Genomic DNA, 53827 nt, shown 5'->3' on the forward strand with positions numbered 1-53827 from the left:
GTGACGTCGGGCGAGCCGCAGGTCTCGGTGGCCGGCTGACGACGCCGTCCGGCCCGTCCGGCCTGCGGTGACGGGGCCGATCCCGGACCGGAGCGGAATCCGGGGGCGGCGTCCCCCGGGTTCCGCGGGTACAGTGCGGAGAAATCAGCAGACCCCCGTGTGTGAGGCCCCGCGCGTGTTGACGCAGACCACATCCCGGGTCCTCGAACCGAGCGACCTGGACGCCGCACTCGCCGTACTCGACCGTGAGCCGGTCGCGAACGCCTTCGTGACGTCCCGTGTCCGGATCGCGGGCCTGGACCCGTGGCGGCTCGGCGGCGAGGTGTGGGGCTGGTACGAGGGGGGCGTCCTGACGTCCCTGTGCTACGCCGGCGCCAACCTGGTGCCCATCTGCGCCACCCCCCGGGCCGTCCGCGCCTTCGCCGACCGTGCCCGCAGGGCCGGCCGCCGCTGCTCCTCCGTCGTCGGCCCGGCCGAGCCCACCGCCGCGCTCTGGCGGCTGCTCGAACCCCAGTGGGGGCCGGCCCGGGAGGTCCGCGCCCACCAACCCCTCATGGTCACGGACCGCATGTCCGGCGTCATAGCCCCGGACCCCTTCGTCCGCCGCGTCCGCAAGGACGAACTGGAGACGATCATGCCGGCGTGCGTGGCGATGTTCACCGAGGAGGTCGGCGTCTCCCCGCTGGCCGGCGACGGCGGTCTGCTCTACCAGGCCCGGGTCGCCGAACTCGTCGGCGCCGGCCGCTCCTTCGCACGCTTCGACGCCGACGGCAAGGTCGTCTTCAAGGCCGAGATCGGCGCCGCGACCGACCGCGCCTGCCAGATCCAGGGCGTCTGGGTGGCCCCCGAGCACCGCGGTAAGGGCGTCGCCGCACCCGGTATGGCGGCCGTCCTCCGCTACGCCCTGACGGAGATAGCCCCCGTGGCGAGCCTCTACGTCAACGACTTCAACACGCCCGCCCGCAGGACGTACGAGAAGGTGGGCTTCCAGGAGGTCGGCGCCTTCATGAGCGTGCTCTTCTGACGGAACACGCCCTGTGGCCCCCCGGCCTGTAGTCTCCCCGGCATGCTGCGCTTTCCCGGTCACGGCCGCTCCCACCCCGACGACATCGTGATCGGCCCCCTCGACCTCCCCGGCCACGTCGACGAGGCGCTGGCGGTGCAGGCGGTGGCGTTCGGGCTCGGTCCCGACGAGGTGGCCGTACGCCGGCAGATCGTGCTGCGCCACATGACCTTCCCCGGCGCCCGCGCCTTCGGCGCCACCGTCAGGGGCCGGCTGGCCGGCTTCGTCTACGGCATGCCCAACGACCGCACCCACTGGTGGTCCACCGTCGTCGAGCCCTATCTGCGCGCCGGGGGCCACGACGACTGGCTCGACGACTCCTTCGTCATCACCGAGCTGCACGTCCACCCCCGGCACCAGAAGCACGGCGTCGGCCGCGCCCTGATCACCACGATCACCGACGGCGCCGAGCAGCCCCGCTCGATCCTCTCCGCCATCGACGTCGAGAGCCCGGCCCGGCACCTGTACCGCTCGCTCGGCTACCAGGACCTCGCCCGCCAGGTCCACTTCCCCAGCGCCGTCAAGCCGTACGCCGTCATGGGCGCCCCGTTGCCGCTCCCACGCGGATAGCGGACGGCGGACAATCGATTTCCGCCGCCGCGTCCCGCCCGGCTAACCTCCCTGTCATCCACCCAGACGCAGCAGGAGTACGAGAACCATGGCGAACGCACCGGTCCAGCGCATGTCCCAGTTGATGGCGAAGACGCTGCGCGACGACCCGGCGGACGCCGAGGTCCTCAGCCACAAGCTTCTCGTCCGGGCCGGCTACGTGCGCCGCACCGCCGCCGGCATCTGGACCTGGCTGCCCCTCGGCAAGAAGGTCCTCGCCAACGTCGAGCGCGTCGTCCGCGAGGAGATGGACGCCATCGGCGCCCAGGAGGTACTGCTCCCCGCCCTGCTGCCGCGTGAGCCCTACGAGGCGACCGGCCGCTGGGACGAGTACGGCCCCGAGCTGTTCCGCCTCCAGGACCGCAAGGGCGGCGACTACCTCCTCGGGCCCACCCACGAGGAGATCTTCACCCTGATGGTGAAGGACCAGGCGTCCTCCTACAAGGACCTGCCGGTGATCCTCTACCAGATCCAGTCCAAGTTCCGGGACGAGGCCCGCCCCCGCGCCGGCATCCTGCGCGGCCGCGAGTTCCTGATGAAGGACTCCTACTCCTTCGACCTGGAGGACGAGGGCCTGGCGAAGTCGTACGCCCTGCACCGCCAGGCCTACCAGAGGATCTTCGAGCGCCTCGGCCTCGACCACCGCATCTGCGCGGCCACCGCCGGCGCCATGGGCGGCTCCAGGTCCGAGGAGTTCCTGGCCCCCGCGGAAGCCGGTGAGGACACCTTCGCGGACTGCCCGAACTGCGACTTCGCCGCGAACACCGAGGCGGTCGCCCACGAGCTGAAGCCGGTCGACGCCACCGGCGTCCCGGCCGCCGAGGACATCCTCACCCCCGACACCCCGACCATCGAGACCCTCGCCGCCTCGCTGGGCGTCGAGGCCTCGGCCACGCTGAAGAACCTGCTGGTCAAGGTCGGCGGCGAGATCGTCGCCGTGGGCGTCCCCGGTGACCGCGAGGTCGACATGGACAAGGTCGAGGCGCACTTCGCCCCGGCCGCCGTGGAGATGGTCACCGAGGCCGACTTCATCGCCCGCCCCGACCTGGTGCGCGGCTATGTCGGCCCGCAGGGCCTGGACAAGGTGAAGTACGTCGCCGACCCGCGCGTGGCGCCGGGCACCGCCTGGATCACGGGCGCCAACAAGGCCGACACGCACGCGAAGAACGTGGTCGCGGGCCGTGACTTCGAGGTCGACGAATACGTGGACGTGGTGGTGGTGCAGGAGGGCGACCCCTGCCCCAGGTGCGGCACCGGCCTCAAGCTCGACCGTGCCATCGAGATCGGCCACATCTTCCAGCTGGGCCGCAAGTACGCCGACGCCCTCAAGCTCGACGTGCTGGGCCAGAACGGCAAGCCGGTCCGCGTCACCATGGGCTCCTACGGCATCGGCGTCTCCCGCGCGGTGGCGGCGCTCGCCGAGCAGACCGCCGACGACAAGGGCCTGTGCTGGCCTGCGGAGGTCGCCCCGGCCGACGTCCACGTGGTCGCCGCGGGCAAGGCCCTCCAGACCGAGCTGGCCCTCGACGTCTCCGAGAAGCTGTCCGCCGCGGGCCTCCGCGTCCTGGTCGACGACCGCCCCGGCGTCTCCCCGGGCGTGAAGTTCACCGACTCGGAGCTGATCGGCGTCCCGCAGATCCTGGTCGCGGGCCGCCGCGCCGCCGAGGGCGTCGTCGAGCTCAAGGACCGCCGCACCGGCGAGCGCGAGGAGCTCACGGTCGACGAGGCGGTCGCCCGCCTCGCGGCGTAGCGGCGTCACCGGGCCCGTGCCGGCCGCTGCCGCACGGGCCCGGGTCTCACCCGGCCCGTCCCGCTGCCACGGGTCGGTGAAGGACCGGCCGGGCACCGGAGTGGCGACGAGCGCGACGGCGGTGAACAGGTCGGCCTGTCCGATCGCGGACATCAGGGTGGCGAGCGCCTCCGGTCCGTAGTGCTCGGCCGCCTGCGCGTACAGCGCGTCGGCGACCCGCTCGCCCTCCGTGGACGGCTGCAGCACGGCCTCCACGAGGGCCGGCGCGGCGCGCCCGGCACCGGTGGAGTACGGCGAGTCCCATCAGGACGCCACCGGGGCGATCCGCTCCTTTGACTGCCCGGCCTTGCGCAGGAAACCCGTGTGCAGGACGGTCGGACAGGTGCTGCCGGCGATCAGGCCGGCGCGCAGCCGGACCAGACCGATCCTGGAGCGCGGCACCGCCCCGTTTTGCCGGTGACCCCGAACAGCGCCGCCGGCACCTCCGCCGGCTCGGGAACGAGTTCCGCGGGGTCCTCGGCCGTCCGCGGAACCACCGGGGCCTCCGCCGTGATCGCACGCGTTTCCATCGCCGTCTCCCCAAGGTCGCTCCGCTTGCTGTCACCGACCTGACGGGCCACGGCGGAGAAGTATGACGAAGGCCCCGCAGCGAGAACGGACCTAGAGCCAGCTCGCGAACTCCAGGAGGAGTTCCGCGTCCTGCTCACGGCCCACGCGGCGGGCCCGCACCCCCGACTCCACCGCCCGGAACAGCGTCCACCCCCGCAGCCGTTCCCGGTCGACCTCCAGCGACTCCGCCAGCCGCTTCACCCGCCGCCGCGTCGTCGTCGCCCCCGACGCCTGCGCGATGAGGTCCTCCACCCGGTCCCGCACCAGCCGCGCCAGATCGAACGCGTGTTCACCGACCACCGGATCCGGCCCCACCGCCAGCCACGGCATCCGCTCCCCGGACAGCACCTTGCTCTGCCGGAACGTGCCGTGCAGCAGCCGCTGCTCGGGCGGCGCCGCCAACAGCTCCTCGCGGGCCGTCAGCGCCGCCTCCACCAGCGGGGCCACCTCCGGTTCGGCCACCGCGCTCGCCCGCATCGCCCGCGCCTGCCGCTCCGTCCGTTCGGCCACCGTCTCGAAGTCGTGCCCGTCCGGCGGGTCCACCCAGAGCCGGCGCAGCGTCCCCGCCGCCTCCAGCAACGCCTTCGCCTCCGGTAGCGACCGCACCGACACGTCCGGGTGCAACCGCTCCAGCAGCAGCACCCCCTCGGCCGCGTCCGAGGCCGGCTCCAGCAGCCGGACCGCTCCCAGACCGCCCCAGTGGGCCAGCGCGGCCCGCTCGCTCTCCGGGCGCGCCCGTGGCGGCGCCAGCTTCAGCACGGCGGGCGCCCCGTCGGCCGTCCGCACCAGCACGACCAGGCTGCTGCGCCCGCCCGGCACCTGCACCCGCTCCACGGTCGACTCGCGCTGTGCGACGGCCTCGCGCGCCGCCTCCGGCAGCCTCTCCAGCCAGTCGTCGCCCTCGGGCGCCGTCTCACCGAGCGCCCTCACCAGACGCTTCGGCGGTTCGAAAACCATGCGCGAGTCGTTCCCTTCCTGCTGTACGCGGCGCCCGCCGCCCCGTCACGCCGTCGGCGCCGGGGTCCCCGAAACCGTGCCGCCCCGCTCGGCGAGCCCAGGGAAGGCTACGCTCCCGCCGCTCCAGCGCACCGACCGCACCGCCGCCTCCCGCATCGCCTCGGCGGCCCCCCGCCGCCGCTCGCCCCCGCTCACGCGCACCAGGTCGGCGTACACCCCGGCCACCCTGTCCTCCAGCTCCCCCGCCAGCCGGACCGCCGCCGCGGTGTCCGGCACCGGGAACGGCAGTGCGTAACCCGCGGCGGCGGCGACGGGCGAGCCCCCCGCGTCCTCCACCGCGCGCACCAGCGCGTCCCGGCGCGCCCGGTGCGCGTCGTACGCCGTCCGCGCCTCGGCGCGCCGGCCCTCGCCGATCCGGCCGCCGACGACCCCGTAGCCGTACACCGCCGCGTGCTCCGCCGCCAGGGCGGCCTGCAGGGCCCGCAGCTCCCGGTCCTTCGCCTCGCGCGACTCGCCCACCCTCATGCCTCCGTCAGCAGGTACACGTGTGCCGCTCCGGCCGCCGCCACCGAGGCCAGCAGCCGGGCCAGCTCGCCCGGCACGTCGAGGAGCGCCTTCGCGCGCCGGTCGGCGATCTCCCGTTCGGCGGCGGCGAGTCCGGCGAGGGCGTCCTTCTCCTCCGTGGGCACGGCGGCCGGCGGGGAGGCCGGGGACGGCCCCGCCCCGGACGACGACGGCGGGGGCGGGGGCGACGGCGACGGCGGGGGATCCGCCGCGTCCCCGAACGCCTCCGCGTGCCGTACGACCTCCGCGCGCAGCGGACGCAGCCGCTCCGCCAGCTTCGGATGCGTGGCCACGACCGCGTCGTACCGTGCGGCCAGCTCCCTGCTGTCCCGGGCCGCACGCGCGCGTGCCCGGTCGGCGGCCGAGGGACGGCTGCCGCCGGAGGCCCCGGGGGCCTCGGATTCGGCGGAGCAGCCCGCCACCAGCAGGGCCGCCGGGGCGACGGCGAGCAGACTCCTTCTGCGCGGACCCGAACGGGCGCGCGGAGGCGGGGGGAACGGCACGGCAGACGTCCTCGGGGGCTCGTACGAACGTGGCGACGAAGGGAGGGGCCGGGGGCCCGTGATCACCGTACCCGTGCGCCCGCGCGGGGGTGCTCAGCGGCACCCTCCGTGACCGGGTGGACAGCAACACCCTCCGCGACCGGATACCCTTTGACCAGACACGCGCACCGTCCCACAACAGCACACGCGGCCGAGGAGTCACCCGGATGAGCACCACCCAGAGCGAGAGGCTTCGAGAACTTCTGGAGCCGCTCGTCAGCTCCCAGGGCCTGGACCTCGAGGAGATCGCCGTGGACGCGGTCGGTCGCAAGCGTGTGCTGCGCGTCGTCGTCGACTCCGACACCGGAGCGGACCTCGACCGGATCGCCGATGTGAGCCGCGCGCTCTCGGCGAAGCTCGACGAGACGGACGCGATGGGCGGCGGGGAGTACACCCTCGAGGTCGGAACCCCGGGAGCGGAGCGCCCCCTCACCGAACACCGGCACTACGTGCGCGCCACCGGCCGCCTGGTCCGGTTCCAGCTGGCCGAGGGCGGCGAGCTGGTCGCCAGGATCGTCGAGGCGGACGAGGACGGCCTCGACCTCGAGGTGCCCGGGGTGAAGGGCCGCAAGGCCACCACGCGCCGGCTCGCCTTCGACGACATCACCAGGGCGCGCGTCCAGGTCGAGTTCAGCCGCAAGAACAACGAGAAGGAAGAGGAGGCGTAATCGTGGACATCGACATGAGTGCACTTCGGCTCTTGGTGAGGGAGAAGGAGATCTCCCTCGACCTGCTGGTCGAAGCGATCGAATCGGCCCTCCTCATCGCCTATCACCGCACCGAGGGAAGCCGCCGGCACGCGCGCGTGGAGCTCAACCGGGAGACCGGACATGTGACCGTGTGGGCGAAGGAGGATCCCGAGGACCTCGAGGAGGGCCGGGAGGCCCGCGCGTTCGACGACACCCCGTCCGGTTTCGGCCGCATCGCCGCCACCACGGCCAAGCAGGTCATCCTGCAGCGCCTGCGCGACGCCGAGGACGACGCGACGCTCGGCGAGTACGCCGGCCGCGAGGGCGACATCGTCACCGGAGTGGTCCAGCAGGGCCGCGACCCGAAGAACGTGCTGGTCGACATCGGCAAGCTGGAGGCCATCCTGCCGGTGCAGGAGCAGGTGCCCGGCGAGACCTATCCGCACGGCATGCGGCTGCGCAGCTACGTCGTCCGGGTGGCCAAGGGCGTGCGCGGTCCGTCGGTCACCCTGTCGCGCACCCACCCCAACCTGGTGAAGAAGCTCTTCGCCCTGGAGGTGCCGGAGATCGCCGACGGGTCCGTCGAGATCTCCGCGATCGCCCGCGAGGCCGGCCACCGCACCAAGATCGCCGTACGCTCCACCCGTTCGGGCCTGAACGCCAAGGGCGCCTGCATCGGCCCCATGGGCGGCCGGGTACGCAATGTCATGGGCGAGCTGAACGGTGAGAAGATCGATATCGTCGACTGGTCCGACGACCCGGCCGAGATGGTGGCGAACGCGCTGTCGCCGGCCCGGGTCTCCAAGGTGGACATCGTCGACATGGCCGCCCGGTCCGCCCGGGTCACCGTGCCGGACTACCAGCTGTCCCTGGCGATCGGCAAGGAGGGGCAGAACGCCCGCCTCGCCGCCCGTCTGACCGGCTGGCGGATCGACATCCGGCCGGACACGGAGCAGGCCGGGGAATAGATCCAAGCCGCAGGTCGCTGAGATCACGACAGCTTTGCGCGCGGCAAGTGTTCGATTCTTACCCCAGGGGGGTGAGGTCGGCGCGGGGAGGTAGACTGAGGAGTGTCTGGCCGGACACGTGCTGGCGTATGCCCCGAGCGCACCTGCGTGGGGTGCCGGGAGCGAGCGGTCAAGAGCGAGCTGCTGCGGATCGTGGCGGTCGAGGACGTGTGCGTCCCCGATCCTCGCGGTACGCTGCCCGGCCGGGGTGCCTATCTGCACCCCGTCCCGGTCTGTCTCGACCAGGCGGTGCGCCGCAGGGCGTTCCCACGGGCGCTCCGCGTCCCGGGACCGCTCGACGTAAAGGCGTTGCGCCACTACGTCGAGCAGGCACAAGGTTGCTGAGCAGCGGCTTCACGCCGGCTGAACAGGCAACACGCAAGAACATGCCGCACGGAAGCCCCGTGCGGTCTGGTACCTCGCGAGTCGAAAGCAGGTCGAGATTGCGATGAGCACTCGATGAGTACGCGATGAGTACGCCCATGAACTAGCGACGGTCCGGACGCAACCCGGACCTCAAAGGAGCGAAGTGGCTAAGGTCCGGGTCTACGAACTCGCCAAGGAGTTCGGTGTGGAGAGCAAGGTCGTCATGGCCAAGCTCCAGGAACTCGGTGAATTCGTCCGTTCGGCGTCTTCGACCATCGAAGCGCCCGTAGTACGCAAGCTGACCGACGCCTTCCAGCAGGGCGGGGGCAACGGCAAGTCCGCCGCGAAGCCCGGTGCGCCCCGCAAGGCGGCCCCCAGGCCCGCCGCGCCGTCCCCGGCGCAGGCGGCCCGTCCGGGTCCGGCCGCCCCGAAGCCGCCGGTCGCACCCAAGCCCGCCGCGGCCCAGCCGCCGGCGGCTCCGTCGGCGCCCGCGCCGGCGCCCTCCGGTCCGCGTCCGACGCCGGGCCCGCGCCCCGCGCCGCGTCCGGCTCCGGCGGCCCCGGAGTTCCAGGCCCCGCCCGCGGCGGCCCCGGCTCCGTCCGGCCCGAAGCCCGGCGGCACGCGTCCCGGTGCTCCCAAGCCCGGCGGTCGTCCCGCCGGTCAGGGCCAGGGCCAGGGCCAGGGTCAGGGCGGCCAGGGCCGTCCGGCCGGTCAGGGCCAGCGTCCCGGTGGCGGCGCATCGCGTCCGGGCGGTCGCCCGGCCGGTCCCCGTCCCGGTAACAACCCCTTCACCTCCGGTGGCTCCACCGGCATGGCCCGTCCGCAGGCTCCGCGCCCGCAGGGCGGCGCGCGTCCCGGTCCGGGCGGTCCCGGCGGTGCCGGTCCCCGTCCGCAGGCCCCCGGTGGCCAGGGTGGCGGTCCGCGTCCGCAGGCTCCGGGCGGTCAGCGCCCGACCCCGGGCTCGATGCCGCGTCCGCAGGGCGGTCCCCGTCCCGGTGGTGGCCCCGGTGGTGGCCCCGGCGGCCCGCGTCCGAACCCCGGCATGATGCCGCAGCGTCCCGCTGCCGGCCCGCGTCCCGGTGGTGGCCCCGGCGGCCGCGGTCCGGGCGGTGCGGGTCGTCCCGGCGGCGGTGCGGGTCGTCCCGGTGGCGGCGGCGGCTTCGCCGGCCGTCCCGGTGGCGGCGGCGGTGCGGGTCGTCCCGGTGGTGGCGGCGGCTTCGCCGGCCGTCCCGGTGGTGGCGGCGGCTTCGGCGGCGGCGGTGGCCGTCCCGGCTTCGCCGGCCGTCCCGGCGGTCCCGGTGGCCGCGGTGGCACGCAGGGCGCCTTCGGCCGTCCCGGCGGTCCCGCACGTCGTGGCCGCAAGTCGAAGCGGCAGAGGCGCCAGGAGTACGAGGCCATGCAGGCCCCGTCGGTCGGCGGCGTGATGCTGCCTCGCGGCAACGGCGAGGCCATTCGCCTGTCGCGCGGTGCCTCGCTCACCGACTTCGCGGAGAAGATCAACGCCAACCCGGCGTCGCTCGTCGCGGTCATGATGAACCTCGGCGAGATGGTCACCGCGACCCAGTCCGTCTCCGACGAGACGCTCCAGCTCCTCGCGGACGAGATGAACTACACCGTTCAGATCGTCAGCCCGGAGGAGGAGGACCGCGAGCTGCTCGAGTCCTTCGACCTGGAGTTCGGCGAGGACGAGGGCTCCGAGGAGGACCTGGTGGTCCGCCCGCCGGTGGTCACCGTCATGGGTCACGTCGACCACGGAAAGACCCGCCTCCTCGACGCCATCCGCAAGACGAACGTCATCGCGGGCGAGGCCGGCGGCATCACCCAGCACATCGGTGCCTACCAGGTCACGACCGAGGTCAACGAAGAGGATCGCAAGATCACCTTCATCGACACCCCGGGTCACGAGGCGTTCACCGCCATGCGTGCCCGTGGTGCGAAGTCGACCGACATCGCGATCCTGGTCGTCGCCGCCAACGACGGCGTCATGCCGCAGACGGTCGAGGCGCTCAACCACGCCAAGGCCGCCGAGGTCCCGATCGTCGTCGCGGTCAACAAGATCGACGTCGAGGGCGCCGACCCGACCAAGGTGCGCGGTCAGCTGACCGAGTACGGCCTGGTGGCCGAGGAGTACGGCGGCGACACCATGTTCGTCGACATCTCCGCCAAGCAGGGTCTGCACATCGACAGCCTTCTCGAGGCCGTCATCCTCACCGCGGACGCCTCGCTCGACCTGCGGGCCAACCCCACGCAGGACGCGCAGGGCATCTCGATCGAGTCCCGGCTCGACCGCGGCCGTGGTGCCGTGGCGACCGTCCTCGTCCAGCGAGGCACGCTGCGGGTCGGCGACACGATGGTGGTGGGCGACGCCTACGGCCGCGTGCGCGCCATGCTCGACGACAACGGCAACAACGTCGCCGAGGCGGGCCCGTCGACGCCGGTCCAGGTCCTGGGCCTGACCAACGTCCCGGGTGCGGGCGACAACTTCATCGTCGTGGACGAGGACCGTACGGCCCGTCAGATCGCCGAGAAGCGCGCCGCCCGTGAGCGCAACGCCGCCTTCGCCAAGCGCACGCGCCGCGTGTCGCTGGAGGACCTGGACAAGGTGCTCAAGGCCGGCGAGATCCAGCAGCTGAACCTGATCATCAAGGGTGACGCCTCCGGTTCGGTCGAGGCCCTCGAGTCCTCGCTGCTCCAGCTGGACGTCGGCGAAGAGGTCGACATCCGCGTCCTGCACCGCGGCGTCGGTGCGGTCACGGAGTCCGACATCGACCTGGCGATGGGCTCCGACGCCATCGTGATCGGCTTCAACGTGCGCGCCGCCGGGCGGGCACAGCAGATGGCCGAGCGCGAGGGTGTGGACGTCCGTTACTACTCGGTCATCTACCAGGCGATCGAGGAGATCGAGGCGGCCCTCAAGGGCATGCTCAAGCCGGAGTACGAAGAGGTCGAGCTCGGCACGGCGGAGATCCGCGAGGTCTTCCGCTCGTCCAAGCTGGGCAACATCGCGGGTGTGCTCATCCGCTCCGGCGAGGTCAGGCGCAACACCAAGGCGCGCCTGCTGCGCGATGGCAAGGTCATCGCGGAGAACCTCAACATCGAGGGTCTGCGTCGCTTCAAGGACGACGTCACCGAGATCCGCGAAGGCTTCGAGGGCGGTATCAACCTCGGGAACTTCAACGACATCAAGGTCGACGACGTCATCGCGACGTACGAGATGCGCGAGAAGCCGCGGGCGTAACACCCCACGGTGCGAACCGGCCGGCGGGATCCATCCGGGTCCCGCCGGCCGGCGCGTGTGTGCGGAAACGCCCGGCGGCGCGGCCGGCGGGCGCAATATCCGTCGATCGCCGCGCCTCCTTCGTTGTACGGTTCTGGTGTCCCCGCCCACCACGGATGGCGGGGCCACCGATCCCGTGCCGGCGGGTGAACCGGTTGCACATGTATGTGGGGACACTGTCCTTCGACCTCCTCCTCGGCGACGTGCACTCGCTGAAGGAGAAGCGCTCCGTCGTCCGCCCGATCGTCGCCGAGCTCCAGCGCAAGTACGCGGTGAGCGCGGCCGAGGTGGATCACATGGACCTCCATCGCAGGGCGGTCATCGGCCTGGCCATGGTGTCCGGCGACGCGGCGCACCTGACCGACGTGCTGGACCGCTGCGAGCGGCTGGTCGCCGGGCGCCCGGAGGTGGAACTGCTGTCCGTCAGGCGGCGCTTCCACGGCGAAGACGACTGACGACCACAGCCCAGGAATACGCAGACAGGAAAGAACGGGAGACGGACCAGTGGCCGACAACGCGCGGGCGAAAAGGCTGGCGGACCTCATCCGAGAGGTGGTGGCCCAGAAGCTGCAGCGCGGGATCAAGGACCCGCGGCTCGGCTCGCACGTCACCATCACGGACACCCGGGTCACGGGCGACCTCAGGGAGGCGACCGTCTTCTACACGGTGTACGGGGACGACGAGGAGCGCAAGGACGCCGCGGCGGGCCTGGAGAGCGCCAAGGGCGTCCTGCGTTCCGAGGTGGGCCGGGCGGCGGGTGTGAAGTTCACCCCGACCCTGACCTTCGTCATGGACGCGCTCCCGGACACGGCACGCACCATCGAGAACCTCCTCGACAAGGCGCGCCAGTCCGACGAGAAGGTGCGCGAGGCGTCCGCGGGCGCCACGTACGCCGGCGATGCCGACCCGTACCGCAAGCCGGAAGACGACGAGACGGACGACACCGCCGAATGACCCAGAAGCACACCACGCCCGACGGCCTCGTCATCGTCGACAAGCCGTCGGGCTTCACTTCGCACGACGTGGTCGCCAAGATGCGCGGCATCGCGCGCACCCGGCGCGTCGGCCACGCCGGCACCCTCGACCCGATGGCGACGGGCGTCCTCGTCCTCGGCGTCGAGAGGGCGACCAAGCTCCTCGGTCACCTCGCGCTGACGGAGAAGGAGTACCTGGGCACCATCCGGCTCGGGCAGAACACGCTCACCGACGACGCCGAGGGGGAGGTCACCTCCTCCACCGACGCCTCCGCGGTCGCCCGCGAGGCCGTCGACGCCGGTGTCGCCGCGCTGACCGGCGACATCATGCAGGTGCCGTCCAGGGTCAGCGCCATCAAGATCAACGGGGTGCGCTCCTACAAGCGGGCCCGGGAGGGCGAGGAGTTCGACATCCCCGCCCGGCCGGTCACCGTCTCCTCGTTCTCCGTGTACGACGTCCGGGAGGCGGTCGCCGAGGACGGCACCCCGGTGCTGGACCTGGTGGTGTCGGTCGTCTGCTCCTCCGGCACCTACATCCGCGCCCTCGCCCGCGACCTGGGCGGCGGCCTGGGCGTCGGCGGGCACCTCACCGCGCTGCGCCGGACCCGCGTCGGCCCGTACAAGCTGGACTCCGCGAAGACGCTGGACCAGCTCCAGCAGGAGCTGACGGTGATGCCGATCGCCGAGGCCGCCACGGCCGCGTTCCCGCGCTGGGACGTCGACGACCGGCGGGCCAGGCTGCTCATCAACGGGGTGCGGCTCGAGATGCCCGAGGAGTACGCCGGCTCCGGAGCCGTGGCCGTGTTCGGCCCCGAGAGCCGGTTCCTGGCGCTCGTCGAGGAGCAGCGGGGCAAGGCCAGGAGCCTGGCCGTCTTCGGCTGACCGCCGCCGCGGGTCCGCCCGTGGAGCGGCGTCACGGATATGAACATGACGCCGCTCCACGGTCCCCCTCGGTTCCCCCACTCCTAGGGTTATCCATCCGTCCCCGCCTGTTCACCCGTAAGCGTGGGCGCTCGGAGTGAACCGGGGGAGCGGAAGGGGGCGCGTTCACCGGGTGGTCTGTCCCGCTGATCATCCCGGCCCTACTGTCGCAGCCGAGGGCACGGATGCGCGACGGGAGGCTTCGACGATGCCGTCCCCCTACGAACCCCGTCACGAACGGGACACGCCGGACGGGACCCCGGGCCCGTGCGACGTCCTGGTCCGCCTGCACGACCTCGCCGGCCGGCCGCGCGGAACCGGCTTCGTGGCCGACCACCACGGCACGGTGCTCACCAGTCACGAGGCGGTCGACGGTCTGCCCAGGCTCGTGCTGCACGCGGCGGCCGGCCGCCAGTGCGTGGTGAGCGCGGACGCGGTGACCCCGCTGCCCGCGCTCGGCCTGGCCCTGGTCCGCAGCGAGGGGCTCGGCCTCGCACCGCTGCCGGTCACCGTGCGGCGCACCGTCCGGCCCGGCACCTATGTGCGGATCGCCGCCGGAGGCTGGCGCGAGGCGCGCGTGCTGGGCACGAGCCACGTGACCTACACCGCCACCGACCGTACGTACCCCCTCGGCGGCGCCCTGGAGCTGGTGGTCGGCACCGCGGGCCGGGACGCGCTGCGGATCGGCGGCGGAGCCGCCGGCGGCCCGGTGCTCGACGCCGCCACCAACGCCGTGCTCGGCGTCCTCGGCACCGCGCTCCGCTCGGACGACCGCGACGGGGGCTTCGCCGTACCGCTGCCGCCAGTGGCCTGCGCCGGGGGTCCGCTCGCCGAGCTGCTGGCCGAGAACGCGGCGACGGTCCCGGCCCATGGAGCCGATCTCAACCTCGCCGGGGTGGTGCGGCTCACGGCCGTCCCGGCCGGACGGGACGGGCCGGCCGGTGCGGTGGAGCCCGTCGACCGGCCCGCCGTACTCGCGGAGTTCGCCGCGTTCGAGCGGGGGGAGGCCGCCGTGCTGGGCCTGGTCGGACCGCCCGGCAGCGGTCGCACGACGCAACTCGCGGCGCTCGCCGCCCGCCGGCACCGCGCGGGCCGGCCCACGCTCCGGCTGCGTGGCGCCGATGTGAGGGAGGGCGACGGCTCGGTCGCCGACGCCGCCCGCCGGGCGCTGGACCGGGCCGCCGTCGTCGTCGCCTCCCGCGCCCCGTTCCCGGCCGGTCCCGAGGCCCTCGGCGACGTGAGCCCGGAGCACCTGGCCGGACTCGCCCGTACGGCCGGCCACCCCCTGCTGCTCCTCCTCGACGGCCTCGAGGAGATGGCACTCCCTCGCTCGGCCGGGTGGACCGCCGGGACCGTGCGGTGGCTGCGGGCGACGGGAGCCCGGCTGGTGGTGGCGTGCCGGGCGGAGCACTGGGAGGAGGCGGGGTTCCCGGAGGAGCTGCTGCACGCCGGCGCGTCCCGCCCCGAAGGGCTCCCCGCCTGTGTGGCGCTCGGCGACCTCACCGCGGAGGAGGCCCGCGAGGCGCGCGCCCGCCACGGCATCCCCGAGGGCACGGTCGCCGACGCCGACGCCCGTCACCCCCTGACCCTGCGGATGCTCGCGGACGTCCGGGCCGTCCTCGCCGACACCACCCCCGACGCCCCCGTCGACCGCGGCGACGTCTTCTCGGCCCACCTGGACCTGATGTGCCTGCGGATCGCCCTCCGCCTCGCCGACGGGAACGGGATCCGCGGCACCGCCGTCCGCCGGCTCGCGGCCAAGGTCGCCGGACAGGCACACGAGGCCGCCCGGCGCAGCCTCGGCACGGGTGAGCTGGACCGGGCGGCGTTCGAGGAGGTGTTCCCCCGGGGGGCCGCCCCCGACCGGCTCGGCGGCGGCACCGGCTGGGCCTCGGCCGTACTCGCCGAAGGGCTCCTCGTCCCGGCCGGGACGACCGGCTACCGGTTCGCGGACGAGGAGCTGGCCGACTGGCTCCACGGCACCCACCTCGACGTGGACGACGCCCTGCGCGCCCTGGTCCACACCGTCCCCGCGACCCCCGCCACCCCGGCCACCCACGACCGCCGCCCCCCGGGGCCTGCCGAGTCGGTCGGGGGCGGGCCTTCGCTGCCCGGCCACCGGAGCCGGCCCGCCGCCGCTCCCGGTGCCGAGGGCGCCGCGGAGGGCCTTCTTCCGGTGCACGGTCGTGGGACCGGCGGGACCGGCGGGCGTCGCGCCGTGCGGGCTGCTTCCGGTGACCGGGGCGCAGAGGAGGGCCCCCTCCCGCCGTCCGACCGTCGGGCCGGTCCGGCTGCCGATCGTCGTGCCCTGCCCGCCGTCGCTCTCGACCCCTGGACCGTCGCCGGCCCCGACCCCTGGGCCGTCGCCGACACCGACTACCGGCCCGCCGACGACGGCGACCTCTTCCCGAGGGGGCCCGTCGGCCGCGGCGGAGCGGCGACCGACACCCACCCGGGACTCACCGCCGAGAGCGGGGGGCCCGGGGCCGCCGACGGCCCGGGAATCGCGGTCGAGGGCGGCGCGGCCGTCGGACGCCCGGCACCGCCCGCCGTGGGACCCGACGCACGGGCGCGGCCCGCAGGCGTCGGTCCTCCCTCGGCCGACCGCCGGACCGCTCCCGACGGCGAAGCCGTCCCTTTGGCCGTCGCCCCCGTCCCGCACCACCGCCTCGGTGTCGTCGTCGAGGCCCTGCTGTTCCTCGCGCGGCGGTACGGGAGCCGGGGGCTCTCCCCACGGCTCACGGACCTGGTGCACGCCCTCGACGCCGACCCGGGCTCCTGGTGGGCCGCCCGCCTGCTCGGCGGAACCCTCGCGCGCGTGGCCGACGCGACGCCGTACACGGACGTGCTGCGGCTGCTGGCCGACCGTCTCGTGGCCTGGCGGGAGCAGCGGCGGGACGCGCCGCCCGAGCTGGGGCCCGCCTTCTGGACCGCTGTCCGGCTGCCGCTGGAGACGCGCTGCGCGCTACTGCGCCGGCTCGTCCACGCCGACGGCCCCCCGTGCGAGGGCGGACCCCGTTTCCTCGACGCCGCCGCCCGGCTGCTCGCCGCCGACCCCGTCGCCGTACCGCGGTACCTCGTCCGCTGGTTCGAGGACGAGCGGCGGCTGCCCGCCACCCCGCACGCCACCGTGGCGACCGCCGCGCAGGCGCTGCTGTACACCCACCGGCACGCGGCTCCGGACGCGCTGACGGAGGCGCTCGCCGACAGCGGGCACCGGCGGGCCGACCAGCTGCTCACCGTGCTGACGGAGGAGGAGCCCGCCGCGATGTGCAGGGCCGTCGACCGGTGGGCGAAGGACGAACGGCCCGCCCGCCGGGCCGCGGCCGTCGCCCACGGACTGCTCGTCGTGCCGTACGCGCGCGACGACTCCGACCGCACCCTGCTGCGGTACGCGGCGCTCGCCGTCCTCGTCCGCACCGCCGACCGCGATCTGCACGGCGGCGCCCTCGCCCTCCTGGTCCGCGACCCGCACAGCAGGGACCGCCACCTCCCGCGGGCCCTGGAGCGCTTCGCGGCCGGCGACCCGCACCTCCCGCCGAGCGCGCTCACCCCCGCCCTCGAGACCCACCCGGAGCCCGTCCTCGACGCCTTCCGGACCAGGCTCGGCGGAGCCGGCGCGGGCGAGACGCTCCGCGCCCTCGCCGACGCCACCCCGCGCGCCCTGGCCGGCCCGGTCGCCGCACTCGTGCGGGAGACGGTGGAACGGCGTCCTGAGTTCACGGGACACGTGGCCGCGTACGCCGAGGGGCGGCTTGAGCGGGGTCCGGCCGCCCGCGCCGTACTGAGGACCCTGCTCACCGGCCTGCTCGACGGCGGCCCGCAACCGCTCCGGGTGGCCCTCGCCGGTGTCCTCGCCGGTCCCGGTACACCGGACTCCCGCCCGCTGCGCCGCGAACTGCTGGACACCCTGCTCGCCCGTGAGTCCGACGCCGCCGTCCTGGAGGCGGTGCTGCGTGCCGCGGCCCGGAACACCGGCCCCGAGCCACGCGTCCTCGTCCACCGCACCGGGCTGCTCCTCGTCCGCACCACGGAGGGCGCCACCCGCTTCGACCGCTGCCTGGCCGACCTGGTCCGTCATGTGCCGGGCTTCGCCGCCGCCCTGGCCGGCTGGCTGACGGACGCCCCGCGCGAGTGGGCCGCGCTGGTCGGGCCGGCCACCCGCCGGGCGATCGAGGACCCGGCCGGGGCGGGCGCACCCGCCTGAGCCCGGCCGGCACATGCGCCCCGTCACACAGGTCCCATGCCGATGCGGGCCCCCGGCATGCGGCATGGCACCCTTAGAGCTGCGCAGAGAAGTCCGTGGACTCGGTTCGTTCGGCAAGGTCTCGACAAGGAGCAGGCACAGTGCAGCGCTGGCGTGGCTTGGAGGACATCCCCCAGGACTGGGGGCGCAGCGTCGTCACCATCGGCTCCTACGACGGAGTCCACCGCGGGCACCAGTTGATCATCCGGCATGCCGTGGACCGGGCCCGGGACCTCGGCGTCCCCGCCGTCGTCGTCACCTTCGACCCGCACCCCAGCGAGGTCGTCCGCCCCGGCAGCCACCCCCCGCTGCTCGCCCCGCACCACCGGCGCGCCGAACTCATGGCCGACCTCGGCGTCGACGCGGTCCTCATCCTGCCCTTCACCACCGAGTTCTCGAAGCTGTCCGCCGCCGACTTCGTCGTCAAGGTCCTGGTCGACAAGCTGCACGCCAGGACGGTCGTCGAGGGCCCCAACTTCCGCTTCGGCCACAAGGCCGCGGGCACCGTGGAGTTCCTCGCCGAGCAGGGCGGGGTCTACGACTTCGACGTCGAGGTCGTCGACCTGTACGTGACCGGTGAGGCGGGCGGCGGCGAGCCGTTCTCCTCCACACTCACCCGCCGTCTGGTCGCCGGGGGCGAGGTCGAGGGCGCCGCCGAGATCCTGGGCCGCCCGCACCGGGTGGAGGGCGTCGTCGTCCGGGGCGCCCAGCGGGGCCGCGACCTGGGCTTCCCCACGGCCAACGTCGAGACCCTCCCGCACACGGCGATCCCCGCCGACGGCGTCTACGCCGGCTGGCTGCACGCCCAGGGCGAGGCCATGCCGGCCGCGATCTCCGTCGGCACCAACCCCCAGTTCGACGGCACCGAGCGCACGGTCGAGGCGTACGCCATCGACCGCGTCGGCCTCGACCTGTACGGGCTCCACGTCGCCGTCGACTTCCTGGCCTTCGTGCGCGGGCAGGCGAAGTTCGACACGCTGGAGGCGCTGCTGGAGCAGATGGCCGAGGACGTCGAGCGCTGCAAGGACCTCGTGGCCGCGGCCGAGAAGCCGTAGTCCGTCAGCCCTTCCCGGCGCGCGCCCAGTGGCGCGCCGGCTGGGCCGCGCCGCCCCCGTCGGGGATCTCCGGGGCCCGGCCCCGGCACGCCTGCGCCGCCCCCGCCCGGTCCGCCCCGCCGCCCGCCAGGACCTGGCAGCGGACGGGGAACCGGCACCCGGAGGGACGGGTCGACCAGGTGGGTGATGAGCGTGTCCATCAGCGACCACTGCGGGCGTCAACGGCGCGCACACCCCATGTGGCCTGCGAAAACGATGAGTTGACGCATATGGTGCGCTCATGGGCCGAGAGCGGTGACGCATCGCCGGCCAGCACCTGACGACGGATTCCGGCCTCGCAGCCGAGCGGCCCCCCCGGAAGGGGCCGCTCGGCTGCGGGGCCTTACTGCTGACCGGGGTGAGGGGGATAGGGGTGGCCCGGAGCCTGCGGGTACGGGTGGGCGGGCTGGGCCGGGGGCTGCCCGGGCTGCGGCTGCTGGGGATACGGGCCCGGCTGGCCCGGGGCGGCCTGACCGGGGAAGGGCCGGCCCGGCAGCGGCGGGGCGGCGACCGGGGGTGGGTTGCCGTCGGAGGTCCACAGACCGTGCGACTGCTGATGCCGCACGAAGTCCTCGGCGACCATCGCCGCGAGGTTGAAGTACGCCTCCCGCACCTTCGGCCGCATCATGTCGAGGTCGATCTCCGCACCGGCGGCCAGGTGCTCGTCGAACGGTACGACGATCACGCCCCGGCACCGGGTCCGGAAGTGCGCCACGATGTCGTCGACCTTGATCATCTTGCCGGTCTCGCGCACCCCGGAGATCACGGTGAGGGACCGTGAGACGAGGTCCGCGTACCCGTGCGCGGACAGCCAGTCCAGCGTCGTGCTGGCGCTGCTCGCACCGTCCACGGACGGTGTGGAGATGATGATCAGCTGGTCGGCGAGGTCCAGCACGCCGCGCATGGCGCTGTAGAGCAGACCCGTACCGGAGTCGGTCAGGATGACCGGGTACTGCCTGCCGAGCACGTCGATGGCGCGCCGGTAGTCCTCGTCGTTGAAGGTCGTGGACACGGCCGGGTCGACGTCGTTGGCGATGATCTCCAGACCGGACGGCGCCTGGGAGGTGAACCGCCGGATGTCCATGTACGAGTTGAGGTACGGGATCGCCTGGACGAGGTCGCGGATGGTGGCCCCGGTCTCGCGCCGCACCCGGCGGCCGAGCGTACCGGCGTCCGGGTTGGCGTCGATCGCGAGGATCTTGTCCTGCCGCTCGGTGGCGAGGGTGGCCCCGAGGGCGGTGGTCGTGGTCGTCTTGCCGACGCCGCCCTTGAGGCTGATGACGGCGATGCGGTAGCAGGACAGCACCGGCGTACGGATCAGCTCCAGTTTCCGCTGCCGCTCGGCCTCCTCCTTCTTCCCGCCCAGCTTGAAGCGCGAACCGCCGGCCGCGGGACGGCTGCTCTTCGCCTTCTGTTTCCTGCCGTTGAGCAGCCGGTCCGAGGACAGCTCCACGGCAGCGGTGTAACCGAGGGGCGCCGCACCGGGGTTGGTCGGCTGCCGCTGGTCGTGCTGGACGGGCTGCGGCCAGGCGGCCCCGGTACGCGGATCCACGGGCTGCTGCGGGGGCACGCCGGGCTGCTGCGGCTGCCGGGGAAAGCCGTAGCCGGGCTGGGGTCCGGGGGTGGGTGGGGTGTTGGGCTGGGGGTTCGCCGTGCCGGGAGCGTCGGCGGGCGGGAAGCCGTAACCGGCGGGCTGGGCCGGGGGGGCCGGGGCGGCGCCCGGTTGGGGGGAGCCGTAGCCGGGCTGGGGTCCGGGGGTGGGTGGGGTGTTGGGCTGGGGGTTCGCCGTGCCGGGAGCGTCGGCGGGCGGGAAGCCGTAACCGGCGGGCTGGGCCGGGAGGGCCGGGGCGGCGCCCGGTTGGGGGGAGCCGTAGCCGGCGGGAGCGTGGGGCGCCGGCGCGGCCGGGACCCCGGGCCGCTGTGCGGGGGGCTGCGGGAAGTTGTGACCGGCCTGCGGGTTCACCGGGCCGGGGGGACCGGCGGGCGGGGCCGGGGGAGTCGGCGCGGTACCCGGCTGGGGGAAGCCGTGACCGGCCTGCGGGGCGGCCGACGGGTTCCAGGCGGCGGGCGCGGGCTGCGGTACCTGGGGCTGGAACGGCGGCTGTTGGGCGGGGGCGGCCGGCCGGACCTGTGCTGCCGCGGGCTGAGGCTGCGCGCCCGCGTCCACCGGCTGGGCGGGTGCCCGCGGCGGCTGCGCGGGCCACTGGCCGGCCGGCGCCGGGGCGGTGGGGTACGCCGACGGCACCGGGGGCACGCCCTGCGGCGCCGGGGGAGTCCAGGCGGGCGGGGCGGCTGGTGCGGCCGGGACGGTCTCCTGGGACGTGTCGTCCCCGGGAGCCGCGTCGGCCGGCACCGCGGCGTTCACCGGCCCGGTGTCCTCGGACTCGAACTCGGTTCCGGACTCGGTCTCCGGCTCCGCCGACGCGGCGTCGTTCTCCCCATCGGTCACCGAGGACTCGGTCTCCTCGGTGACCACGCCACCGGTCGTGGTGTCCTCGGGGCCGGGGACCGCGCCGGCTCCGGACCCGCCGGCCGTACCGGAAGCCTCCTCGGAGCCGTCGGCGTCCGACGGGCCGTCGGGAGTCTCCGCGGCGCCGCCGGCCCCGCCCTCACCGGCGGACGGCTCCGGCCGCACCTCGGTTTCGGCCGCGGCCTCCGCTTCCGCGCCCGGCTCAGCCTCGCGCTCCGCGATCTCCCGCTTCAGCGCGGCGGCGGAGAAGCGGATCGTCGCACCGCTCTCCAGGTCACCGTCGTCGGCCCCGGGCCCACCGATCGGGCCGTCCGGCACGGCCGGCGAGGAAGCCGCGTCCGACTCCCCGGGTTCCTTCTCCGCTTCCGGCCGCTGCGGCTCGAACCCGCTCCCCGCCGGAAGCCTCGGCAAGGCCACCGGCTCCCCGGAGGGCGGCGCGGGCGGCGTGAACGGGCCGCCCGGTGCAGACACGGGCGCGGGCGGAGGGAAGGGTGCCCCTGACAGGGGCACGGGCGGCGGCGGGACGGGCCCGTCGGGGGAAGGCGCCGAAGCAGATGAGGAAGGCGAGGAACCGGAGGGCGACGAAGCGGAGGAGGCGGACGACGCCCCGGGACCCGAACTCCCCGACGTGTTCTGCGTGTACCAGGCCGGCGGCGCGTAGTCGATGGTGAACTCGCCCGTCGCCTCGATGGCGGACTCGGCGTCGGGCTGGTCATCGCCGGGCGTCGCCCAGCCCCCGCGCGTGCCGTCCCGATCGCTGCTCACAGTTCCTCCTGGTGTGGTCGAGCACCCTTGTGCCGTGCTGGGGCGACCATTTCTCGTCGTCCGACGTGTCCGGAAAGGAAACGAAGTCGTCCGAACCGGCCCTCCCGGGAGGACGCCGATGCCCGGCCCCGGGTTCTGGCGTCGCGCCGGGTACCAGCCTAATCACCAGTGGCCCCGCCCCGTCAGCCCCGCCCGCCCCGCAGCGCCTGCGGTTCGCACCGCGCGCCGTCACCCACCGGCCGGCAGACACCCGCGGAAGCATCAAACCGCACATGACGCCCGAAGGGCTGTGAGCCGACCGGTCAGTCCATGCGACGCGGCGTCCCCATCAGACCGATCTCGGCATCCGTCGGCTGCGTCATCACGTACTGCCGGTCCCGCTCCGTACACCACAAGGTGACGCCGTCGGCGAGCGTGGGGAGCGCCTCGTACTCGGCCCGGGGCAGTCCCGCCACCCGCCCGATCTCCACCGCCTCGTCGGGCGAGACGCGTTGCACACCCACCAGGCGTGCCTGCCGCGCCAGCCTCGGCGCGACCGGACTCAGATAGGGCAGGAGCGTGAGAACGGACTGCCAGGGCGCCGAGGTCACCCGTCCGCGCGGCGGTCGCATGCCGCAGTCCCGGATCACCAGGACGGGACCCGTCGCCGAGGCACCGAGCGGCGGCACCCGGCCCACCTCGTGCACGGTCATCCCGGACTGGCCGCCGCCGACCGCCTGCACGACCTGCGCCCAGTGCCCGGGCCGGCCGGTCTCCACCGCGACCCGCGCTCCCGTCGCCGCCGCGCGCAGCGCCAGCACCTGCGTCGTCCACAGACCACCGATGAGCAGGATGTCGAACGGTGTCGGGCGGTTGACCCCGAGAACGGCGGGCTGTCCCTCGGCGTTCACACCCACCACGACTCCGTCGTCGCCCACGGGCAGGGCCAGCATGTCGGCCTCGGCCAAGGACAGGGTGTGCCGTGGATGCCGGGGCCCCAGCAACCCGAACCCGGTGCGCAGACGGTCCCGGAGACCGGCGGGCGGCTGTGTCCCGGCGACCGGATCGGCCGGTGCGGCGGGCGTCGGCATGACCATCAGCGGGCACCTCCGAGCGGCAGGGTGGCGAGCACACCGGGCAGCTGCTCCCGGTCCAGGCGCACGATCCCGGTGCGCGCCTGACGTGCGGCATGTTCCAGCGCGCGCCGGGCGGCGGCCAGTTCGGTGCTGCTGCGACCGGTGACCCGCACGTGTCCGGTGACCGCCACGTCCCGCTGTCCGCTGCGGGCCAGGGTCAGGCTGAACGTCGTCGCCAGCGCGGGAACCGCCGTCAACTCGGCGACGAGCTGGGGCAGACCGCCGCCGGGGCCGCCGAGAGGGGGCCAGCGACGGACCCAGTACGTGGTGTGCCTGCGGTTGTCGCAGCGCCAACTGCGGCTGGACTCCTCGGTCCGCCGCCGGGGCGCGTCGCTCTGTCCCGCCTGGGCGGTCACCATGGGGTTGGCACACACCGACGTGCTGATGGCAGCCGTCAGTTCCTCCTCGGTCAGCAGGCCCACCCGGAAACCGGCGCCCGTCAGCCGGCTGGACAGGTGCTCCGCCGACCGCACCAGGCACTTCTGCGCCCCGAGGAGCCCGCCGCCGCGCGCGGCCACCGCGTCGGGACAGAGCTCATGGTCGAGTTTCAACGCGATCCACATGATGCGGACCGCCGGCGAGTCGGTTCCGGTCTGCAACTGCTGGTAGTTCGTCACCACGACCGACTGCTGGGGCAGGTGGGGCGCGGGCGCCGGCTGGGTGTGCAGCACGATCTGCGCCGACTCGAGACGGATGCCGTCCACGTCCAGCGCGTCCCGGACCAGAGCGAGCGGAAGCGGCCTGCGACCGCGCTCGGCGCGCAGGGCACCGGCGTCGGCCTCCACCTGGAGGACGGCGCTGAGGAAGCTCCCGTCGCCCACCATGCCCACCGGCCGCCGGTCACGGTCGTCGCCGTGGCTGTAGGTGTGCGTCCGCAGGTTCGGCTCACACTCCACCGCGGGCACCAGGCCGGGGTCGACGTCCGGCGGAACCGGCGCTTTCCCCGCTCTTCGGAGGCGGGCCCGCAGAGCCAGCCGACTGCCCAGCCATTCCGGCAGGGAGTGCCCCCGACGCCGCACGACCGCGAGCACACAGAGGAAGGAGGCGACGACGGCACCCGGCACCAGGACGAAAGGACCGATGAGCCAACCGCCCACCACCAGGGCGCCCGCCAACTCCAGCAGCACCAGCCGCTGGACCAGGAAGGACCCACCGCGCCCCGAACGCGTCCGCAGCCGGGGCGTGACGGCCCTCGACGTCGTCGACTGCGATCGCGACCGGGTCCGTGGCGCGGAAGCCATCACTGAAAACCCCCGAACTCTCCCTGAAACACTGCCCGCAGGAAACCGGCAGGGCCTCAGCACCCTACCCGTGCCGCACACCCGAACGCGCGGCAGGCATAGTAGGGGCCGAGACCGACAGTCGGGGTTCCAGAGGCGGCCGGGGGGGCGGGGACGGACGTTCAGCGGTCACCCACTGAACGTCCACCGGTCCTCCGCTTCCTCGCACGGGGAGAGAACGAAAGCAGATGGCATCACGGCGCGACGAACTGAACGCCTACACCTTCGCGAAGCGCCGCACGCTCGCGTCCTTCCTGCGCCCCTCCCCCTCGGGTTCGGAAGAGGACGCCCCCAAGCCGCTCAGAGCGGTCGTGCCGGGCGTCGTCGTCGCCGTGGTCGTCCTCGCCGTCTTCGGCGCGATCGGCCTGTTCAGCCCGACGGCCCCGAAGGGGTGGGACGAACCGGGGGCGCACGTGATCGTGGCCAGCGACTCCACCACGCGGTACGTCGTGCTCAAGACGGAAGGCAAGACGCAACTGCACCCCGTCCTCAACATGGCGTCCGCCAAACTCCTCCTGGACCCCGGCAACGACAGTGTCATCACCGTCAAGGAGAAGGTCCTCGACAGCGGCGAGCCACCGCACGGCGCCACGATCGGCATCCCCTACGCGCCCGACCGGCTGCCCTCGCCCGAGGAGGCCGAGGCCGCCAAGCGCTGGGCGGTCTGCGAGCGGCCCGGCGCCGGCGGCCGCGCCATCCAGAAGGCGGCGTTCGTCCTCGCGGAGAAGGAGTGGTCCGGGACCGAGGGCTCCGGCAGACTCACCCGGGGCGAGCTGATGTACGTCGTCGGCCCGGACGGCACCTCCCAGTACGTGGTCGACTCCCGCGGTTACGCCTATCCGCTGGCGGACCCGGCCGACAAGGAACTCCTCAAGGCCCTCGACACCCAGGGGCGCGCCCCGCAGCGCGTCTCCCAGGAGTGGCTGGACACCCTTCACCGGGGCGACCCGATCTCCATCCCGGAGATCCAGGGCACACCGGGTGCGGAAGCGGGAGCCGCCGAGGCCCTCCGCCAGTACGACAAGGTCGGCATGGTCATCAAGGCGTACGACGGCCGGCGCATGCAGTACTACGTCGTCCTGACCGGTGAGGTGGCGCGCATCTCCGAGTTCACCGCCACCCTGCTGCTCAACAGCGGCGCCCTGGTCGGTGTCGGACAGGCGGGCGAGGCCCAGCAGGTCAGTCCCGGCGCGGTCGTCGACAGCACGGAGTTCGAGGGACAGCGGAACTGGCCCTCGTACCGGCCGGAGACCGTCAACGACGGCACCACCGCGACATCCGGCACCAACACCGTCTGCAACGTCCTGCGTTCGGTGGACGCCAGGAACGGCAGGACGACCCTGTCCACCTGGGTGGGCACCGACTTCCCGGAACAGTTGCCCACCGGCTCGTCCAGCGCCTACGTCACCCCGGGCTCCGGCCAGCTCTACCGGCAGTTCCAGGGTACGGAGACCGACGCCGGCGGGGTCTTCCTGGTCACCGACACGGGGCTGCGCTACGCCCTGCAGTCCAACAGCGACAGCGCCACGGACGACGAGGGGATCGGAACCTCCGACAAGCAGCGCGAGCAGGGGCTCAACGAAGCCAGGATCGCCCAGACCCGCCTCGGTTACGAGAAGGTGGCCCCCTCTCCCGTCCCGGCACAGTGGTCGACGTTCCTGCCCACCGGCCCGCGCCTGTCGGAAGCGGCGGCACGGCAGCCGCAGGGTTCCTAACCGCCACGGCCCGTCAGGAAGCGACCAGCCATGCCGACGAACATCCGCACCGGGTGCGACGCCACCGAACGGGCCGACGACCTGCCCGCGGCCCGACGCCCCCGTGCACTGCCGAGCACGACGGCGGCCGTGCTCGCCGCGACCCTCCTCGCGGGGACCGTCCTCGTGTTCCCGGCAGCCCCCGCGGCACGGGCGGACGACTCCGGACGGTGCACGTTCCCGTCCAAGAAGTACGAAGGCCGGCCGTGGGCGCTGCAACGCGTCAACCTCGACGCGCTGTGGGCGCAGTCGAAGGGGAAGGGCGTCCGGGTCGCGGTGATCGACACGGGCGTCGACATGAAGAACCCCCAGCTCTCCGACGCCGTCGACGCGTCGAAGGGCAGGAACTTCCTGCCGTCGAAGAACGCCGAGGGTGAGGAGATCGAGCGCGGCAACGCGCAGGGCACCATCGATACCGTCGGCCACGGCACCCGTGTGGCCGGCATCATCGCGGCCCGCCCCACCGAAGGCACCGGTTTCGTCGGTCTGGCCCCCGAGGCCACCATCATCCCGATCAAGCAGAACGACGCGGAGGGCAACGGCACCGCCAGAACCCTCGCGGACTCGATCCGCTACGCCGTCCAGGCGGGCGCCGACGTCATCAATATCTCCCAGGACACGGCCGACGCCGTCCAGCCCGACCCGAGCCTGAAGGCGGCGGTCGACCACGCCCTGGGCCGCCAGGTCGTGGTGGTGGCCTCCGCCGGCAACGACGGCCTCGGCGGCAACGTCAAGGTCACCTACCCGGCCTCCTACGAGGGCGTCCTGGCCGTGGCGTCCTCCGACCGCAACAACGAACGCGCCCCCTTCTCCCAGTCGGGAGAGTTCGTGGGCGTCGCGGCCCCCGGCGTGGACATGATCTCCACCGTCCCCGGCGACGGCCACTGCTCGGACAACGGCACCAGCTTCTCGGCCCCGTACGTGGCCGGGGTCGTGGCACTGCTGAAGGCCAGGTTCCCGAAGTGGACCGCCCGCCAGATCGTCGCCCAGATCGAGCAGACCGCCGAACGCTCGATCCCCGGCCACGACCGCCTCGTCGGCTGGGGCGTCGTCGACCCGGTCAAGGCCCTCACGGACGTGGACCCGGCCCGCCCCGTGGAGTCCCCCCGGGCCGAGGAAGGGGGGATCCGGGCGAAGGCGCCCTCCGTGGCCCCCCTGCAGATCGGCGAGACGGCCGAGGAACGCAACACCCGTCTGGGGACGTACGTGGTGGTCGGCGGCCTGGTCCTGGCGGCGGGCCTGGCCGGCACGGCCGTCGCGGTGAGGGACGCACGACGCCGGCACGGAGACCGGCGAGGCCACGCATGACGCAACTGTCGATGATCTCCTTCGTCCTGGCCGCCGTGCTGCTCGCGATGAGCTGCGTCAAGGCCGACCGCGTACGGGCCCGGCACGAGCCCCCGAACCCCTCGGCCCCGAGGTCGCGGACGCGGCCTCCGTCGTCACACGCCTGGTGCTGGTCACGACGGCCGTGGTCATGATCGTCACGGGCGCCCGCGGCCTGACCGCCGAGGACGACGCGGAGTGGAGCGACGACGAACTGACCAGCGCTGGGGAGCAGGCGGTGACGGCCCTGGACGGCACGTCGGGAACCGAGATCTCCAGCGGCAGCGACTCCGCTGTCGGCCAGGGGGACGCCATGGTGATCGAGAACGAGGCCGTGGAACACGGCGGCGGCGACGCCCCGCAACTCGGAGTCGACGCCCGCCCGGCCGCCGACGACACGGCCTGCACCGTCATGCGCGACGGCGCCGGAGCCGCCTTCTGCGTCGATCTGCAGCGCACCCGCTCCAGGGAGCACGACTGGTTGTGGAGCTCGAAGGCGGCCTTTCCGGTCTTGGTGAGTCCGTCATGGGCCACCGTACGCGCTCGGCCTGCCGGGGCCGCCGAAATCGCCGCCCCCGTCCAACTCGTTGAGCTGTATCTGCGTGGAGCCCCGCTGCCGTTGCAGCGCGTAGGACTTGAGTTGCTCCCGCTCGTCCCACGCCATGGACGGTTGCCTTTCCCGTGTGCAGGACCGTCGGCGCCGTTGCAGGTCGGGCGGCGCTCAGCGGCGTCCGGGCTCCGGTGCCGGTGAGCAACTCGTCCGAGAGCACCGAGACGCTGCGGCTTCCGTAACCCGATTGCTGACGCAAAGGTTCTGTACGGATCCATCCGTTCCGGTCGAGATGCCGGGTGAAGCGCGCATCGAGGCCGACCTCATGTCCGCATGCGCGGTGCGATGGGGGGCGTCGACCGATCTCCGGCCGAAAAGACACCTCCGGGGTACAGCGGTAACTGAGTTGGCGCACATCACGATTGGCTCTGTCGTACCCGTTGGTTAGAGTGGCGATCACGACTGGTTTGCGAACGTAGGGCGCACAACTGGCCAGCCGGTCGGCCTCGGCCGACGGTGTCACGGGGAAACGGGGAGGGAGCGACATGCTTCCGGCAGACATGGTGGGTGGCGTGTCCGCCACCAGGGCACTGAACCTGGAAGTAGCCGACGAGGCGCTGACCACGTTCGTGAAGCGGGTGGACGGCGTACTGCGCGATCTGGAGAGTTCCGCCGCCCACCCCACGCGGGTCGGCGGCCAGACCATCAAACCCACGTCGCTGAACAGCGGCAGTACGGCCGCCTTCCCGGAGGCGCACGGGCTGTACCTCCAGTACAACCGCGTCCATGAGGAGCTGACCGTGCTCTCCAGGACACTGCACCTGCAGATCGAGGCGATCGGCATCGCCGTCAGGGGCGCGCATGTGGGCTTCGACAACCTCGAAGAGGAACAGCGCCGTCGTTTCTGGACCATCCAGACGCAGATCGGGCAGATTCAGGACGCCAGGGACGGCGAACAGCGTGCCAAGGGCGGGGACACCAGCGGGAGCCTGTGACGATGACCGACAAGAAGCACGAGGCGGACCTGGAGCGGGTCTCCCAGCAGAACTTCCTCACGGACTTCACCCGAGGCGTCGAGGAACGGCCGGCGATCGACCCCCTCAGCAGGCTGATGCGCACGGCGGTCGAATCGACCCCCGTCGGACAGGCCCTGCAGGGACGTACGAACTTCGAGAACCACAGCCTCAACGCCATGGTCGACCTGGTCGAGCAGACCGACCCGGAGGACCTGGAGTCCTCGGGCAAGGCACTGTGGTCGGCGCGGGACGCCATCAAGGACGCGGCCAGGGAACTGGACGGCCACATCGAAAGGGTCCACTGGGTCGGGGAGTCGGGTGAGGCGTTCCGCAAGTGGGGGCGTTCGCTCGTCACCGACACCTACGCGCTGAGTGACTTCGCCGGCGGGGCGGGCGACCAGATCACCGCTGCCGCCGTGGGGCTGGCGGACGTCCGTAAGGCGATGCCCCCTCGCGACACCCGCGCGGATGCCATGCGCCCCGGCCAGTTCCCGAAGGACGAGCGGGTCGAGAGCAACGACGAGTACACCGCGGCCCTGAAGGTGGAGAAGAACCGCCAAGAGGCGATCAACCAGATGAACCGGTTGTCCTCGTACTACGCGGTGTCCCAGGAGCAGTTGGCGGCGCTGGAACCGCCGAAGTTCAAGGCGATGCCGGACGTGGGGGTGCCGAGGCCGGAGCCGGAATTCGGCAAGGGGCCGGGGAAGATTTTCGAAGCGCCGACTTCTAGGGCGGTTCGGGGAATCGAGCCAGGAAGCCCCGAAGAACGTCGCCTAGCAACCGCTGTGAATGGGCATACTACTCCGCAGGATATGCGTGGTCTCGCGGCACCAGAGGATGCCGCTACGAATCAGATCATCGACCTCGACGCACCCGTGGGGACGACAATTGACAGTGTCGGTGTATTGCCGTCCTCGGCAGCGACCGCCGCAGGGCAGACGACACCCACTGGTATTCCCGGTACCGCGAGCGGGACGGCCAATCAAGCCACGAACGGCTTCGGCACCCCGCCCCCTCCGGTCCTCTCGGGGCGTTCCGATGGGCGGCCAAGCGGCGCGCGTCCTGCCTTGCCTGTCGCGGCTCAAGGGCGAACGAGTGCGGTTCGTGGGAGTGCTTCGGGCGTGACGCCGGGGCACACGGCGGCCGGAGCGCCCTTGGGGCAAGTGGGTCGAGCAGCAGCCGCAGGGGTGCCGGTGGCTCAGGGCAGGACCCCCACGGCCCAGCCGTTGCCCATGGGACCAGGGGTGAGCGGTGGCACGCCACGGGTCGGCGGTACGGCGACGCCTCGGGCGGCGGGCAGTACGGTCACCGGTGCCGGCAGCGCGGGCGGCGTAGTGGGGGGCCGTCCCTCGACTGCTACCGGGGGGCCGGTGAGAGGCGGGCAGAGGATCTCCCCGGGCACGGTAGCTGGCGCCGGGACTGTCTCCGGTTCCCGGCCCTCGGTCGGAGGGCTCGGACAGTCCGGTGTCTTCGGGGCTCCTGGTTTCCCGGCACGACCTGGTTCGAGCCCAGGTAACGCGCGAGGAGGTTCGGCTGTGCCCGGAATCGTCGGGAACCCTGCTGCGCAACAATCCGCCGTCAACGCAACGCGCAACGGTATGACTCAGGGCGGAACAAGTCTGGTACGAGGACCCGGTGGCCGTGGCAGGTCTGGTGAAAACCGCAGAGCGGAGGGAGTGCAGCAGCCCCCGCGAGTGGCTGGAGGCGAGGAGACGGGCGACTCCGGCAAACCACGTCATGACGCACCGCCAGTCAATTAAAACGCTAGCGAGGACTTACCACACCATGAAGTCAGGGACACGTCGAGGGCGACGCGTACGTGCCGTGGGCGCCGTTGTGAGCGCCCTGGTCACGGCGAGCGTGGCGTTCGCCCCGGGTGCTGCTGCCGCCGATGTTCAGTCGGAGCAGTGGTACCTGGAGCCCATGCAGGCCGAGCAGATGTGGAAGGCCAGCACGGGCAAGGGCATCAAGGTCGCGGTCATCGACTCCGGAGTCAATCCCCATACGGATTCACTCAAGGGACAAGTCCTTACCGACGAGGTCCCCGAGAGCGTTGCTTACGGCGCCACCGACGACTACAGCGGTCATGGAACGAGCATGGCCGAACTGATCGCCGGCACCGGGGTGAATGGTGGTATCCAAGGGCTTGCGCCTGGAGCGAAAGTCGTTCCGTATCGGATCCAACTAAAGGATCAACAGGAAGTTGAGGATTGGCGGAAGACGGCTACAGAATTGGAAGCCCTCCGAGCGGTTGCAGACACCGATGCGCAAATCATCAGCATGTCATTCGGCTCGAATATCGCTGACCCGGATATCGAAGCAGCAATTAAATACGCCGCTTCGAAAGGGAAGCTATTGATCGCTGGCGTGGGGAACGATGGTAAAGAATTTATTAGTTACCCGGCCGCATATCCGTACGTTCTGGGGGTTTCGTCCATCGATGAGATCAGTAGAGTGTCGGATTTTTCCTCCTACGGGCAGTATGTTGACCTTGTGGCTCCAGGGGAGAACATCCCGGCATACTGCCGACCCGATTTCACTACCTACTGCCGCGGCGTCCAGGGCACGAGTCAATCCACCGCCATCACCGCAGCCTCCGCCGCCCTCATCTGGTCCGCGCACCCCGACTGGACCGCGAACCAGGTCACCCGCGCGCTGATCGACACCGCGGGCCGCAAGTGGCCGAAGGACAAGCCGACGCAGAAGTCCGGGTACGGAACCATCAGGCCGCGCGTGGTGCTCGCGGACCCGAACTACGACGCCGGCGACCCCTACTCCGATCCGCTCGGCAAGTGGAACAAGAAGGATGGGGAGAAGCTGGTGACGGAGATCGCGCCGTCCTCGGCCGCTCCCTCCCCGTCTGCAACAGGCGCGTCACAGGGCGCGGGGTCCACTTCCGCGAACAAGGCGGCCGGAGCAGGATCGAAGGCGGAGACCGTGTCCGCGGAGTCGTCGGACGACAGCAACACACTGTGGATCGCTGTGGGCGCCGCCGCGGCGGTGATCGTGGTCGGCGGGGCCACCTTCGGGGTGTTGCGCGCACGGCGCGCACGGTGACCTCGGCTTCGCCGCCCACCCGTACCCGCCCGGCTCGAGAAGGCCGAAAGGCCGAACCGGGCGGGCCCCCGTATCACCGCCGTAAGCCACTGAGCCACAACAGTTGGAATCCAGAACAGAGACAGGGAGGGCCGGCTGGCCATGGCCGTCGACCAGAAACTCGAAGATGCAGCGGTAGTCAAGCTGCAGAAGGACATGTACGAGAAGTTCGAGAACATCCGGAAGCGGGTGCGCAGCCTCCAGGGTGTGATCGACGGCCTCGAGGGGCAGTGGCACGGCATCGGTCGTGCCGCGTTCGACACCAAGCAGCACGAGATCAACACGTCTCTGCAGAACATGGGCCGCGTCCTCGCCGACGTCATCGACGCGATGACCACGGCGCGCAACATCAAGGACAGCAAGGAAGACGAGGTCCGCACCTCCGTGAACAAGATCAACGTTCAGGACGGCGCCCCCACAGTGCAGTCGTCCCCGTTCAGCTCGTTCTGAGCCGGCGGAATTCCCGGTCATCGGTCAACAGCACACACGAGCGAGACGAGGTAGGCAGAGATGAGCCGTAACAACGAGGGACTGCAAGTCGGTTATGACGGTCTCGACATCGCGGCGACCACCATCGCCAACGAGGCGAAGCAGCTCGAGGAGGACCTCCAGCAGCTCCGGCAGATGGTGGTCAACAGCAAGCAGTACTGGGCGGGCAAGGCGCAGGACACCTTCGACGAGAAGCTGCGGCGCTGGGACAAGGAAGCCAGCGACATCCACCAGGCCCTGATGGGCATCGGCCAGGTCGTGGGTTCGTCCGGTGGTACGTACATGGAAGGCGACCTGGCGGCGTCGCGATACCTCCAGTGAGACTTTCCCTGTATGTAGCCGGCTGTCACCTGTCGTGATCGCCCTGCTGGGCCGGGCTCCTGCCGTCCCCAAGGCCGTGCACCCGTGAGGCCCCGGCAAAACGATCTTGCGAAAGATCCGGCCGAGGGCCTCACGTGCTGACCGGTGTCACTGCACCGCGGTGCGACGAGCGGTACCGCAGGAGTGATGCGCGCCGACCCGCTTCCGGTGGGTCGTACCGCCCCTGGTCACTTCCAAATACGAAAATGCGGAGGGCGGCCTCCGCCACTCGGTCAAGAATCCCTCGAAGGGTAAGCCGACCGGGGCTCAGTAGAACTACAAGGTCATCCGAGGCGTCCACGGCGTGAGTGACATCTGACTACTCGCTCAAAAGCACCTTCAAAGCCGACTCTCAGTGCTGACAACCGAGCTTCTTCTTATAAGAGTCGAAGTAGGAGGGGGCGAGCCTCTCCAGCAAGGCTTGTGACTCTTCATTCCACCTCATGTCTTTGACTTCCACGGACACGACGTCACCTTCTTTGCTGACTCCAGGACACGGAAGCGCCGTTGCTACCCCGCGATGCCATGAGGCGTATGTACCTCCCTTGAAGTAACGCAAGTTTTTCACCTCGTAGTCCTGGAAAAGGTCGCGCAGTTTGTATCCGCCCTCGTGCCAGTTCCCATCGCTGACTACGGAGTCGTTTCCGTCTACGTACATATGGCAGAATTGGCCCTCCGTGAGGCTGAAGGGGCCCGTGTCCTGCTCCAGTTCGTCGCCGTCGTCAAGTAGGGATTCCAGGGCTCCCTTGTCGGCGGGGATCCCGCAGATGTTGTCCGGGACGGGATACGAAAGCCCCTTGTTCGATGATTCGCACGCTGTGATCATCATCGTGAGCACAGCGGCAACGAAAAGCCTTTTATGTCGCAACGGATATCCTCTCCTCCTACTCTTGCTCGACCTGTAGGGAGTAAATGGCTGAGCGGCGGGTCAACTGTCGGAGTAGCCTTACGTTCCATCACCTGATGAATTCCATTGAGCACCATCAGAGTGACTGACGCCTGCTTGGGTGCGAACGGATCGCTCGATAGCCTCTCTGGTTTTCGTGTCAATTTCTTCGTGATTTGAAAAGTATGTGGTAATGGCTACCGTGGATGCATCCACTGCCGCTTTTCTTCCTTCTGAGTACTCCTTCCCTGCGCTGAGTTCGGCCTCGTCCGTTGTGTCCTTGTTGATGCTCTTCAAGACGCTTTCGGTTACATCCTCGGTCAGCCAATTGACCGGTTCTCCCGCCACGGAGAAGGGTGCGGGGATGGCGCCTGTCCCCAGCCCCACGATCCGGTTGACCCACTTCGCATTGTCGGCTGCAGCCTCGTTGAATTCCTTGTTCGAAGCCGTGTGGTAGTCATAGATCGCATCGGCCCGCGAGTTGCTCATGATCCCCGCGATGGCGGCTCCCGGCGCCACCAGGTCCCCGACGCGCGCGCTATCCTCCGGAGTGAGGTCCTTCCCTTCTGCCTGCAGGAACTCATGTACCACGTTCGTCGTGTACGCCTGCTGCGCGGAAGTGATCGCGTTGTACGCATCCGGATCCTGCCCGACCAGACCCAGGAACTCCTGCGCGTTCCCGTATTCTAGATCGGCGGCCGCTCCGTTGACCGGGAAGGTCTTGCTGTCGGAGCTCTCCAGGTACATCGACCGCTGGAAGTCACCGATGTAGTCCGCCGAGATGTTGCCCAGACTGTCCCGCAGTGCGTAGAGCGGACCGGTCTTCTCCTCTTCCAGGTTCCCGTTCATGTTGTGCGTCAGCAGGTCGGGATTCTTGGTGAACTTCTCCACGATGTCGTGGACCAGCTTCGCCTGCGCCTCGCTGTGTTTGACCGAGGGGTCGACCGTGTTGCTGTCGTACGGGCGGCCCGTCGCGGCGGCCTCCAGGGCGTGACCGAGGGCGTTCGGCCCGAAGTTGAGCGCGTTCTTCGTCGCCTCCTCATCCGCGAGGACGTGCTGGCTGTTCGTGTCGATCGTCCACTCGAAGTCCTTCTTGGTGAAAAGGTCGAGGTAGGACTTGAAGTCCGTCTTCTCACCGGACTTGATCGTGCCGTCCTCGTTGTACGCCGTGGGCTTCTCCGTGAAGAACTGCTCGGCTGCCTCAGGACTGTGGCCAAGGGCCTCGAGCACGCTGTTCAGCGGATCGTTGCCGCTGCCGAGCTTTCCGGAAGGGTTGAACCCGTAACGGTCGTCGCTGCCGGCGGGCCTGCTGGACATGAACCGGTGCGGATCGTCCTGATGGAGCTGGGTGACGTGTTCCGCGATGGGAGTCAGGAACGCCGGATCGTAGTTCCCGTAACGGAGCAGACCGCCCAGGACTTGGTATCCGTAGGGCTTGCTCCACATGCCGCGTTCCCACTCGATCTCCTGAGTGCCCAGCCTGCGGAACTCCGCCCCCCACCACGAGGGCAGATGCTGCCGGTCGCCCTTGACGCTCTGCGGGGTGTAGGGGTCGGTCGCATTGGCCAAGGCGTGGCCCATGTACTTCTGCAGGTCCTGCACGCCGGCCAGGCGGGTCTTCGAGGCGTTGTCGTCAGTACCGTCGATCGACATGGCAGCGTAGAACTCGAGCGTCTGCCTGGGTCCGCCCAGGCCCTCGAAGAACTCGGTCGCGAACTCGCCGTCCTTCTCACGTCCGTTGTGGCGCAGCAGCCTGTTCAGCTCGGTGAGTTCGCGGTCGGTCATGTCCTCGCGCCTCTTGGCGAGCTCCAGGGCTCGCTCGACCTGCGCGTCATCGAGCGAACCGTACTTCGCGTGACCGGCGTTGTGCGGGTCGCTCCCGTGCGCCCGCTTGAGTGCCAGCTTGGTGGAGAGGTCGATGTCGTTGGCGTGGGCGACTTTTCCCGTGATGGAGTCGGCGTAGCGCTGCCGGTCCTGCTTCGTGTCGTCCTTGCCGTCCTTCGCATCGGCGCCGGGCTGGGGCTGGACGCCCACACTCACCGTTCCGTTGCCGTTGTCCTGAACGGTGTAGCCCTTGTCCTTGGCCTCGTTGGTGAGTGTCCTGACACCTTTCTGCAACGCTTCGAGCTCACGGTGGGCGTCGTCCAGGACCTGGAAGATGCTGTTGGCCTCCGTGCGGAGGTCCGCAAACTCCTTGGCGGTCTTGTCCACGAACCCCCGCGTGACGCCGGCGTTCACACCTTCCCAGCGTGCGCGGTCGGACTTCTTCTTGAGGCCGTCACGTGCGTCGGTCTCAAGCTGTTTCAAGTGGGTGACCGCCTTCTTCCAGTCCGATACCGCGGTCTCCAGCCTGCCGAGGTCGACCTGCATCAGGTCGTTGTAGGTGATGGACATGCCTGAGCTTCCCCCGTGCTACCTGAAGTACTTGCCGAGCTCCGAGGCGGGCACCGCGGATCCGTTGCGGTTCCTGATGACGGCAGCGATCTCGGCATCGTCGTTGGCGTGCCGCTTCTTGCTGAAGTCCAGGTGGTTCGAGATGTGGGCGCAGGCCTGACGGACCGCCTTCACCTGGCTCTCCCAGACCGTCAGCGTCGTCATGAGTTCGTCACCCATGGTGAAGTTGAACTTCGACAGCGCCGACGCCGCCTGGTGCGTGGAACCGGCGTGATCGGAGTTCATGCTGGAACCGGCAATGTCCACCTTCTTCACGAGATCACCGTGCAGGACGAACGCCTCATGCCCCACGGCACCGAGGTCGTCCTGCTGTACGACCAGGTCGGGTTCGCCGCCGGCGGCCGGCTCTTGAGCGGGCGCCTGGTTCACCTGCATGCGTGTCGACTGCCGGTCGGCAGCCTGAGCCTTCAACTGTTCCCACTCGTCCCACGCCATGGGTCCACTCCTCCACTGCTGTCAACAAGGCATGGTCGTACCGGTTCTCTTCCGCGCGGCGCTTTCGGGAAGAGCCGCGACGAAATCCTCAGCCATTCTCTGGTCCCATCGGACCGGGAACAGCTGATACAGGTCAGAAAGCCTCCTCCGCCACCAGCCCCGTCTGCACCAACGGCCGCCCCCGCCGCCGGGAGACGAACACGCCCCGCCCCGGAGGCATCGGACGCGGACGCACGCCGCCCAGCAGGTCGCCCTCGGCCGGATCGCCGCTGAGGACGACGCCCTGTGCGCCGAGTTCCTTCAGCCGCTGCATGAAGGGCTCGTACCCGGAGCGGCTCGCGCCCGCGGTGGAGCGGGCGATGATGAAGCGCACGCCGACGTCCCGGGCGAGGGGAAGCAGCTCGGTCAGACCGGCCAGGGGGTTGCCGCTCGACGTGGCCACCAGGTCGAAGTCGTCGACGACGATGTAGACCGTCGGCCCCTGCCACCAACTGCGGTCGCGCAACTGCTGCGGCGTGACGTCCGCGGTCGGTGTGCGCCGCTGCATCAGCTCGGCGAGCGCGTCCATGTGGTGTTGCATCTGGTTCGACATGGGGACGTACTCGGCCAGGTGCGAGGGCGGGGTCGCGCCCAGCAGGGAGCGCCGGTTGTCGATGACGAAGAGCTTGCAGCTGTCGCCGTCGTAGCGCTCGGTCAGACGCCGGATGAGCAGCTTCAACAGGTTCGACTTGCCGGACTCGCTCTCTCCGAAGATCAGGAAGAAGGGGTCCTGGTCGAAGTCGACGAACACCGGCTCCAGATTGTCCTCGTCGAGCGCGAAGGAGACTCCCTGGCGAGGGAACCGGTCGCCCGGGGGGAGCTGGCGGGCCGGGAACTCCCTCGGCAGCAGGCGCACCGCGGGAGCGCCGGGCTGCTGCCAGTGCCGGGCCACCTCGGTCCCGAGTGCCTGGGTCGCCTCCGCGAGGTCCGTGTCGGAGGACAGGCCGTCCATCCGCGGGACCGCGGCCATGAAGTGCTGCTTCTGCGGGGTCTGGCCACGACCGGGCACCCCCGTCGGCACGTTGGCCGCGACCTTGCGGTCGAACTCGGAGTCCATGGGGTCACCGAGCCGCAGCTCCAGGCGGTTCATCAACTGGTCCTTGAGGTTGCCGCGGACCTCCATGGAGCGTGAAGCGGTGAGGATCAGGTGGATGCCGTAGCCGAGGCCGCGTGTCGCGATGTCCAGGACGACCGGCTCCAGCGCGTCGTAGTCCGTGCGGAAGTTCCCCCAGCCGTCGATGACCAGGAAGACGTCGCCCCAGGGCTGCTCGGTCACGGAGATGTCGCCCCGCGCGCGACGGGCACGGAACTCGGCGATCGAGGAGATGCCCGCCGTACGGAAGTACTCCTCACGGCGCGTCATGACGCCGTACACCTCGGCTGCCGTACGCCGCACCTTCTCGGGGTCCAGACGCGACGCCACACCGCCCACGTGCGGGAGCCCCGCCACGGCGGACAGGCCGCCGCCGCCGAAGTCCAGTCCGTAGAACTGCACTTCGTGAGGGGTGTGGGTGAGCGCGAAGGAGGCGATGATCGAGCGCAGCAGCGTCGACTTCCCGGACTGCGGACCGCCCAGGATCTGCATGTGGCCGGCCGCGCCGCCGAAGTCCACCCACAAGGGGTCGCGACGCTGTTCGTACGGTTTGTCGACGAGGCCGACCGGGACGACGAGCCTGCCCGCGCCCTCGTATCCGGGCTGGGTCAGGCCGCGGCCGGGCACCTCGGCGAGGCCGGGCAGCAGCGCGTCGAGCGACGGCGGACTGTCCAGCGGGGGCAGCCACACCTGGTGCGCGGCCGGGCCCTGCGCCTCCAGGCGCCGCACGATGACGTCGAGGACGGTGTCGGCCAGCGCGTCGTCCGTCTCGTCGCCCGTCACACCGTCGGAGGCGTCGCGCTGTCGCGGAACCGCCAGGTACTGCACCGGAACCCGCGCGGCCGTGAACAGCACGGGCCGGCGGTCGACGGGAAGGGGGCCGTCGTACGACGCCGCCCGGTCGGTGTCCGAGCGGTACACGCCGGAGACGTACGCCGCCTTGAAGCGCACCATCTCGTCCGTGCCGAACTTCAGGAAACCGGAGCCCGGGACGTTCGGCAGCTCATAGGCGTCCGGCACGCCGAGCGCCGCCCGTGACTCGGCCGCCGAGAACGTGCGCAGACCGATCCGGTACGACAGGTAGGTCTCGAGCCCGCGCAGCCGCCCCTCCTCCAGCCGCTGCGAGGCGAGCAGCAGGTGCACGCCCAGCGACCGGCCGATCCGGCCGATCTGCACGAACATCTCGATGAAGTCCGGTTTGGCGGTCAGCAGTTCGCTGAACTCGTCGATCACCAGGACGAGGGACGGGATCGGCTGCAGCGGAGCACCCGCGGCGCGGGCCTTCTCGTAGGCGTGGATGTTGGCGTAGTTGCCCGCGTCGCGGAGCATCTCCTGGCGCCGGTTGAGCTCACCGCGGATGGAGTCGCCCATCCGGTCGACGAGGGTGAGGTCGTCGGCCAGGTTGGTGATCACGGCCGCCACATGGGGCAGTCGGGCCATGCCCGCGAAGGTGGCGCCGCCCTTGAAGTCCGCCAGCACGAAGTTGAGGGTTTCGGAGGAGTGGGTCACGGCGAGGCCGAGGACCAGGGTGCGCAGCAGCTCCGACTTCCCGGAACCGGTCGCGCCGACGCACAGGCCGTGCGGGCCCATGCCCTCCTGCGCCGCTTCCTTGAGGTCGAGCATCACGGCCCGGCCGTCCTCGCCGACGCCGATCGGCACCCGCAGCCGTTCGGACTGCGAACGGGGTCGCCATGTCCGTCGTGGATCCACCGCCGCGGCGTCACCCAGATTCAGCAGATCGGTGAACTCCAGGTTGGACAGGAGCGGTTCGTCGTCGTCCCCGCCCGACGCCATGCGCAGGGGGGCGAGCTGCCGGGCCAGGGCCTCCGCCGCCTCGTACGAGAGTCCCTCCGACGTGCCCTCGTAGACCATGCCGTGCGCCGACTCGAGACGCAGGTCCCTGGCGTGGACGACGATGGAGAGGTCACCACGACCGGTGGCGAGGTTGCCGGGCACGACCTCCAGCACGGTCACGCCCTGCAGACCCTCCGGGCTCGCCAGCAGCGACGTCGGCGGAAGGGAGACGCCGTCGAGCACGACGACCAGGTGCGGCTGCTCGGGCACCGGCGGCCCGCCCGGGTGGAAGCGCGGACGGCCCTGGAGACGGGGGGAGAGCAGTTCCTCCAGCTCCACGGGGTCGGCCGTGACGAGGCGCATACTGCCTGCGCCGTCCGCGGCCGTCGGACACTGCACATGGGGCAGCCACTTGGCCCACTCCCACTCGGGAGCCGACTCGCGTCCGGTGGCGACGGCGACCACCAGGTCCTCGGGGGAGTGCAGCGCGGCCAGGGAGGCGGTGACGGCACGGGCCGTTCCGCGCACGCTCCTAGGGTCGCCGCTGAGCGTCACGTGGTAGAAGGCACGCAGGGAAACCGCCATCGGGAGGGCGTCGAGGGTGCTGTGGGTGGCCACGAAGCGCTCCACGGCGCCGGCGGTCAGCGGCTCCAGCTGGTCCACCGGAGCGGTCTCCGGCGCAACCAGGGAAGTGGCCAAAGCCTGCGGGCCCAGCCCCACCCGTACCTGCCCGAAGTCCGCGTCGCCGACGCGCCGTTCCCACACCCGGCTGCCCTCGGCGACCAGGGCCCACAGTTGCTCCGGTGAAGGATGCAGGTAGTACTGGGCGTCACGCTGGGCCTTCGCGGTCTCCTGGGTGGTGAGCCGGACCTGCGACAGGTAGCGGAGATAGTCCCGGCGCATGTCCGCCAGTTGCCCCTGGTTGCCGCGTCGGTGGCGAACCAGCATCGCGACGCCCATGGCGATGGTGGAGGCCACCATCACCATGCCCATGATCTTCATGAACGGCTGGGCCTGCGGATTGAAGAAGAACACCACGGACCCGCCCATGCCGAGCATGGGCAGGAGTTGCATCAGGGCGCCCTCCTGCTGACCGCGCGGCAGCTCCGGAGGCGGTTGCAGCACGATTTCGTTCGTGGGCACGTCCTTCGGCAGCGCACGTGGCGGACGTTTGACGACGATGTGACTCACTCGCACCAATTCCCTTGCCGAACCGATCCGTTCCGCCCACCGCCCCGTGTCCGGCGAACGTCGATCGCGCGGCGCGATCCTACTGACAGCCGCCGACTCCAGCGGGCGGTAGGGTGCCGTGGGACGTGTGAACAGTCGCGAATCGGCCGCCGAAGCCCGTGCACCGCGCGACGTGTGGCACACGCGTGGTCCGTCGGTCCTGTCTCCGAGAAGGCGGCCGACGGTCGGGTCCGACGAGAGCACCGCCCAGGGACCGTGCGCGACGGTACGTGCGGGTCCGCAGCACCGACGAGGGGGAACAACAGGTGAGTACGACGGCCTCCGCGCCGGCCGGCGCGGCCGGCGGACCGGGCACCGGGGCCCCGTCCGGGGCAGGCACGGGACTCGGCTTCTGCCGGGTCACCATCGTGGCCCCCGACAGTCGTGTCGACGTGGCGCTGCCGGACGACGTGCCGGTCGCCGACCTGTACCCGGAGATCCTGCGGTTCTCCCGGCAGAGCCCCGCCGAGGGCGCACCGGTCGGCTACCACCTCGTACGCCGCGACGGGACCGTCCTCGACAGTGCGCGGTCCTTCGCGGTCCAGCGCATCCTGGACGGCGAACTGCTCACGTTGCGCCCGTTCTCGCAGTCGCTGCCCCCCGCCGTCTTCGACGACGTGTCGGAGGCGGTGGCATCCGCCGTCGCCCGCGACCGCGCCCTGTGGGACGGTGATCTCACCCGCGTCGCCGGTCTCGTGGCGGGCGGTGTCCTTCCGGTGCTGTTGGCGTTCGTGGCCTGGAGCTCCCAGGTCCACCACGACATGCACGGCCTCCAGGGCGTCCTCGCCGCGGTCGCCGGATTCCTGCTGACCACCTTCGCGTGCGTCCGTGCGCGCGTGTACGACGACCGCGGCTCCGCGGTCGCCCTCGGGCTGGGCGCCCTGCCCAACATCGCCGTGGCCGGCTCGGGACTGCTGCCGCTCGCCGACGGCCAGGGCATCGGGCGGCTCCAGTTCCTCCTTGCGTGCGCGGCGGTGCTGGTCGCCTCCGTCGTGCTCGCCCTGGTGTCCCCGGGCGGCGACAGCCCCTTCGTGGCCTTCGTCCTCGCTTCCGCGATCGGGCTGCTCACGACGTTCCTCGCGATGCTGACACGGCTGGAGCCCATGGAGACGGCCGCCGTGTGCGCGCCCCTGGCGGTGTGCGCCCTCGCCTTCCTGCCGGGCCTGTCCGTGCGCTTCGCCCGGCTGCCCATCGACTTCGAACCGCCCAGCGCGTCACGCGGCTCCTACCTGACGCAGGAGCAGGACGCTCCGGAACCCGTCGACACCCGGCGCGTCGCGGCCCAGGCCCGTCGCGGCCACGAACTCCTCGTCGGACTCGTGGGCGGGTGCGCCTTCGTGTCCGTGGGGGCGTCGATCGTCCTCGGCTTCTCAGGCAACGTCTGGGCGCAACTCCTCGCCCTGGCCACCGGTGTCGCGATGCTGATGCGGGCCCAGCTGTTCCGGTACACCGCTCAGGTCGCCTCCGCTCTGGCGGCCGGCCTCGCCTGCCTGGTCTTCCTCGGCCTGGGGCTCGCGATGAACCCGCCGGCCCAGGACTGGCGCGATGCGCTCCAGGGCGACACCACCGCCCTCGACGTCCGCAGCGTGTGGCTGGTGGCGGCCGTGGCCGTGGCCGTCGCCCTGGTCACCGCCGTCGGTCTGGTCGTCCCCCGTCGCGGCGTCACGCCCTTCTGGGGCCGGTTCATGGAGATCGCGGAAGTGTTCGTCCTGCTGACGCTGGTCCCGCTGGCACTCGCCGTCTTCGACGTCTACGCGGCGGCCCGGTCGATGACCGGCGACTGACCCGCCCGCTCTCCTCCGGAGAACGGGCGGGGGTGTTCCCGGGCGCGTGGGCGGCCCCTGCCACCGGCTCGACGTTCGGAGGTGCGGTCGGGTGTCCCCGGGTGCGCGTGGGCGGCACCGACCGCCAGTGGGCCGCCGCCGGGATCAGCCGGTGTTCCCCGGGCGCGCGGGCGGCACGCGCAGTGCCGCCCGCCGCTGTCTCACCCGGCGTCGCGTCCGTCGTTCCGCGGAGCCGGCTCCAGGTCGAACTCCCCGTCCCGCGCGCCCAGCACGAAGGCCCGCCACTCCGCCTCCGTGTACCGCAGCACGGTGTCCGGATCGAGGGAGGACCGCATGGCCACGGCGCCGCCGGGCAGGTACGCGATCTCGACCCGCTCCTCGTGCTCCTCGGTGCCCGGCGCGCCGTGCCACTCGACGCCGGAGATGTCGAGGGCGTAGAGCTCGTCCTTCTCCCGCTCCTTGCGTGCCTTGATCTCCTCAGCCGTCTCCGTCATGCCGCAGCGATCCCTTCCCGACGTACGAACGGTCCGAGCGCTCACCCTAGTGGCCTGCGACGTCCGGCCCGGTCGGTTCGGCGGACCGGGGGAAAGGCGCCCGCTACAGCCTGGTACGCTGAGTGACGGCCGTTTGTGTACGCACCTTCGGAGCGGGCTCGCTCTGGAGATCGCGCCCAGCGGATCCCCGCCTTCCGAGCCGTGGAAGACCCCCGAGACGAAGACCGGGGGCGCTCGGTGGCCACTCGCAGACTATGAGGAGTACGCGTGTCGCTCGACGCCGCAGTGAAGAAGCAGATCATCTCCGATTTCGGTACCAAGGAGGGTGACACCGGCTCCCCCGAGGTCCAGGTCGCGCTGCTGTCCCGTCGGATCTCCGACCTGACGGAGCACCTCAAGACCCACAAGCACGACCACCACTCCCGTCGTGGTCTGCTGATCCTGGTCGGTCAGCGCCGCCGGCTGCTGCAGTACCTCGCCAAGAAGGACATCCAGCGCTTCCGCGCGCTGGTCGACCGCCTCGGCATCCGCCGCGGTGCGGCGGGCGCCAAGTAGGACGCCGTGAAGGGAGCGGTTCCCTGGAGAAAGGGGGCCGCTCCCTTTGCTGTACGTGCGGAGTGCCACCGCGGCTTTGTAGTGTGGTAGCACAACGCAAGAGACACGACTCGGTGTGATGTCCCGCACCGCATGGGTATGCGGTTCCAGGGGCACCGCCGACCGACGTCATCGGACGTCACGACGCACGAGGAGAAGCGCACCTCGCCGCCGCCGGTCCTCGGTAGTGGCCCCCGGGAGAGTGAACCCCGGGAGCTTCGATCGAAGACCGGCCCGCACCAGTGGAGCGCTTCTCCGCCCCCGTCCCCCCGCCACACGGGCGAGGCGGGACGAAAGACGACAAAGTAACGGAGAAAACACTGGTGGAGAACGAAACCCACTACGCCGAGGCCGTCATCGACAACGGCTCCTTCGGCACCCGCACCATCCGCTTCGAGACGGGCCGCCTGGCCCGCCAGGCGGCCGGTTCCGCCGTGGCCTACCTGGACGACGACACCATGGTGCTGTCGGCCACCACCGCCTCCAAGAACCCCAAGGACCAGCTCGACTTCTTCCCGCTCACGGTGGACGTCGAGGAGCGGATGTACGCGGCGGGCCGGATCCCCGGGTCCTTCTTCCGCCGCGAGGGCCGGCCCTCCGAGGACGCCATCCTCACCTGCCGCCTCATCGACCGCCCGCTGCGCCCCTCCTTCAAGAAGGGCCTGCGCAACGAGATCCAGGTCGTCGCCACGATCATGGCGCTCAACCCCGACCACCTGTACGACGTCGTGGCGATCAACGCCGCCTCCGCGTCCACGCAGCTGGCCGGCCTGCCCTTCTCCGGCCCGATCGGCGGCGTCCGCGTCGCGCTGATCAACGGCCAGTGGGTCGCGTTCCCGACGCACACCGAGCTCGAGGACGCCGTCTTCGACATGGTCGTCGCGGGCCGCGTCCTGGAGGACGGCGACGTCGCGATCATGATGGTCGAGGCCGAGGCCACCGAGAAGACCATCAAGCTGGTCGAGGGCGGTGCCGAGGCGCCGACCGAGGAGGTCGTCGCCGCCGGTCTGGAGGCCGCGAAGCCCTTCATCAAGGTGCTCTGCAGGGCCCAGGCCGATCTCGCCGCCAAGGCCGCCAAGCCCACCGGCGAGTTCCCGATCTTCCTGGACTACCAGGACGACGTCCTCGAGGCGCTCACCGGCGCCGTCAAGCCCGAGCTCGCCCAGGCGCTCACCATCGCCGGCAAGCAGGAGCGCGAGGCCGAGCTGGACCGCGTCAAGGCGCTCGCCGCCGAGAAGCTCCTGCCGGAGTTCGAGGGCCGCGAGAAGGAGATCTCCGCCGCGTACCGCTCGCTGACCAAGTCCCTGGTCCGTGAGCGCGTCATCAAGGAGAAGAAGCGCATCGACGGCCGCGGTGTCACCGACATCCGCACCCTGGCCGCCGAGGTCGAGGCCATCCCGCGCGTGCACGGCTCGGCGCTGTTCGAGCGTGGCGAGACCCAGATCCTGGGCGTCACCACCCTCAACATGCTCCGTATGGAGCAGCAGCTGGACACCCTCTCCCCGGTGACCCGCAAGCGCTACATGCACAACTACAACTTCCCGCCGTACTCCACCGGTGAGACCGGCCGCGTCGGCTCCCCGAAGCGCCGCGAGATCGGCCACGGCGCCCTCGCCGAGCGCGCGCTCGTGCCGGTGCTGCCGACGCGCGAGGAGTTCCCCTACGCGATCCGTCAGGTGTCCGAGGCCCTCGGCTCCAACGGCTCGACGTCCATGGGATCGGTCTGCGCCTCCACCATGTCGCTGCTGAACGCCGGCGTGCCGCTGAAGGCCCCCGTCGCCGGCATCGCCATGGGTCTGATCTCCCAGGAGATCGAGGGCGAGACGCACTACGTCACCCTCACCGACATCCTCGGTGCGGAGGACGCCTTCGGCGACATGGACTTCAAGGTCGCCGGCACCAAGGAGTTCGTGACCGCCCTCCAGCTCGACACCAAGCTGGACGGCATCCCCGCCTCCGTCCTCGCCGCAGCCCTCAAGCAGGCCCGTGACGCCCGTCTCCACATCCTCGACGTGATGATGGAAGCGATCGACACGCCGGACGAGATGTCCCCCAACGCGCCGCGGATCATCACCGTGAAGATCCCGGTCGACAAGATCGGCGAGGTCATCGGCCCCAAGGGCAAGATGATCAACCAGATCCAGGAGGACACCGGCGCCGAGATCACCATCGAGGACGACGGCACCATCTACATCGGCGCCGCCGACGGCCCCTCCGCCGAGGCCGCCCGTACGACCATCAACGGCATCGCCAACCCGACGATGCCCGAGGTCGGCGAGCGCTACCTGGGCACGGTCGTGAAGACGACGACATTCGGCGCCTTCGTCTCCCTGCTGCCCGGCAAGGACGGTCTGCTGCACATCTCGCAGATCCGCAAGCTGGCCGGCGGCAAGCGCGTGGAGAACGTCGAGGACGTCCTCGGCGTGGGCCACAAGGTCCAGGTCGAGATCGCCGAGATCGACTCCCGCGGCAAGCTCTCCCTGATCCCCGTGATCGAGGGCGAGGACTCCACCGACGACGACAAGAAGGACGACGCCGACCAGTGACGTCCCGTGGCTCCAAGGCGACGGCCCGCACCTCCTCGGAGGCGCGGGCCGTCGCCCGTACCCAAACCCTGATCAAGGGCGAGAACGGCATCGGCACCGTCCGCAGGACGATCCTGCCCGGTGGCCTGCGCATCGTCACCGAGACCCTGCCCTCGGTCCGCTCGGCGACCTTCGGCATCTGGGCGCACGTCGGTTCACGCGACGAGACCCCGGCCCTCAACGGCGCCACCCACTACCTCGAGCACCTGCTCTTCAAGGGCACCGCCCGCAGGTCCGCCCTGGACATCTCCTCCGCCCTCGACGCCGTCGGCGGCGAGATGAACGCGTTCACGGCCAAGGAGTACACGTGCTACTACGCGCGTGTGCTCGACACCGACCTGCCGCTCGCCATCGACGTGGTGTGCGACATGCTGACCGGCTCGCTGATCCGGGAGGAGGACGTCGACGTCGAGCGCGGCGCCATCCTCGAAGAGATCGCGATGACCGAGGACGACCCGGGCGACTGCGTGCACGACCTGTTCGCGCACACCATGTTCGGCGACAACCCCCTCGGCCGCCCCGTCCTCGGCACGGTCGACACGGTCAACGCCCTCACCGCCGACCGCATCCGCCGCTTCTACAAGAAGCACTACGACCCGACCCACCTCGTGGTCGCCTGCGCCGGCAACGTCGACCACAACAAGGTCGTGCGCCAGGTGCGCGCCGCCTTCGAGGAGGCCGGCGCCCTCAGGAACCCCGACGCCGAACCGATCGCCCCGCGCGGCGGCAGTCGCGCACTGCGCACCGCCGGCCGGGTCGAACTCGTCGGCCGCAAGACGGAACAGGCGCACATCGTCCTCGGGATGCCGGGTCTGTCCCGCACCGACGAGCGGCGCTGGGCCCTGGGCGTGCTGAACACCGCCCTCGGCGGCGGTATGTCCTCCCGCCTCTTCCAGGAGGTCCGGGAGAAGCGCGGACTGGCCTACAGCGTGTACTCGTACACGTCAGGCTTCGCCGACTGCGGCCTGTTCGGCGTGTACGCGGGCTGCAGGCCCTCCCAGGTGCACGACGTGCTGAAGATCTGCCGCGACGAACTCGACCACGTCGCCGAGCACGGACTCCCCGACGACGAGATCGAGCGTGCCATCGGCCAGCTCCGGGGTTCCACCGTCCTCGGCCTGGAGGACACCGGCGCGCTGATGAACCGTATCGGCAAGAGCGAACTGTGCTGGGGCGAGCAGATGTCGGTCGACGACATGCTGGTCCGGATAGCCTCGGTGACCCCGGACGACGTCCGCTCGGTGGCCCGCGACGTCCTGGGACGGCGGCCCTCCCTGTCGGTCATCGGCCCGCTCAAGGACAAGCAGGCGTCCCGTCTGCACGACGCCGTCGCCTGACCCCTCCCGGTAAGGAAGCAAAGAACATGAGCAAGCTGCGCGTGGCGGTCCTCGGAGCCAAGGGCCGGATCGGTTCCGAGGCGGTACGGGCCGTCGAGGCCGCCGAGGACATGGAGCTGGTGGCCGCCCTCGGCCGGGACGACAAGCTGGAGACCCTCGCCGAGAACGGCGCCCAGGTCGCCGTGGAGCTGACCACCCCCGCCTCGGTCATGGGCAACCTCGACTTCTGCGTGCGCCACGGCATCCACGCCGTCGTCGGCACCACCGGCTGGACCGACGACCGCCTCGCGCAGCTGAGGGGCTGGCTCGACCGGTCCCCGCAGACGGGCGTCCTCATCGCGCCGAACTTCTCCATCGGTGCCGTCCTCACCATGAAGTTCGCGCAGATCGCCGCCCCGTACTTCGAGTCCGTCGAGGTCGTCGAACTGCACCACCCGAACAAGGTGGACGCCCCCAGCGGCACCGCCACGCGCACCGCCCAGCTCATCGCCGAGGCCCGCCGCCAGGCCGGCAGCGCCCCCGCCCCGGACGCCACGGCCACCGCCCTGGACGGAGCCCGCGGCGCCGACGTCGACGGGGTCCCGGTGCACGCGATCCGGCTGCGCGGACTCCTCGCCCACCAGGAGGTACTGCTCGGCGGCGAGGGCGAGACCCTCACCGTCCGCCACGACTCCCTGCACCACAGCAGCTTCATGCCGGGCATCCTGCTCGGCGCCCGTCGCGTGGTGACCGCTCCCGGCCTGACCTTCGGCCTGGAACACTTCCTCGACCTGAACTGAGCCGGGTCGATCCCATGCGAGCGAAGATCTCCTATGTCGTCACGGCCGCCGTCCTGGTCGTCTACTTCGTCCTGGTCGGCAGCCGCGGCGTGCTGCTCATCGAGGCCGGCACGCCCCTCACCGTCACCTTCGGCGCGGCGGTGCTGATCCTGCCGGTCATCGGCGTCTGGTTCCTGTGGAAGAACACCGAGTTCGTCCGTGACGCCAACCGGCTCGCCGCCCTGCTCGATGCCGAGGGCGGCCTGCCCGTCGACGAGCTGAAGCGCCTGCCCAGCGGCCGGGTCGACCGCGACTCGGCCGACGAGGTCTTCGCCCGCCGTAAGGCCGAGACGGAGGACGCCCCCGACGACTGGCGCAGCTGGTTCCGGCTCGCCGTCGCCTACCACGACGCCCGCGACACCCCTCGCGCCCGCAAGGCGATGCAGCGGGCGATCGCCCTGCACAAGAACGCTCACTGAGCGGGCGCGGAAGCCCGCGGCCGCTCAGTCGCGCCGGTACTCGGCGGCCCACGCCTCCACGGTGTCGGCCGCCCGGTCGAAGGCCAGCTGGTCCCGCCCCAGGAAGTCCGCGTTGTGCGAGGTCAGCAGGGGCGCCGACGACTCCGCCGAACGCCCTCGGCGGGCGAGGACCAGCGCCTGCCCCTGCACCGTCCGGGGCAGTCCCAGCCAGCGCACCGGTTGCTGCACCGTGCGTACGGAGACGACCTGCTCCCAGGACGTCGTACGGGTGGCCACGAAAGCCACATGGCGCAGCCCGCGGGAACTCACCCACACGCCCATGCGCAGCAGCCGCAGCGCGCAGGCCACGACGGCCAGTGCGACGGCGAAGACCGCCCCGGCGGACGCCGGCGTCGCCGTCGCCGCGATGATCACCGCGGCGAACAGCACGAACGACGCGAGCAGCAGCAGGAGCGACGCCGCACCCACCCGCCACGGCCCGGGACGGTACGGACGCCGCCAGCGGTCCCGGTCGTCGTACGGCAGGGCGACATCGTCCGCCGTGTCGAAAGCGCGGTCGGCCGTCAGGAAGGGCAGGGGCACGGCGGGTCCTCACTCGATCCATGCGTCAGCAGTGCCTGGTGAGGCTATCGATCCGTGCCGCAGGTCACCACCCTCGGGGGTCCGGACGGCGTCGGCGTCACGACCGGTGGCGGCTCAGCGCCCCTCGGACGCCTGCGACTGCTGTGTCCCCGGACCCGAGGCATCGAGGGACAGCGCCGGCATTCCGACGACCAGGGAGCCCACCAGGCCGGCCACGATGGTGAGCCCCAGCAGCCAGCTCCCGGCCATCTGACCGGCGGAGGCCCGCTCGCGGGGCGGAGGGGCGACGTTGCTGCGGAATCTGTCGGCCTCGGCGACAAAGGCGAACGGTACGGGTTCGCGCCGACCGGACATCAGGGGTACGCCTCCTTCGGGATCGAACGGATCACTGTCACCGATACAGACGAACGACCGCCTCCAAAGGTGCCCACATCCGCAGATTTCGTCACGGCAGGGCACCTCCTTCCCCGTCCCGGACGCCCCGTAAAGTGGGCGCCGCCCTGCTGCTGCGATGGGAAGGACCCTCTTGACCTCCGCCGACGACCCCAAGCCGTCACCGCGTACCGACGTCACCTTGCGGAGCGACGTCACCGTCGAACTGGTGAAGGCCAGCGCCTCGGACTCCGACGTCCTGTTCGCCGCCCGTGTCTCGACCCTGGGGGAGCAGTCCCTCGGGGAACTGCAGAAGGACCCGGAGCGTTCCAGGGGCCTGATCAACTACCTCATGCGGGATCGGCACGGCAGCCCCTTCGAGCACAACTCCATGACGTTCATGATCAGTGCGCCGATCTTCGTGTTCCGCGAGTTCATGCGCCACCGGGTCGGCTGGTCCTATAACGAGGAGTCGGGGCGCTACCGGGAGTTGCAGCCCGTCTTCTACGTCCCCGACGCGTCGCGCAAGCTGGTCCAGGAAGGGCGTCCGGGCAAGTACGTGTTCGTCAAGGGCACTCCCGCACAGCACGAGACCGTCCAGAGCGTGCTCGGCGACTCCTACCACCAGGCCTACGAGGCCTACCAGAAGCTGCTGGCCGAGGGCGTCGCCCGCGAGGTCGCCCGCGCGGTGCTCCCCGTCGGTCTGTACTCGTCGATGTACGCCACCTGCAACGCCCGCTCGCTGATGCACTTCCTCGGCCTGCGCACCCAGCACGAACTGGCGAAAGTCCCGTCCTTCCCGCAGCGGGAGATCGAGATGGTCGGCGAGAAGATGGAGGCCGAATGGGCCCGTCTCATGCCGCTGACCTACGCCGCCTTCAACGCCAACGGGCGCGTGGCCCCGTAGGACCGAAGCCCAAGCCCCGCGAGCACAGATGTACGGTTCAGTCTCGCGAGGTGTCCGTATTGCGGCATTTCATGAAGTTCATCTAGCCTGATCGAGCGGGCTCGGCACTGCCTGAACCCCCGAGCAGGCAGTGCCGGGTCCCCCTTCGCCCCATCTCGTCGCCTCCCCCGAGGGAAGACCCCGACCTGAGCAACGAGTAGCGTGTAGCCCATGGCTCCGACCTCCACTCCGCAGACCCCCTTCGGGCGGGTCCTCACCGCCATGGTCACGCCCTTCACGGCGGACGGCGCACTCGACCTCGACGGCGCGCAGCGGCTCGCCACCCATCTGGTGGACGCGGGCAACGACGGCCTGATCGTCAACGGCACCACCGGTGAGTCCCCCACCACCAGCGACGCGGAGAAATCGGATCTCGTACGGGCCGTCGTGGCGGCGGTCGGCGACCGCGCCCATGTCGTGGCCGGAGTCGGCACCAACGACACCCATCACAGCACCGAACTGGCCCGCGCCGCGGAGCGCGCCGGCGCGCACGGCCTCCTGGTGGTCACCCCGTACTACAACAAGCCCCCGCAGGAGGGCCTCTACCGGCACTTCACGGCCGTCGCCGACGCCGCCGAGCTGCCGGTCATGCTCTACGACATCCCCGGCCGCAGCGGCGTTCCGATCAGCACGGAGACGATCGTCCGCCTCGCCGAGCACCCGCGCATCGTCGCCAACAAGGACGCCAAGGGCGACTTCGGCCGCGCCGGCTGGGCCATCGCCCGTTCCGGCCTCGCCTGGTACTCCGGCGACGACATGCTGAACCTGCCCCTGCTCTCCATCGGAGCGGTCGGCTTCGTCTCGGTCGTCGGCCACCTCGTCACCCCCGAGCTGCGCGCCCTGATCGAGGCGTACACCTCCGGGGACGTCCAGAAGGCCACCGAGATCCACCAGAAGCTGCTCCCCGTCTACACGGGCATGTTCCGCACCCAGGGCGTGATGACCACCAAGGCGGCGCTCGCCCTCAAGGGCCTGCCCGCCGGCCCCCTGCGCGCCCCCATGGCCGAGTGCACGCCGGAAGAGATCGAGCAGCTCAAGATCGATCTTGCCGCCGGCGGGGTACAACTCCGGTAATCAGACTTCGCGCGCCCGGGCGCGCAGACGCACTTCACAACTGAACAAGCGGGCCACCGGTGCCCGCATCCCACACGACAACTGCTTCTGCACGAACGTCATGCGCGCCACGTGCCCCGCCGGTACGTGGCGCGCGTGTTTGAGGAGAGTCTTTTGAGCCATCCGCACCCTGAACTCGGCCCGCCCCCGCAGCTCCCCGCGGGCGGCCTGCGTGTCACCCCGCTCGGCGGTCTCGGCGAGATCGGCCGGAACATGACGGTCTTCGAGTACGGAGGCCGCCTGCTGATCGTCGACTGCGGAGTGCTCTTCCCCGAGGAGGAGCAGCCCGGGATCGACCTGATCCTGCCGGACTTCTCGTCCATCCGGGACCGCCTCGACGACATCGAGGGCATCGTCCTCACCCACGGCCACGAGGACCACATCGGCGGTGTCCCCTTCCTCCTGCGCGAGAAGCCGGACATCCCGCTGATCGGCTCCAAGCTCACCCTCGCCCTCATCGAGGCGAAGCTCCAGGAGCACCGCATCCGTCCGTACACCCTCCAGGTGGCGGAAGGGCAGCGCGAGCGCATCGGCCCTTTCGACTGCGAGTTCATCGCGGTCAACCACTCCATTCCCGACGCGCTCGCGGTGGCCATCCGCACACCCGCCGGTATGGCGGTCCACACCGGCGACTTCAAGATGGACCAGCTCCCGCTGGACAACCGCCTCACGGATCTGCACGCGTTCGCCAGACTCAGCGAGGAAGGCATCGACCTCCTGCTCGCCGACTCCACGAACGCCGAGGTCCCGGGCTTCGTCCCGCCCGAGCGCGACATCTCGGGCGTCCTGCGCCAGGTCTTCGCCGGCGCCCGCAAGCGGATCATCGTGGCGAGCTTCGCCAGCCACGTCCACCGCATCCAGCAGATCCTGGACGCGGCGCACGAGTACGGCCGCCGGGTCGCCTTCGTCGGCCGCTCCATGGTCCGCAACATGGGCATCGCCCGCGACCTCGGTTACCTCAAGGTCCCGCCGGGCCTGGTCGTGGACGTCAAGACACTGGACGACCTGCCGGACAGTGAGGTCGTCCTGGTCTGCACGGGCTCCCAGGGCGAACCGATGGCCGCCCTGTCCCGTATGGCCAACCGCGACCACCAGATCCGCATCGTCGACGGCGACACGGTGATCCTGGCGTCGTCGCTCATCCCCGGCAACGAGAACGCGGTCTACCGCGTGATCAACGGTCTGACCCGCTGGGGCGCCAACGTCGTCCACAAGGGCAACGCCAAGGTCCACGTCTCGGGCCACGCCTCGGCCGGTGAGCTGCTGTACTTCTACAACATCTGCCGTCCGAAGAACCTGATGCCGGTCCACGGCGAATGGCGCCACCTGCGCGCCAACGCCGAGCTGGGCGCCCTGACAGGCATTCCGCACGACCGCATCGTCATCGCCGAGGACGGTGTCGCCGTCGACCTCGTCGAGGGCGAGGCCAAGATCTCCGGCAAGGTCCAGGCGGGCTACGTCTACGTCGACGGCCTCTCCGTCGGTGACGTCGGCGAGCCGGCCCTCAAGGACCGCAGGATCCTCGGTGACGAGGGCATCATCTCGGTCTTCGTCGTCATGGACTCGTCCACCGGCAAGATCACAGGTGGTCCGCACATCCAGGCCCGCGGATCCGGCATCGAGGACTCCGCCTTCGGCGAGGTGATCCCGAGGATCACGGAGACCCTGGAACGCTCGGCTCAGGACGGAGTCGTCGAGCCCCACCAGATGCAGCAGCTCATCCGCCGCACACTGGGCAAGTGGGTCTCCGACACCTACCGACGCCGGCCGATGATCCTGCCCGTGGTGGTGGAGGTCTGACGGTCCGTCGGACCGCGCGCGAGCGAGCCCGGAGCGGGGTGCCACGATTTGCATCGCGGCACCCCGCTCCAGTACGTTTACGACTCCTCCCGATCGGGCACCCGACCACCTCGTGCGTCGGAACCGTCGCCCGGTAGGGGAGGGGGGAATCCGACTCAGGATC

43 protein-coding genes are annotated in these 53827 nt (G+C 71.1%); 29 read left to right on the top strand and 14 right to left on the bottom strand.

From position 1 onward, the window contains the following. The first annotated feature begins 175 nt into the window (after window positions 1-175). The 3 genes from KYY02_RS28440 to KYY02_RS28450 all read left to right on the top strand — a co-directional run bounded on the left by KYY02_RS28440 (window position 176) and on the right by KYY02_RS28450 (window position 3422). A complete protein-coding gene (locus KYY02_RS28440) occupies window positions 176-1024 on the top strand; it encodes a GNAT family N-acetyltransferase (RefSeq protein ID WP_371242841.1) in 849 nt (282 codons plus the stop codon). Window positions 1025-1066: 42 nt separating this feature from the next. Next, complete coding sequence (locus KYY02_RS28445) at window positions 1067-1633, top strand: GNAT family N-acetyltransferase (RefSeq protein ID WP_371242843.1); 567 nt, start codon at window positions 1067-1069, stop codon at window positions 1631-1633. A gap of 88 nt (window positions 1634-1721) precedes the next feature. Then, the gene (locus KYY02_RS28450; RefSeq protein WP_371242845.1) at window positions 1722-3422 is read left to right on the top strand and encodes a proline--tRNA ligase; all 1701 of its coding nucleotides are present in this window, start codon (window positions 1722-1724) and stop codon (window positions 3420-3422) included. A 303-nt stretch (window positions 3423-3725) separates the two neighbouring features. Here KYY02_RS28450 and KYY02_RS28455 read toward each other — a convergent pair whose 3' ends face one another. From KYY02_RS28455 to KYY02_RS28470, 4 genes are all read right to left on the bottom strand, one after another. Next, window positions 3726-3863, bottom strand: coding sequence for a hypothetical protein (locus tag KYY02_RS28455; RefSeq protein WP_371242847.1), 138 nt, complete (start codon window positions 3861-3863; stop codon window positions 3726-3728). Between the two features lie 219 nt (window positions 3864-4082). After that, on the bottom strand, window positions 4083-4988 hold the full coding sequence (locus KYY02_RS28460; RefSeq protein ID WP_371242849.1) for an aminoglycoside phosphotransferase family protein: 906 nt from the start codon (window positions 4986-4988) through the stop codon (window positions 4083-4085). A 45-nt stretch (window positions 4989-5033) separates the two neighbouring features. Continuing rightward, on the bottom strand, window positions 5034-5513 hold the full coding sequence (locus tag KYY02_RS28465) for a ferritin-like domain-containing protein (RefSeq protein WP_371242851.1): 480 nt from the start codon (window positions 5511-5513) through the stop codon (window positions 5034-5036). Next, window positions 5510-6055, bottom strand: coding sequence for a hypothetical protein (locus KYY02_RS28470; RefSeq protein WP_371242853.1), 546 nt, complete (start codon window positions 6053-6055; stop codon window positions 5510-5512). The genes KYY02_RS28465 and KYY02_RS28470 overlap by 4 nt, the downstream gene beginning before the upstream one ends. A gap of 206 nt (window positions 6056-6261) precedes the next feature. On the opposite strand from KYY02_RS28470, the gene rimP reads away from it, so the two are divergent. From rimP to KYY02_RS28515, 9 genes are all read left to right on the top strand, one after another. Then, a complete protein-coding gene (gene rimP, locus KYY02_RS28475) occupies window positions 6262-6762 on the top strand; it encodes a ribosome maturation factor RimP (protein ID WP_371242857.1) in 501 nt (166 codons plus the stop codon). Window positions 6763-6764: 2 nt separating this feature from the next. Further along, window positions 6765-7751, top strand: coding sequence for a transcription termination factor NusA (gene nusA / locus KYY02_RS28480; protein ID WP_371242859.1), 987 nt, complete (start codon window positions 6765-6767; stop codon window positions 7749-7751). A gap of 102 nt (window positions 7752-7853) precedes the next feature. Continuing rightward, window positions 7854-8135: a YlxR family protein gene (locus KYY02_RS28485; protein WP_371242861.1), complete on the top strand. Its 282-nt coding sequence runs from the start codon at window positions 7854-7856 to the stop codon at window positions 8133-8135. A gap of 184 nt (window positions 8136-8319) precedes the next feature. Beyond that, window positions 8320-11394, top strand: coding sequence for a translation initiation factor IF-2 (gene infB / locus KYY02_RS28490; protein ID WP_371242863.1), 3075 nt, complete (start codon window positions 8320-8322; stop codon window positions 11392-11394). Between the two features lie 200 nt (window positions 11395-11594). Beyond that, complete coding sequence (locus KYY02_RS28495) at window positions 11595-11888, top strand: DUF503 domain-containing protein (RefSeq protein ID WP_030216812.1); 294 nt, start codon at window positions 11595-11597, stop codon at window positions 11886-11888. A 49-nt stretch (window positions 11889-11937) separates the two neighbouring features. After that, window positions 11938-12387, top strand: coding sequence for a 30S ribosome-binding factor RbfA (gene rbfA, locus KYY02_RS28500; protein ID WP_371242866.1), 450 nt, complete (start codon window positions 11938-11940; stop codon window positions 12385-12387). Further along, entirely contained in the window at window positions 12384-13289 is a 906-nt protein-coding gene (truB, locus tag KYY02_RS28505; RefSeq protein ID WP_371242868.1) for a tRNA pseudouridine(55) synthase TruB, read from the top strand. The genes rbfA and truB overlap by 4 nt, the downstream gene beginning before the upstream one ends. A 247-nt stretch (window positions 13290-13536) precedes the next feature. Further along, complete coding sequence (locus KYY02_RS28510; RefSeq protein WP_371242870.1) at window positions 13537-17535, top strand: trypsin-like peptidase domain-containing protein; 3999 nt, start codon at window positions 13537-13539, stop codon at window positions 17533-17535. A 140-nt stretch (window positions 17536-17675) separates the two neighbouring features. Then, window positions 17676-18629: a bifunctional riboflavin kinase/FAD synthetase gene (locus KYY02_RS28515; protein ID WP_371242872.1), complete on the top strand. Its 954-nt coding sequence runs from the start codon at window positions 17676-17678 to the stop codon at window positions 18627-18629. 382 nt (window positions 18630-19011) lie between these two features. Here the strand turns inward: KYY02_RS28515 and KYY02_RS28520 are convergent, their stop codons facing one another. From KYY02_RS28520 to eccE, 3 genes are all read right to left on the bottom strand, one after another. Further along, on the bottom strand, window positions 19012-21903 hold the full coding sequence (locus tag KYY02_RS28520) for an SCO5717 family growth-regulating ATPase (RefSeq protein WP_371242874.1): 2892 nt from the start codon (window positions 21901-21903) through the stop codon (window positions 19012-19014). Between the two features lie 302 nt (window positions 21904-22205). After that, the gene (locus KYY02_RS28525; RefSeq protein ID WP_371242931.1) at window positions 22206-22973 is read right to left on the bottom strand and encodes a hypothetical protein; all 768 of its coding nucleotides are present in this window, start codon (window positions 22971-22973) and stop codon (window positions 22206-22208) included. Between the two features lie 5 nt (window positions 22974-22978). Continuing rightward, on the bottom strand, window positions 22979-24259 hold the full coding sequence (eccE, locus tag KYY02_RS28530; RefSeq protein ID WP_371242876.1) for a type VII secretion protein EccE: 1281 nt from the start codon (window positions 24257-24259) through the stop codon (window positions 22979-22981). A gap of 227 nt (window positions 24260-24486) precedes the next feature. Here eccE and eccB point away from each other — a divergent pair, with 227 nt between their 5' ends. From eccB to KYY02_RS28570, 8 genes are all read left to right on the top strand, one after another. Beyond that, a complete protein-coding gene (eccB, locus tag KYY02_RS28535; RefSeq protein ID WP_371242878.1) occupies window positions 24487-26013 on the top strand; it encodes a type VII secretion protein EccB in 1527 nt (508 codons plus the stop codon). Between the two features lie 129 nt (window positions 26014-26142). Continuing rightward, the gene (gene mycP, locus KYY02_RS28540) at window positions 26143-27360 is read left to right on the top strand and encodes a type VII secretion-associated serine protease mycosin (protein ID WP_371242933.1); all 1218 of its coding nucleotides are present in this window, start codon (window positions 26143-26145) and stop codon (window positions 27358-27360) included. 145 nt (window positions 27361-27505) lie between these two features. After that, window positions 27506-28129 carry a hypothetical protein gene (locus KYY02_RS28545; protein WP_371242880.1) on the top strand — a complete coding sequence of 208 codons (624 nt, stop codon included), beginning with the start codon at window positions 27506-27508 and terminating at the stop codon, window positions 28127-28129. A gap of 344 nt (window positions 28130-28473) precedes the next feature. Further along, the gene (locus KYY02_RS28550) at window positions 28474-28923 is read left to right on the top strand and encodes a DUF2563 family protein (RefSeq protein WP_371242882.1); all 450 of its coding nucleotides are present in this window, start codon (window positions 28474-28476) and stop codon (window positions 28921-28923) included. Window positions 28924-28925: 2 nt separating this feature from the next. Further along, window positions 28926-30704 carry a hypothetical protein gene (locus KYY02_RS28555; protein ID WP_371242884.1) on the top strand — a complete coding sequence of 593 codons (1779 nt, stop codon included), beginning with the start codon at window positions 28926-28928 and terminating at the stop codon, window positions 30702-30704. A gap of 25 nt (window positions 30705-30729) precedes the next feature. After that, window positions 30730-32001, top strand: coding sequence for a S8 family serine peptidase (locus KYY02_RS28560; RefSeq protein ID WP_371242886.1), 1272 nt, complete (start codon window positions 30730-30732; stop codon window positions 31999-32001). A 141-nt stretch (window positions 32002-32142) separates the two neighbouring features. Beyond that, entirely contained in the window at window positions 32143-32490 is a 348-nt protein-coding gene (locus KYY02_RS28565; RefSeq protein WP_371242888.1) for a WXG100 family type VII secretion target, read from the top strand. Window positions 32491-32550: 60 nt separating this feature from the next. Beyond that, the gene (locus KYY02_RS28570; RefSeq protein ID WP_217130101.1) at window positions 32551-32850 is read left to right on the top strand and encodes a WXG100 family type VII secretion target; all 300 of its coding nucleotides are present in this window, start codon (window positions 32551-32553) and stop codon (window positions 32848-32850) included. A 391-nt stretch (window positions 32851-33241) separates the two neighbouring features. On the opposite strand, the gene KYY02_RS28575 is transcribed toward KYY02_RS28570, so the two are convergent. The 4 genes from KYY02_RS28575 to eccCa all read right to left on the bottom strand — a co-directional run bounded on the left by KYY02_RS28575 (window position 33242) and on the right by eccCa (window position 40781). Next, window positions 33242-33727 (bottom strand): hypothetical protein, encoded by a 486-nt coding sequence (locus KYY02_RS28575; RefSeq protein ID WP_371242891.1) that lies wholly within the window; start codon window positions 33725-33727, stop codon window positions 33242-33244. 108 nt (window positions 33728-33835) lie between these two features. Then, window positions 33836-36169: a hypothetical protein gene (locus tag KYY02_RS28580; protein WP_371242893.1), complete on the bottom strand. Its 2334-nt coding sequence runs from the start codon at window positions 36167-36169 to the stop codon at window positions 33836-33838. An 18-nt stretch (window positions 36170-36187) separates the two neighbouring features. Continuing rightward, window positions 36188-36664, bottom strand: coding sequence for a hypothetical protein (locus tag KYY02_RS28585; RefSeq protein ID WP_371242895.1), 477 nt, complete (start codon window positions 36662-36664; stop codon window positions 36188-36190). A 133-nt stretch (window positions 36665-36797) separates the two neighbouring features. Next, window positions 36798-40781 (bottom strand): type VII secretion protein EccCa, encoded by a 3984-nt coding sequence (gene eccCa, locus KYY02_RS28590; protein WP_371242897.1) that lies wholly within the window; start codon window positions 40779-40781, stop codon window positions 36798-36800. 305 nt (window positions 40782-41086) lie between these two features. Between eccCa and eccD the strand changes: the two genes are divergently transcribed. Next, window positions 41087-42604, top strand: a complete 1518-nt coding sequence (eccD, locus tag KYY02_RS28595; protein ID WP_371242900.1) for a type VII secretion integral membrane protein EccD — start codon at window positions 41087-41089, stop codon at window positions 42602-42604. 200 nt (window positions 42605-42804) lie between these two features. Here the strand turns inward: eccD and KYY02_RS28600 are convergent, their stop codons facing one another. Further along, on the bottom strand, window positions 42805-43098 hold the full coding sequence (locus tag KYY02_RS28600; RefSeq protein ID WP_371242902.1) for a DUF397 domain-containing protein: 294 nt from the start codon (window positions 43096-43098) through the stop codon (window positions 42805-42807). A gap of 267 nt (window positions 43099-43365) precedes the next feature. Between KYY02_RS28600 and rpsO the strand changes: the two genes are divergently transcribed. The 5 genes from rpsO to KYY02_RS28625 all read left to right on the top strand — a co-directional run bounded on the left by rpsO (window position 43366) and on the right by KYY02_RS28625 (window position 48851). Then, the gene (rpsO, locus tag KYY02_RS28605; RefSeq protein ID WP_293990265.1) at window positions 43366-43653 is read left to right on the top strand and encodes a 30S ribosomal protein S15; all 288 of its coding nucleotides are present in this window, start codon (window positions 43366-43368) and stop codon (window positions 43651-43653) included. A gap of 362 nt (window positions 43654-44015) precedes the next feature. Next, on the top strand, window positions 44016-46238 hold the full coding sequence (locus KYY02_RS28610) for a polyribonucleotide nucleotidyltransferase (RefSeq protein ID WP_371242905.1): 2223 nt from the start codon (window positions 44016-44018) through the stop codon (window positions 46236-46238). Continuing rightward, complete coding sequence (locus KYY02_RS28615; RefSeq protein ID WP_371242907.1) at window positions 46235-47614, top strand: M16 family metallopeptidase; 1380 nt, start codon at window positions 46235-46237, stop codon at window positions 47612-47614. The genes KYY02_RS28610 and KYY02_RS28615 overlap by 4 nt, the downstream gene beginning before the upstream one ends. Window positions 47615-47640: 26 nt before the next feature. Then, window positions 47641-48393, top strand: coding sequence for a 4-hydroxy-tetrahydrodipicolinate reductase (gene dapB, locus KYY02_RS28620; protein WP_371242909.1), 753 nt, complete (start codon window positions 47641-47643; stop codon window positions 48391-48393). A 14-nt stretch (window positions 48394-48407) separates the two neighbouring features. Further along, window positions 48408-48851, top strand: a complete 444-nt coding sequence (locus tag KYY02_RS28625) for a tetratricopeptide repeat protein (protein WP_371242912.1) — start codon at window positions 48408-48410, stop codon at window positions 48849-48851. 24 nt (window positions 48852-48875) lie between these two features. On the opposite strand, the gene KYY02_RS28630 is transcribed toward KYY02_RS28625, so the two are convergent. Together KYY02_RS28630 and KYY02_RS28635 are read right to left on the bottom strand one after the other, a co-directional pair. Further along, window positions 48876-49433: an SCO5741 family PH domain-containing membrane protein gene (locus KYY02_RS28630; protein WP_371242917.1), complete on the bottom strand. Its 558-nt coding sequence runs from the start codon at window positions 49431-49433 to the stop codon at window positions 48876-48878. Between the two features lie 114 nt (window positions 49434-49547). Next, entirely contained in the window at window positions 49548-49787 is a 240-nt protein-coding gene (locus KYY02_RS28635) for a hypothetical protein (RefSeq protein ID WP_371242920.1), read from the bottom strand. A gap of 157 nt (window positions 49788-49944) precedes the next feature. Here KYY02_RS28635 and thyX point away from each other — a divergent pair, with 157 nt between their 5' ends. The 3 genes from thyX (at window position 49945) to KYY02_RS28650 (ending at window position 53664) form a co-directional block, all read left to right on the top strand. After that, entirely contained in the window at window positions 49945-50712 is a 768-nt protein-coding gene (gene thyX, locus KYY02_RS28640) for an FAD-dependent thymidylate synthase (protein WP_371242922.1), read from the top strand. Window positions 50713-50922: 210 nt separating this feature from the next. Then, on the top strand, window positions 50923-51825 hold the full coding sequence (gene dapA, locus KYY02_RS28645; protein ID WP_371242926.1) for a 4-hydroxy-tetrahydrodipicolinate synthase: 903 nt from the start codon (window positions 50923-50925) through the stop codon (window positions 51823-51825). Between the two features lie 153 nt (window positions 51826-51978). Then, a complete protein-coding gene (locus tag KYY02_RS28650) occupies window positions 51979-53664 on the top strand; it encodes a ribonuclease J (RefSeq protein WP_371242928.1) in 1686 nt (561 codons plus the stop codon). Window positions 53665-53827 lie beyond the last annotated feature (163 nt).

It is taken from the genome of Streptomyces pimonensis (genome assembly GCF_041380215.1).
GTDB lineage: Bacteria > Actinomycetota > Actinomycetes > Streptomycetales > Streptomycetaceae > Streptomyces > Streptomyces pimonensis.

Excerpts from the sequence above, each read along its gene's own strand:
- dapB (WP_371242909.1), top strand. The coding sequence starts at position 47,641 with ATGAGCAAGCTGCGCGTGGCGGTCCTCGGAGCCAAGGGCCGGATCGGT.
- eccE (WP_371242876.1), bottom strand. The coding sequence starts at position 24,259 with ATGGCTTCCGCGCCACGGACCCGGTCGCGATCGCAGTCGACGACGTCG.
- KYY02_RS28635 (WP_371242920.1), bottom strand. The coding sequence starts at position 49,787 with ATGTCCGGTCGGCGCGAACCCGTACCGTTCGCCTTTGTCGCCGAGGCC.
- truB (WP_371242868.1), top strand. The coding sequence starts at position 12,384 with ATGACCCAGAAGCACACCACGCCCGACGGCCTCGTCATCGTCGACAAG.
- KYY02_RS28550 (WP_371242882.1), top strand. The coding sequence starts at position 28,474 with ATGCTTCCGGCAGACATGGTGGGTGGCGTGTCCGCCACCAGGGCACTG.
- KYY02_RS28445 (WP_371242843.1), top strand. The coding sequence starts at position 1,067 with ATGCTGCGCTTTCCCGGTCACGGCCGCTCCCACCCCGACGACATCGTG.
- thyX (WP_371242922.1), top strand. The coding sequence starts at position 49,945 with ATGGGAAGGACCCTCTTGACCTCCGCCGACGACCCCAAGCCGTCACCG.
- KYY02_RS28460 (WP_371242849.1), bottom strand. The coding sequence starts at position 4,988 with ATGGTTTTCGAACCGCCGAAGCGTCTGGTGAGGGCGCTCGGTGAGACG.
- KYY02_RS28585 (WP_371242895.1), bottom strand. The coding sequence starts at position 36,664 with ATGGCGTGGGACGAGTGGGAACAGTTGAAGGCTCAGGCTGCCGACCGG.
- eccB (WP_371242878.1), top strand. The coding sequence starts at position 24,487 with ATGGCATCACGGCGCGACGAACTGAACGCCTACACCTTCGCGAAGCGC.
- KYY02_RS28625 (WP_371242912.1), top strand. The coding sequence starts at position 48,408 with ATGCGAGCGAAGATCTCCTATGTCGTCACGGCCGCCGTCCTGGTCGTC.
- KYY02_RS28570 (WP_217130101.1), top strand. The coding sequence starts at position 32,551 with ATGAGCCGTAACAACGAGGGACTGCAAGTCGGTTATGACGGTCTCGAC.
- KYY02_RS28600 (WP_371242902.1), bottom strand. The coding sequence starts at position 43,098 with ATGACGGAGACGGCTGAGGAGATCAAGGCACGCAAGGAGCGGGAGAAG.
- KYY02_RS28495 (WP_030216812.1), top strand. The coding sequence starts at position 11,595 with ATGTATGTGGGGACACTGTCCTTCGACCTCCTCCTCGGCGACGTGCAC.
- KYY02_RS28555 (WP_371242884.1), top strand. The coding sequence starts at position 28,926 with ATGACCGACAAGAAGCACGAGGCGGACCTGGAGCGGGTCTCCCAGCAG.
- KYY02_RS28465 (WP_371242851.1), bottom strand. The coding sequence starts at position 5,513 with ATGAGGGTGGGCGAGTCGCGCGAGGCGAAGGACCGGGAGCTGCGGGCC.
- rimP (WP_371242857.1), top strand. The coding sequence starts at position 6,262 with ATGAGCACCACCCAGAGCGAGAGGCTTCGAGAACTTCTGGAGCCGCTC.
- KYY02_RS28450 (WP_371242845.1), top strand. The coding sequence starts at position 1,722 with ATGGCGAACGCACCGGTCCAGCGCATGTCCCAGTTGATGGCGAAGACG.
- KYY02_RS28565 (WP_371242888.1), top strand. The coding sequence starts at position 32,143 with ATGGCCGTCGACCAGAAACTCGAAGATGCAGCGGTAGTCAAGCTGCAG.
- KYY02_RS28510 (WP_371242870.1), top strand. The coding sequence starts at position 13,537 with ATGCCGTCCCCCTACGAACCCCGTCACGAACGGGACACGCCGGACGGG.
- dapA (WP_371242926.1), top strand. The coding sequence starts at position 50,923 with ATGGCTCCGACCTCCACTCCGCAGACCCCCTTCGGGCGGGTCCTCACC.
- KYY02_RS28560 (WP_371242886.1), top strand. The coding sequence starts at position 30,730 with ATGAAGTCAGGGACACGTCGAGGGCGACGCGTACGTGCCGTGGGCGCC.
- KYY02_RS28525 (WP_371242931.1), bottom strand. The coding sequence starts at position 22,973 with ATGCCGACGCCCGCCGCACCGGCCGATCCGGTCGCCGGGACACAGCCG.
- KYY02_RS28580 (WP_371242893.1), bottom strand. The coding sequence starts at position 36,169 with ATGTCCATCACCTACAACGACCTGATGCAGGTCGACCTCGGCAGGCTG.